The following is a 54,766-nucleotide window of genomic DNA, read 5'->3' as shown; positions in this document are numbered from 1 at the left end:
TCAGCGGACGCTTGCCGCGATCGCGATCACCGCCGCAACCAAACAGGCACAGCAAGCGACCTTTGGCGTGGGGACGCAGGGCCATCAAGACTTTTTCCAGTGCATCGGGCGTGTGGGCGTAATCGACCACGACCAGAGGCTGATTGCCGCCGCCAAGACGCTGCATGCGACCCGCCGGGCCTTCGAGCTTCGGCAGGACCTTGAGGATTTCGTCCAGCGCGTAATCCAGGCCGAGCAAAGCGCCGACCGCAGCCAGCACATTGCTCAGGTTGAAACGACCGAGCAGCGTGCTGCGCAAATGATGCTCGCCCTGGGGCGTGACCAATGTGGCGCGTACGCCTTCGTCGTCGAACTGCGCTTCACGGCAATAAAGGTAGGCGCTGGTGTTTTCCAGACTGTAGGTAATCAGGCGCGACTCGCCTTTATCGGCGGCCAGTTGGCGGCCGAACTCGTCGTCGAGGTTAACCACTCGGCACTTCAAATCGTTCCAGGCAAACAGCTTGGCCTTGGCTTCGCCATAGGCTTGCATGGTGCCGTGGTAATCCAGGTGATCGCGGGACAGGTTGGTCATCACCGCCACGTCAAACGCCAGCGCAGTTACGCGACCTTGATCGAGACCGTGGGAAGACACTTCCATGGCCACGGCTTTGGCGCCGGCCTTTTTCAGGTCAGCCAACATCGCTTGCACGGCAATCGGGTTCGGCGTGGTGTGCAATCCACTTTCGAGTGCTCCGTAGAAACCAGTGCCCAGTGTGCCGACAATGCCGCAGTGCTGGCCGAGCAGGTCCAGGGCTTGCGCGACCAATTGCGTGACGCTGGTTTTACCGTTGGTGCCGGTCACGCCGATCAGATTCAGGTGCCGGCTCGGGTCGCCATAAAAACGCCCGGCAATGTCCGACAGCTGCGCCGCGAGGCCTTTGACCGGAATCAATGGCACGTCGGTGATCGGCAGCACGGTGGCGCCTTCAACCTCATACGCCACGGCGGCAGCACCACGCTGCAACGCATCGGCAATGTGCGCACGACCGTCGAACTTGCCGCCCGGAACGGCGAGAAACAGGTCGCCAGCGCGCACATTGCGGCTGTCCAGGGTCAGTTCGCGGATCAGTAGATCGCGGCCGGCGTGGGCGAAAATCTTGTTCAGGCTCAGAGACATCAGCCGCGCCCTCCATTGGCTTTCAGTGGAACGACCGGTGTTGCATTAGCGGTTTGAGTCGGCGGCAAGTTGTCCGGGGTGATGTTCATCAGGCGCAGGGTGCCGGACATCACTTTGCTGAACACCGGCGCCGAAACCAGACCACCGAAGTAACCGGCCTTGGTCGGTTCATCGATCACTACCACGATGGCGTAACGCGGATCGCTCATCGGGCCGAAGCCTGCGAACAGCGAGCGGTAGGAGTTTTCGGCATAGCCTTTGGTGCCGACCGAAGTCTTGCGCGCGGTACCCGACTTGCCTGCCACGTGGTACGCCGGCACTTGCGCACGGAACACGCCGCGCGGAGCTTCGATCACCTGGGTCAGCATGCCTTGCATGGTTTTCGCGACGGCTTCGGGCAACACTTGCGTGGTTTGCGGCGCCTTGTCGGTCTTGATCAGGGTCAGCGGTGCGATGCGGCCGTTGTTGGCCAGGGCCGAGAAGGCGTGGACCAGCTGGATCGCGGTCACGGAAATACCGTAGCCGTAGGACAGCGTGGCGGTTTCAGCCTTGCGCCATTCGCGGTAGTTCGGCAGGTTGCCAACGCGCTCGCCCGGGAAGCCGAGGCCGGTGTCCTGGCCGAGGCCGACTTTCTGCGCGAGACGGAAAATGGTTTCGCCGCCGATGTCGAACGCGACCTTACTCATGCCGACGTTACTGGAGTTGATCAGAATGCCGGTCAGGTCGAGCACTGGACCTTCGGTCTTGGAAACGTCCTTGATGGTGTATTTACCAATCTGCAGGCTGCCTGGGTACACCTCGACGGTATCGCTCGGTTTCCAGCGCCCGGTTTCGATCGCGGCGCTCATGGAGATCGCTTTCATGGTCGAGCCCGGCTCGAACACGTCGATCATGGCGCGGTTGCGCATCATCGCCGGTTGCAGGTTGCGACGGTTGTTCGGGTTGTAGGTCGGCTGGTTGACCATGGCGAGGATCTCGCCGGTCTTCACGTCCATGATCACCAGGCTGCCAGCCTTGGCGCCGTTCTCGATGATCGCGTTACGCAGTTCACGGTTGGCCAGGTATTGCAGACGCAGATCAATGGACAACGCCAAGGGCTTGCCGGCCTTGGCGTTTTTGGTGACCTGGACATCCTTGATAAGTCGGCCGCGCCGATCCTTGATGACCTGTCGCTTGCCGGCGACACCGGCGAGCCATTCGTCATACGCCAGCTCGACGCCTTCACGCCCGTGGTCATCAATGTCGGTAAACCCGACCATGTGCGCGGTGACTTCACCGGCCGGGTAGAAGCGCCGGAACTCTTCGATGCCGTAGACGCCCGGCACTTTCAGATCGAGCACAGACTGGCCCTGCTCGGGGGTCAGCCCGCGCACCAGGTAAATGAATTCTTTGTTGGCCTGTGCTTCGAGACGCTCGGCCAGGGCTTTGGGGTCTTGCCCCAGCGCTGCTGCCAGTGCCGGCCATTTCTCTTTGGCCAGCTGCATTTCCTTGGCGTTGGCCCACAGGGTGGTGACCGGCGTACTCACGGCCAATGGCTCGCCGTTACGGTCGGTGATCAGACCACGGTGAGCAGGAATCGGGATGTGTCGAACGCTGCGCGCATCGCCCTGACCTTTCAGGAAGGCACGATCGACCACTTGCAGATCGATGATACGCCAGCAAATCGCCACGACCATGATGCCGAGCAAACCCAGGACCACGCGGAATCGCCATGGGAACAGTGCGCCTTCGAGCTTCATCATGGCGTCACCATCTTCACTTCAGCTGCGCCAGGAATGCGCATCTTCAGTTGCTCGGTGGCCAGGACTTCGATACGGCTGTGGGCGGTCCAGGTACTTTGCTCAAGAATCAACCGGCCCCACTCCGCTTGCGCCTTGTCGCGCACGCTCAACTCGTTGTACAGCGAGTTCAACAATTGACGGTTCCAGTGAGCGCTGTAGGACACGCCAATGGCCGACACGAGCACGGCCAGAAACAGCAGCAGCATGAAAAAGCTTCCGCCGGGAAGTGGCTTGGCGAAAAGCTTGCTCACCGCAGCTTCTCCGCGACGCGCATGACGGCGCTACGGGAACGTGGGTTGGCTTTGAGTTCGGCGTCGGAGGCCGTCTGCGCTTTGCCATGGACTTTGATTTTCGGTTCGAAGGCTACGTGGCGAACCGGCAGGTTGCGCGGCAGGTTGTCGGCTTCGCCTTTTACCAGCTTGCGCATGAACAGTTTGACGATGCGATCTTCAAGCGAATGGAAGCTGATGACGACCAGACGACCACCGATTTCCAGGCAGTCCATCGCGGCTTCAAGGCCGGCTTCCAGATCGCCCAGCTCGTTGTTGACGTGAATGCGCAGACCCTGGAATGCACGGGTTGCCGGGTTTTTGCCCTTTTCCCATGCCGGGTTGGCGACTTTCAGGACTTCCGCCAGATCGGCTGTGCGTTCGAACGGCTTGATGTCGCGACGTTCGGCCACGGCACGGGCCATGCGACCGGAGAATCGCTCTTCGCCGTATTCCTTGAATACCCGGGCAATTTCTTCCACTGGCGCGGTGTTGACGAACTCGGCTGCGCTGATCCCGCGAGACGGGTCCATGCGCATGTCCAGTGGGCCGTCATTGAGGAAACTGAAGCCGCGCTCAGGGTCGTCGAGTTGTGGCGAAGACACGCCGAGGTCGAGCAAAACACCGCTGACCTTGCCGTGCAGGCCACGTTCGGCCACTTCCGAACCGAGCTCGGCAAAGCTGCGCTGCACAACGACAAAGCGGCCGTCTTCGGCCGCCAGCGTCTGCCCGGTGGCAATCGCTTGAGGATCTTTGTCGAATCCGAGGACCCGACCATCGGGGCCTAGTTGGCTGAGGATCAACCGACTGTGCCCGCCGCGACCGAACGTACCGTCCAGATAGCAGCCATCAGGACGTACGGCGAGAGCCTCGACGGCTTCGTCAAGCAGTACGGTGATGTGGTTAAAGCCGCTATCAATAGTCACAGGATCAAATCACGCAGTTCATCAGGCATGGCGCCCGGTTGTTGAATAGCAGCCAGGTCAGCGGCAGAAACCGCATCCCAGGCATCCTCGTCCCACAATTGGAACTTGTTCAGTTGGCCAACCAACATCGCGCGTTTATCCAACTTGGCATATTCACGAAGACGCGGCGGAACCAGAAAACGACCACTGCCATCGAGCTCGAGGTCGACGGCATTACCAATCAGTAAACGTTGCAGGCGGCGGTTCTCTTCGCGAAGCGAAGGCAGTGCGCGCAGTTTGGTTTCAATAATTTCCCACTCATCGAGGGGGTAAACACACAAACACGGATCAACGGCATCAATTGTCACGATCAACTGACCGGAACTACGCGAAACGAGCTCGTCACGGTACCGGCTCGGCATGGCGAGACGGCCCTTTGCGTCGAGACTGATAGCGTTAGCTCCGCGAAACACGACAGCGTTTCTCCAAATATTAGCGTTTTACGTTCAAAAAACCCACTTCATGCCACTTTCCGCCACTTGCGCACACTATAGGAATGCGGCCACCGCACCGTCAAGGCGCGCTTTAAAGGAAAAGCCTTACAGAACTGAGATTTAGGAAGCTAAAGAGAGGGGAAACGACTATCCGGCAGGTGAATTTGTCCGATAACTTGAATGCGCACAGAAGGCTGCGTTCGAAAGTTAAAGTAGTTTGTTAAGAGTAAGATTTTTTTGGTATTACGAAAGTGCTTCTGCTGATGATTCTGGAAGGAGGGAAATTGCTATCACCGGCACCCTGCTCAATGATTTAAGCAGAGGGGAGAAAAAAGGTGGAGAGTCGATCTGTAAGCCGGGTTCTGTCTTGAACAGTCATTCGTCTACGATGGCCATCACTGGACATCTTTAGCAACCTACCCGGTCCCAGCGCGGGCCACGCCTTGGGACCCTATTTGGTCTTGCTCCAAGTGGGGTTTACCTAGCCACGAACTGTTGCCAGACGTGCGGTGCGCTCTTACCGCACCTTTTCACCCTTACCGGCGCCGAAGCGCTTAGGCGGTTATTTTCTGTGGCACTTTCCGTAGGCTCACGCCTCCCAGGCATTACCTGGCACTTCGCCCTATGGAGCCCGGACTTTCCTCCCCCCCCTAATTTTCATAGAGGGCAGCGACTGTCCAATCGACTCTCCGCCGCGAAGGTTAACGGCACAGCGACCGAAGAACAAGCGCTAAACGCCTTCGGCCGCGCCTTTACGTCGGTTTTCACTCACCTTTTTGCCTGTCGAGAGCGACCTGATAGAGCACATTCTTGCGTTCGCCGGTAATTTGCGCCGCCAAGGCCGCCGCACGTTTGAGCGGCATCTCTTCGAGCAACAGATCGAGGATGCGCATGGCTTCACTGCTGACCGCATCTTCAGTCTCTGGCGCCGCCCAGCCTGCGACCAACACCACGCACTCACCGCGCTGCTGATTGCTGTCCGACTCCACGAACTGGCGCAACTCGGCCAGCGGCAAACCTTTAAGGGTTTCGAACGTTTTGGTCAGTTCACGCGCCAGCAACGCCGGACGCTCAGGGCCGAACACCAGCTCCATGTCCTGCAAGCATTCCAGGATACGGTGTGGCGCCTCATAAAAAATCAGCGTGCGCGGCTCTTCCTTGACTTGCTCAAGACGAGCACGACGACCGACCGTCTTCGCTGGCAGGAAACCCTCGAAGATAAAGCGGTCCGACGGCAGCCCGGCCGCCGACAGCGCCGCGATCAATGCACAGGCACCCGGCACCGGCACAACATTGATTCCAGCGGCGCGGGCCTGACGCACCAGGTGATAACCAGGATCGGAAATCAGCGGTGTGCCGGCATCGGAGATCAGCGCAACATCGTCGCCCGCCAGCAGACGGGTGATAAAACGACTACCTTCATCCCGTTCGTTGTGCTCATGACAAGCCGCCAGCGGCGTGGGAATGCCAAAATGCTGCATCAATCGCTGGGAGTGACGGGTGTCTTCAGCCGCGATCAATGCGACGTCACGCAGGATCTTCAGCGCACGTGCGCTGATGTCGTCCAGGTTGCCGATGGGCGTCGCCACCACATAAAGCGAGCCAGCAGCGGAATTCAAAGCACCTGGAGCAGTCAAAGCGCACACCTCATGATCGGTAAAAGGCGACATTGTAGCGCGTACCGGCGCTTGCGATACGCCCCGCCCTCCCCGGGTTTTCCAGTCATTTGTGCACCACTGCAACATTTGCACGAGCTAAATTGATCGATTCACGCCAGTAACATCGCGCCCCGGCCAGTGCTTGGGTACAATTCCACGCTAATTTGATCGAGTATCAGGAACACTACATGATCGCTTGCCTGCGGCTGTTCACTGCCCTCTGCCTCGCTGCCTTGCTGGTGGCTTGCGCCAGCTCGCCCTCTTCCAGCCTTGGCGAACTTCCACGGACCCCGGATGCCAGTATCGAGCAACTGCTCGAACAGGCCGCTCAAAGCAAGGACGCGGAGAAAGCCTCGCTGCTGCGCCTGAGCGCGGCAGACCTGGCCTATCGTCAGGGTAACGCCGGCCAGTCCGCGCAAATCCTGCAACTGGTTCCGCTGGAACAACTCAAGCCAGCGCCACAAGTCTTCGCCAGCACCCTGGCGGCGGAACTGGCCATGACGCGCAATCAGCCCAAGGCTGCATTGACGGCCTTGAGCCATCCAAGCCTGCAACATCTCGGCGAACTTCCGGTCGAGCAACAGGTGCGCACAGGCACTGTCCATGCTCGCGCCCTTGAAGCCGATGGCCAGACACTCGCCGCCGCACGGGAGCGCATTTTCATCGCGCCAATGCTCAGCGGTGATGCGGCCAGCAAGAACCACGAAGCGATCTGGATCCTGATTGCCTCGTTGCCGACCGATCAACTGCAACCGACCACCTCCGACGACCTCGGCGGCTGGATGGGCCTGGCGCTGGCGGTGAAAACCGCGGGCACCCTGGAGCAGCAGCAAGCCGCGATCGACAACTGGCGCGCCCAGAACCCCAAGCACCCGGCGGCCATCCAGCTGCCGTTGCCACTGACCAACCTCAAGGAACTGGCAAGCCAATCCCTGAGCAAAATCGCCCTGCTGCTGCCGCAAGACGGCCCGCTGGCATCGGTTGGCAAAGCACTGCGCGAAGGCTTCATGGCCGCTCATTACCAGGCGCAACAAGCCGGGCAGAAGCCGCCAGCCATCGAGTTCTATGACAGCTCGAAACTGACCTCGATGGACGAGTTCTATCGCAAGGCCCAGGCCGACGGCGTGCAACTGGTGGTCGGTCCGCTGGAAAAGCCGCTGGTCAAACAGCTAAGCGCTCGCCCACAACTGCCGATCACTACCCTGGCCCTGAACTACAGCGAAGGCGAACAAGGTCCGCCCCAGCTGTTCCAGTTCGGTCTTGCAGCTGAGGATGAAGCTCGCGAAGTGTCCCGTCGCGCACGCGCCGATGGCCTGCATCGCGCCGCCATCATGGTGCCGAAAGGCGAATGGGGCGATCGCGTACTGAGAGCCTTCAGCCAGGATTGGCAAGCCAACGGCGGCACCGTCATTGCCACCGAGCGTGTCGACCAGCCGGTCCAGTTGGCCCAGCAGATTGCCGACATGTTCCAGCTGCGCCAGAGTGAAGGTCGCGCCAAGAGCCTGCAAAGCACCGTCGGTTCGCAAGTTGCGGCCCAGCCTTCGCGCCGCCAGGACATCGAATTCATCTTCCTGGCTGCCACACCACAACAAGCCCAGCAGATCAAGCCGACCCTGAACTTCCAATACGCGGGTGACGTGCCGGTTTACGCCACTTCCCACGTATTCAGTGCCAGCGGCGACGTGAATCAGTACAACGACATGAACGGCATTCGCTTCTGCGAAACCCCATGGTTGCTGGACGCCAACGATCCCCTGCGTAAACAGGTCACCGCGCAATGGCCACAAGCCGCCGGCAGCCTGGGCCGCCTGTACGCAATGGGCGTCGATGCCTATCGCCTGGCACCGCGCCTTGGGCAACTCAAGGCACTGCCGGACAGCCGCATCGAAGGTCAGTCGGGTAGCCTGGGCATGACCCAGAATCAACGGGTGGTTCGCCAGTTGCCGTGGGCACAGTTCGTCAACGGCCAGGTTCAACGCCTTCCGGACACTGCGCGCTAATGCCCGACAGGTCACGCCAGCAAAGCGGCAAGGATGCCGAGCGCCATGCGCTCGAGCATCTTCAACAACAAGGTCTGCGCCTGCTGGCGCAGAACTGGTTGTGTAAACGTGGCGAGCTTGATCTGGTCATGCTTGATGGCGATACAGTAGTATTCGTTGAAGTTCGCTACAGAAAAAACACCCAGTGGGGTGGCGCACTCGACAGCATCGATGGGCGCAAACGGCAGAAACTGATTTTCGCCGCGCAGTATTTTCTTCAGCGCGAGTCGCGCTGGGCCGATTCCCCCTGCCGCTTCGACGTGGTTGCCATCGACAGCAGCCTTGATCAGTTGAACTGGATGCAAAATGCCTTCGACTGCTGATCGCTTGCGCCCCGAACCGGACACCCACACCCAACACTTTTGCTCTTTGCTTTGCGGGCTGCACATTCATGTGCCAAGTAGCCGCGCTAATTAAGGTCACACAGATGGACATGCAATCCCGAATTCGCCAGCTTTTTCAGGCCAGTATCGACACCAAGCAAATGGCGATGGACGTACTTGCACCGCACATCGAGCAAGCCAGCCAGGTGATGGTCAACGCCCTGCTCAACGAGGGCAAAATGCTTTCGTGCGGCAACGGTGGCTCCGCCGGCGATGCACAGCACTTTTCGTCCGAGCTGCTCAATCGCTTCGAGCGTGAACGTCCGAGCCTGCCAGCCATTGCGCTGACCACCGACAGCTCGACGATCACCTCGATTGCCAACGATTACAGCTACAACGAAATCTTCTCCAAACAGATCCGCGCCCTCGGCCAGCCAGGCGACGTATTGCTGGCGATTTCCACCAGCGGCAACTCGGCGAACATTATTCAAGCGATCCAGGCCGCACATGATCGCGAAATGATTGTCGTAGCATTGACCGGTCGCGATGGCGGCGGCATGGCATCGCTGCTATTGCCCGAGGACGTCGAGATTCGCGTACCGGCCAATGTCACTGCACGTATTCAGGAAGTCCACCTGCTGGCGATCCATTGCCTTTGCGATTTGATCGACAGCCAACTGTTCGGGAGTGAAGAATGACCCCTAATCGCCTAGGCCTTCTGGCCTTGACCCTGTGCCTCGGCATCAGCGGCTGCACATCAGTGGTTAACGCCAGCCGTGAAGCGCCTATCGAAGATGACCGCGGCACACGCACCTTCGGCAGCAAGATCGACGATTCCCTGATCGACACCAAGGTCGGCGTGAACATCGCCAAGGCCGATCCGGCTCTGGATAACGATTCGCACATCGTCGTCACCAGCTTCAACGGTGTTGTGTTGCTCGCCGGGCAAACCCCGCGCGCCGACCTCAAGGCCAAGGCCGAACAAGCCGCTTCGGCTGTTCAGCGGGTTAAGACGGTTCACAACGAACTGCAGATTCTGCCACCCTCCAGCTTCCTCGCCCGCCAGAACGACACCTGGCTGACGTCCAAGATCAAGACCCAGATGCTCACCGACCCGAACATCCCGGGCTCGCGCATCAAGGTTGTCACCGAGAATGGCATCGTCTACTTGCTCGGCCTGCTGACCAAGCAGGAAGCGGAACAGGCGACCAACCTGGTACAGGGTGTTTCCGGCGTGCAGAAGATCGTGAAGCTGTTTGAGTACATCGACTGACGCGTAAATCGCAGGCACAAAAAAGGCGATCCATATGGATCGCCTTTTTTATTACTTCACCACTTTCAAACTGGGTCGACCGCTGGGACGCGGCGGCTCGCTGTCGGGTGGCGGAAGATCATCATCCGGCTCGATCTCTTCCTCGTCCTCCATGGGCGATTCCAGATCGAACACCATGCCTTGGCCATTCTCCCGAGCGTAAATGCCCAGGATCGAAGCAATAGGCACGTACAGGGTGTGCGGCACGCCACCGAAGCGCCCTTCGAAGCTGACCGCTTCGTTGTCCATGTGCAGATGACGCACGGCGGCCGGTGATACGTTCAGGACAATCTGTCCGTCACTGGCAAAACCCTGAGGCACCTGCACCGACGGATACTCGGAATTGACCAGCATGTGCGGGGTGCAATCATTGTCCACAATCCACTCGTAGAGCGCGCGGACCAGATAAGGTCGACTGGAGTTCATAGCGGCTCCTTAAGCCTTAGCGCATATCGCGTTCGACACCAGACAGACTCGCCTGGAAAGCCTCACGCGCAAACGAGCGCTCCATGTAATCAAGCAACGGCTTGGCAGGCCGCGGCAGTTCAATACCCAAAATCGGCAATCGCCAGAGTATTGGCAATAGGCAGCAATCCACCAGACTTTGTTCCTCACTGAGGAAAAACGGCTTGTCGGCGAACAACGGCGACACGCCGGTCAGGCTTTCGCGCAGCTCTTTACGAGCCACGACACGGGCTGCTTCCTTGGTCCGCGAATCCAGGATCAGATCCACCAGACCACACCAGTCGCGCTGAATACGATGAATCAGCAAACGGCTGTTGGCACGCGCCACCGGGTAAACCGGCAGCAGTGGCGGGTGCGGGTAACGCTCATCCAGATATTCCATCACCACGGTCGACTCCCACAACGCCAGGTCACGATCGACCAGGGTGGGCAGACTTCCGTAAGGGTTCACTTCAATCAGTTTAGGCGGCTGGCGACCAGCTTCCACGTAAATGATCTCTGCGCTGACACCCTTCTCTGCAAGTACGATGCGCACTCGGTGGGAATAGTGGTCGGCGGGGTCGGAGTAACAGGCCAACCGATTGGTCACGCCCATGGCGGTCCTCCTCGCTTGTTGAAATTATCGGAAGCGGAAAAACGCGCGCGCCCAGAGGACGCCTCCCGTAACGCCTGGCTCACCAGACTCGTTACACCTTCAGAGACGCCCCTGGGCGCGCGCGATTAACAGCAATTACTTAAAGCTTTATCAATGGACGTCTTTCCAGTATTCGCGCTTGAGCAAGTAAGCGAATACGAAGAAGAACGCCAGATACAGCAACACATAGGTACCGATGCGCTGATGCTGCAGCTTCACCGGGTTGGCCGAGTAGGCCAGGAAGGTCACCAGATTCTTGACCTTCTCGTCGAACTGCTCTGCGTTCAGCGTGCCGGTTTTCGGCAACACAGTCAGCTGGTCACACGCTTCATGAGTCAAAGCAGTGCCTGTCAGCGGATCATATTGCTTTTTGCCGTCTTCGACGATTTGAACTTGTTTGCAGCCTACCACCTGACGACCCTGCAGGCCGACCAGAACGTTAGGCATCCCGACGTTCGGGAAGACTTTGTTGTTCACCCCCCAAGGGCGCGCCGGGTCTTCATAGAACGAACGCAGGTAACCATAGAGCCAGTCGGTACCGCGAACACGAGCGACCAGGGTCAGGTCGGGCGGTGCCGCACCGAACCAGGTCTTGGCGTCTGCCGGCTGCATGCCGATGCTCATGTGGTCGCCAATCTTGGCGCCAGTGAACACCAGCTTGGAGAGCATCAGGTCGTGCGGGATGCCAAGGTCATCGGCAACACGCTCGTAACGCTGGAACTTGGCGCTGTGGCAGCCCATGCAGTAGTTGGCGAATGTACGCGCGCCATCCTGCATGGCCGCTTTGTCGGAAACGTCGATGTCGACCTTTTCCAGCTCGGGACCACCGTGCTCAGCCGCGAAGGACAGAACAGGCATGGCAGCAAGAATCAGTACAGCAAATAGTTTTTTCATCAGCCAGTCACCCTTTCCGGAACCGGTTTTGTCTTCTCGAGCCGGGTGTAGAACGGCATCAGAATGAAGTAGGCGAAGTACAGGAAGGTACATACCTGCGACAGCAACGTCCGCTCAGGGGTTGGGGCCAGAACGCCCAGAATGCCCAGGATCACGAACGCGATGCAGAACACCCAGAGCCAGATCCTGCTCAGCCAGCCTTTGTAGCGCATCGACTTGACCGGACTCCGGTCGAGCCACGGCAGTACGAACAGCATGGCAATCGAAGCACCCATGGCGATTACACCCATGAGTTTGTCCGGAATCGCCCGCAGAATTGCGTAGAACGGGGTGAAGTACCAGACCGGAGCGATGTGTTCAGGGGTCTTGAAGGCGTTCGCCACTTCAAAGTTCGGCTTCTCGAGGAAGTAGCCGCCCATTTCCGGGAAGAAGAACACGATCGAGCAGAAGATGAACAGGAACACCACAACGCCGACGATATCTTTCACGGTGTAGTACGGGTGGAAGGCAATGCCGTCCAGCGGTACGCCGTTTTCGTCCTTGTGTTTCTTGATGTCCACGCCGTCCGGGTTGTTCGAACCAACTTCGTGCAACGCCAGGACGTGCAGCACCACCAGACCGAGAATCACGATCGGCAAGGCAACCACGTGCAGGGCGAAGAAGCGGTTCAGAGTAATGCCGGAAATCAGGTAGTCACCACGGATCCACTGGGTCAGGTCGTTGCCGATGACCGGGATCGCACCGAACAGCGAGATGATCACCTGGGCACCCCAGTAGGACATCTGGCCCCACGGCAGCAGATAACCCATGAAGGCTTCAGCCATCAGCGCCAGGTAGATCAGCATCCCGAAGACCCACACCAGCTCACGCGGCTTCTGGTACGAACCGTAGAGCAAGCCACGGAACATGTGCAGATAGACCACGATGAAGAACGCCGAAGCGCCAGTGGAGTGCAGCAGGCGCAGGATCGAGCCGTACTCGACGTCGCGCATGATGTATTCGACGGAAGCAAACGCCTCTTCCGCCGACGGGGTGTAGCTCATGGTCAACCAGACACCGGTAACGATCTGGTTAACCAGAACGAGCAATGCCAGCGAGCCAAAGAAGTAGAAGAAGTTGAAGTTCTTCGGGGCGTAGTACTTGCTGAGATGGTCTTCCCACATTTTGGTCGCGGGAAAGCGCGCATCAACCCAATCCATGAACTTGCTCATCACGCTTTCTCCGTATCGACGCCGATGACAATGATCTCATCGGTCTCATAGGAATGCGGGGGAACTGGCAGGTTCAAAGGCGCAGGTTGCGACTTGTAGACGCGGCCAGCCAGATCGTAGTGGGAACCGTGGCAAGGGCAGAAATAACCACCTACCCAGTCCTTGCCCAGATCAGCAGGTGCCACTTCCGGACGGAAGGTCGGCGAGCAACCCAGGTGCGTGCAGATACCGATCAGCAGCAGAACTTCTGGCTTGATCGACCGCGTTTGCGGGTCGACATAAGTCGGTTGCGTCGAGTTCTTGGAGGTCGGGTCAGACAGCTGGCCCTCGATCTTCTTCAGATTCCCCAGGATTTCCGCAGTACGGCGGACAATGAACACCGGCTGACCGCGCCACTCAGCAATCATCTGCTGGCCTGGCTCGATTTTGCTGACATTCACCTTCACCGGTGCACCTGCGGCTTTCGCCTTGGCACTGGGAAACCATGACCCCACGAACGGGACCGCAGCCCCCACCGCTCCTGCAGCACCCACCACGGATGTGGCTGCTACCAAGAAGCGACGCCGGCCTGCATTCACGCCGTCATTGCTCATTCAGTCCTCTCCCATCAGCTTTGTGGCCTGTTAAATCAGGCGTCTACTAAGTAAAAATCTGAACTTATAAAAATTTTGCCGAATGGTAATGAAAAGCCCCAATTCTGACAAGGTAATTACCGAAGGGCTCCACTGCCAAGCCTTGCAGTATAGGGCCTCTACGGCTGTGGCAAGTTGTCACAGCGCAATTCTTTGATAAATAACGCGCATAAAAAAACGCCCAGCTTCGCGAGGAAGTTGGGCGTTCTTTTTGAACGAGAAAGCGAATTAACGCTTCGAGTACTGCGGACGCTTACGCGCTTTACGCAGACCGACTTTCTTACGTTCAACTTCACGAGCATCGCGAGTAACGAAGCCAGCTTTGCGCAGAGCGCCACGCAGGGTTTCGTCGTACTGCATCAGTGCGCGAGTGATACCGTGGCGGATTGCGCCAGCTTGACCACTTACACCACCACCGATCACGGTGACGTAGATGTCGAACTTCTCGACAGTCTCAGTCAATTCCAGCGGCTGACGAACTACCATGCGGGCAGTTTCGCGGCCGAAGAAATTATCCAGCGAACGGTTGTTGATGGAGATGTTACCTGTACCCGGACGCAGGAAAACGCGTGCGGTTGCGGTCTTGCGACGGCCAGTGCCGTAATTTTGAGTCGCCGACATAATGAACTATTCCGTTAAAACTTCAGTTCTTGGGGCTGCTGAGCAGTATGAGGGTGTACAGCGCCCGCATAGACTTTCAGCTTACGATACATGTCGCGACCCAGCGGGTTCTTAGGCAGCATGCCTTTGACCGCGGTCTCGATCACGCGCTCAGGGGCTTTGGCGATCAGCTTTTCAAAGTTGATCGACTTGATGCCGCCCGGGAAACCGGAGTGGGAGTAGTAGATCTTGTCGGTGGTTTTAGCACCGGTTACACGAATCTGCTCGGCATTGATAACGACGATGTAGTCGCCGGTGTCAACGTGAGGAGTGTACTCAGCTTTATGCTTGCCACGCAGACGGCTCGCGATTTCGGTGGCCAGACGACCCAGGGTCTGACCTGCAGCGTCGACGACAAACCAGTCGCGCTGTACTGTTTCCGGTTTAGCAGTAAAAGTTTTCATTCTTTATAGCCTCAGGGGCCGCCCTGTAAATTAGACGGCGGATCTTACTGAATAGTGCGTACTTTGACAAGTCAAAGGCAGCCGGATACAGACGCTTTCGGGGGCTCGGGTCGGCGCGTCCGTTCAACGGCAAGATTCTTCGGCGGCGGCGCATCACTTCCACTGCAGAAAGAGGTGCGCAATTATGCAGATTGCGAAAAATATTTCAACCTGCTTTTATGATTGTTTTGCCCAAGGAGCACCCGATGGACTATCGCCAGCTAGGCCGAACCAATCTGAACGTGAGTGCCATCTGCCTCGGAACCATGACCTGGGGCGAGCAAAACAGCGAAGCTGAAGCCTTCGCCCAGATTGAACGGGCCAAAAGCGCCGGGATCAATTTCATCGACACCGCCGAGATGTATCCGGTGCCGCCCAAGGCTGAAACCTACGCCACCACCGAACGCTACATCGGCAATTACTTCAAGAGTCGCGGCGATCGTGCCGACTGGATCCTGGCGAGCAAGATCGCCGGCCCCGGCAACACCATCGATTACATCCGCGACAAAAACCTGCGCCACAACCGCCAGCACATCACCGAAGCCGTGGACGCGAGCCTCAAGCGCCTGCAAACCGACTACATCGATCTGTACCAGCTGCATTGGCCGGAACGCAGCACCAACTTCTTCGGGCAGCTGGGCTACAAACACAAGATCGAAGCCAACCTCACGCCACTGGAAGACACCCTCGAAGCGCTGGACGAACAGGTCAAGGCCGGCAAGATCCGCCACATCGGCCTGTCCAACGAAACACCGTGGGGCACCATGCGCTTCCTCGCCCTGGCCGAAGCCCGTGGCTGGCCGCGCGCGGTGTCGATCCAGAACCCGTACAACCTGCTCAACCGCAGTTTCGAAGTCGGCCTGGCGGAAATCGCCATCCGTGAACAATGCGGCCTGCTCGCCTATTCGCCGCTGGCGTTCGGCTTCCTGTCAGGCAAGTACGAAGGCGGCGCCAGGCCGCCAAAGGGTCGCCTGAGCCTCTACAGCCGCTTCAGTCGCTATTTCAATGCACAGTCGGAAGCAGCGTGCAGTCGTTACGTGGCGCTAGCCCGTGAGCACGGCCTGGACCCGGCGCAGATGGCATTGGCGTTCGTGACCCAACAGCCGTTCGTGACCAGCAACATCATTGGCGCGACGACGCTGGAGCAACTCGACAGCAACATTGCCAGCTTCGAGCTGAAACTTTCCGATGAAGTGCTGGAAGGGATCGAGGCGATTCACAAGGATCATCCGAACCCGGCGCCTTGATCGATCATTAGACCCGATCGCGAGCAAGCCCGCTCCCACAGATTCAGCGCTGAACCGGTGGGAGCGGGCTTGCCCGCGATGGCGATACTGAACTCACAACAAATTCAAAGCGACCGCGCAATAATCTCCTTCATGATCTCGTTGGTCCCGGCGTAAATCCGCTGGACCCGCGCATCCGCCCACGCCCGGGCGATCGGGTATTCCCACATGAAGCCGTAACCGCCATGCAGTTGCACGCATTCGTCGAGCACCTTGCATTGCAGATCGGTGCCCCAGTATTTGGCCATCGCGGCCGTCGGTACATCCAGCTTGCCTTGCAGGTGCAGCTCCAGGCAGCGATCGACAAACACCCGACCAATCTGAATCTCCGTCGCCATCTCCGCCAGCTTGAAGCGAGTGTTCTGGAAATCTGCAATCGCCTTGCCGAAAGCCTTGCGCTCGCGAGTGTAGTCCAGGGTCCATTGCAACGCGGCTTCGGCCGAAGCGAGTCCGCCGATGGCAACTGTGAGGCGTTCCTGAGGCAACTCCTGCATCAGATACGCGAAGCCCATCCCGGCCTGCCCCAGCAGGTTTTCTTTCGGCACTCGAACATCCTGGAAAAACAGCTCCGACGTGTCTTGAGCCTTCATGCCAACCTTTTCCAGGCGCTTGCCCTTGTCGAAGCCCGGCGTGTTGGCCTCGACCAGAAACAGGCTGGTGCCTTTGGCCCCGGCCTTCGGATCTGTCTTGGCCACGACAATCACCAGATCAGCGAGAAAGCCGTTGGTGATGAATGTCTTGGAACCGTTGATGACATATTCATCACCGTCCAGCACGGCAGTGGTTTTCACGCCTTGCAGGTCGGAACCGGCCCCCGGCTCGGTCATGGCGATGGCCGTGACCATCTCGCCAGACACCAGTTTCGGCAAGTATTTGTGCTTCAGCGCTTCACTGCCGTAGTGCAGGATGTACGGCGCCACAATGTCCGAATGCAGGGAAAATCCGATCCCCGTCAGCCCCAGGCGACCGACCTCCTCGATCACCACGGCACTGTAGAGAAAGTCCGCCCCCAGCCCGCCATATTCCTCTGGCAGGTGAGAACAGAGCATCCCCGCCTCCCCTGCCTTGTTCCAGAGTTGACGGTCGATATAGCCTTGTTTTTCCCATTGCCCATGGAACGGCACCGCTTCTTTTTCGAGGAACGTTCGCACGCTGTCGCGAAAAAGTTCGTGCTCGGAACTGAACAAGGTTCTGGGAATCATGCGGCACCTGTCGTTGGTTGGAAGGAGTTGACCTTCAGAGACTAAGCCTCGCATTCGATACAGGACACTGGACACATCAGACAAAAAATAAGACGATCCAGCCGTCTGGTGACCACTTTCCCCTATAAGAATAAAGTTGAATTATGTCTAACCAAGCCTCCACGCCCTTGCGGCGCGTCAGCATCCTGGCCATTGACCGGGTTTTCGCTTCCACCCTCATGCAAGCCAAGGATTTCTTCCATCTAGCCAGCCTGCGTTATGGCAAACAACTGGGCCAGGGCCTGACACCGGCGTTCGAAACCCGACTGGTCAGCCCCGATGGCAAACCGGTGAACAGCTTCAGCGATGTGATCATGCCGGTGGACGGCGCCCTGGAAAATGCCGACGTCATCATCCTCCCCGCCTTCTGGGACGACTTCGACACACTCGTCAAACGTTATCCACAAGTCCTGCCGTGGCTGAGAGAACAACACGCTCGCGGCGCGGTATTGTGCGGCGAAGCGACCGGGGTGTTCTGGCTCGCCGAAGCCGGGTTGCTCAATGGCAAGGAAGCGACCACGTACTGGCGCTTCTTCAACGCCTTCGCCGAACGCTTTCCACAGGTCCAGCTCAATCAGGACAAGCACCTGACCGACGCCGACAACTTGTATTGCGCCGGCGGCACCACCTCCGCCTGCGACCTTTACATTTACCTGATCGAACGCTTCTGCGGCGCCAACGTCTCGCAAGCCGTGGCGCGCGACATTCTCTACGAAGTGCAGCGCAGCTATTCGCCAGGACGTATTGGTTTTGGCGGACAAAAACTGCACCAGGACGTGATCATCCTGCAGATCCAGCACTGGCTCGAAGAACATTTCGCCGACAAATTCCGCTTTGAAGACGTGGCCCGCGAGCACGGCATGAGCATCCGCAACTTCATGCGCCGCTTCCAGACCGCCACCGGTGACAAGCCGCTGCATTACCTGCAACGCCTGCGCATCGAGACCGCCAAAGGCTTGCTATCGGGTAGCCGCAAGAGCATCAAGACCATCAGTTATGAGGTCGGATATGACGATGCGAGCTTCTTTGCGCGGTTGTTCCGCCAGCACACCGAACTGTCGCCGAACCAGTATCGGCAGCAATTCCAACAAGCCGCTTAAGGGCTGGACTTGAAACGATGATCGAAGCGGACGCAGAGCGTCCATGGCGGCATTCCCACGCAGAGCGTGGGAACGATCAGCACAAAAAAAAGGCCTGCAATGCAGGCCTTTTTTATTATCCGAAATATCCTAAGGCTTATGCGCCCGGGACAGGAATTCGTGCGATTGCATCTCCAGCAGGCGGCTAAGCGTGCGCTGGAATTCAAAGTTCAGGCGACCGCCGGTGTAGAGGTCCTTGAGCTCGACTTCAGCAGAAATGATCAGCTTGACGTTACGGTCGTAGAACTCGTCGACCATGTTGATGAAGCGTCGGGCGATGTCGTCGGTGGTGACGCTCATCTGCTCGACACCGCTGAGCAACACGGCGTGGAAGATCTTGCCCAGCTCGATGTAATCGTTCTGGCTGCGCGGGCCGTCGCACAGTTCGCGGAAGTCGAACCAGGCCACGTCATCGCAGGTGCGCACGGCACGGATTTCGCGGTTCTCGATCATCAGCACGTCGTTCTCGACCGCAGCCGTGCATTCCGGCGTCAGAGCGCGGAAGCTCTTGCGCAAACTTTCCTGAGCGGCTTCGTCCAGCGGGAAGTGGAACAGTTCCGCTTGCTCGAGGTGACGCAGACGATAATCGACGCCGCTGTCGACGTTGACGATGTCAGTGTTTTGCTTGATCAGCGCAATGGCCGGCAGGAAGCGCGCGCGTTGCAGACCGTCCTTGTACAGGCCGTCCGGCACGATGTTCGAGGTCGCGACCAGGGTCACGCCATTTTTGAACAGTTCTTCCATCAGCGTGCCGAGGATCATCGCGTCGGTGATGTCGGACACGAAGAACTCATCGAAGCAGATCACCCGGGCTTCATCGGAGAAGCGCTTGGCGATGATGGTCAGCGGGTTTTTCTCGCCACCCAGGGTCTTCATCTCTTCGTGCACGCGCTTCATGAAGCGGTGGAAGTGAGTGCGGACCTTTTCCTTGAAGGGCAGCGCTTCAAAGAAAGTATCGACCAGGTAGGTCTTGCCACGGCCAACGCCGCCCCAGAAGTACAGACCCTTGACCGGTGCCACGTCTTTCTTGCCAAACAGCTTGCCGAGCAGGCCCGGTTTACTCTGCGAGGCGGCGACCAGATCGTCGTACAGGCGCTGCAGATGGCGCACGGCAGTTTCCTGCGCGGCGTCATGGAAGAATTCCGGGCGTTTCAGATCAGCTTGATATCGTTCTAGGGGCGTCATAATTCGTTAGCAAGGCAACAAAAACGGGCCGTCACTGTAGCGACGGCCCGGGGGAATGGCAATCAGCCCTTGGTCGGGCCGTGCCGTTGATTTATTCCTGAACAGGGGTCAGGGCAACCCGCAAGGCCTCGATGGCGACGTCGCGAGCGGCATCGTCAGCGAACGTCGGGCTGTCGGCCACACACTCGCCTTCCAGCCAGACGCTGAAGCTGCGGTCTTCACTGCGCACATCCAACGGCTGGCCTGATTGCAGCTGCTTGGTCACCTGACCTGCGGTTTTGCCGTCGGCGAAGTTACGCGACAACAGCAATTGCTCGCCATCGGCCGCCAACAGACGGAAGCGGAAACTGCTGTCTTCTTCGCGGAAGCTGACAAAACGAGCGGCTTTCGCGGCTTTCTTTTTGGTGGTGGCCGCGACTTGGGTCTGGGCAACAAAAGAACGCAGGCCAACCGCCTCACGCAGTTCGTGGAGGAACGGGGTCGCCACCGAGCGGGCCTTTTTGGCGCCGGCCTGCAGGATGTCTTCCAGGTCCGCCGGACGTTCGATCAACTGGTGATAACGCTCACGGGACTCGCCCAGCTCGCTGTCGAGCAGTTGGAAAAGGCGATTTTTCGCCTCGCCCCAACCCAGGCCCTGCAACAACTCGCTGCGGAATTCGTCGGACTGCGCCGGGGTGGCGAAGGCCTGGAACAAGGTGAACAGGTGCGAGTTGTCGGGATCCTTGGCTTCACCCGGCGCGCGGGAGTCGGTGACGATCCGCGAGATCGCGTCTTTCATTTCCTTGGCACTGCTGAACAACGGAATGGTGTTGTCGTAGCTCTTCGACATCTTGCGACCGTCGAGGCCTGGCAGTGTGGCGACGCTTTCTTCGATCAGCGCCTCGGGCATGGTGAAAAATTCTTTGCCCTGACCGAACAGGTGGTTGAAGCGCTGGCCGATGTCGCGGGCCATTTCCACGTGCTGGATCTGGTCACGACCGACCGGCACCTTGTGTGCATTGAACATCAGGATGTCGGCGGCCATCAGCACCGGATAGCTGTACAAGCCCATGGTGATGCCGGCGTCCGGGTCTTCGCCGGTCTCGACGTTCTTGTCCACCGAGGCCTTGTAGGCGTGGGCGCGGTTGAGCAGGCCCTTGGCGGCGACGCAGGTCAGCAGCCAGGTCAGCTCAGGAATTTCTGGGATGTCGGACTGACGGTAGAACGTCACACGATCCACATCCAGGCCACCGGCCAGCCAGGTCGCGGCGATTTCCAGACGCGAGCGCTGGATGCGCAGCGGGTCATCGCATTTGATCAGGGCATGGTAGTCGGCCAGGAAGTAGAACGAATCGGCATTGCTGTCACGACTGGCCAGGATCGCCGGGCGGATGGCGCCGGCGTAGTTGCCCAGGTGCGGCGTGCCGGTGGTGGTGATGCCGGTGAGAATACGGGTACGAGTCGTCATGGGTAATCGCTTGTCAGACTGCAATCAATTCGAAAGACGCGGCAGGATCAGATCCTTGAGATCAGTCAGCTTGCCATGAAAAAAGTGTCCGCATTCTGCCACTTTCAGCAGCTCATGGGGACGTTCGAGTTTGTCGGACCAGTCGTAGACAGCTTGCGGATCGATGACTTCATCGGTTTCCGGCTGAATCAGGGTCAGATCGCCCTGTTGTGGAAGTTTATCCTGATCACCCAGGCGCATGACCGCAGGCGCAACCATGAACAAATGCTTGAGCTGCTCGCCTTTGGCTTCCAGGCGGCCGCCGAGACTGGCCGCCACAAAACCGCCGAAGGAGAAACCGAACAGCGTCAACGGCAAGTCCGGGTGCCTGGCCCGCAGCCACTCGGCCGCGGCCTGGGCATCGTCGACTTCGCCGGTACCCATGTCGTGGGCGCCTTCACTGGCACCGACACCACGGTAGTTGAAACGTAAAGTAATCAAACCGGCGTCGCGCGCGGTGCGCTGCAGGGTCGAGACCACTTTGTTGAGCATGGTGCCGCCCTGCACCGGATTCGGATGGCAGATCAGTGCCAGGCCTCGAGGCTGCTCGTTATCCAGGTACAAACTTTCCAATTGACCGACCGGGCCATCAATCAATACAGGGGTTTCGCGCATAAGCAAGGAAGGAACTCCGTGACCTCAAATCGGGTCGACTCGTCTAGCAAATTGTCTGTGCCAATCTATTGCGAGTGAATCGCGGTATACAGCGCAGGTTCGAGCCGTTAACGTAAAGCAAAGCCGTTTATAGAGGAAGGACTCGTGGAACACTCGCTCTTAGTTTGGTTGTTGCCGACTCTTGCCCTGGTTGTGGGTGTCGCCATAGGTTTCCTGATCGCTCGCCTGGTGCCGAATGCTGCGCCGAGCAGCACACAACGTCAGCTGGATGACATTCAGGAACGTTTCGACAGTTATCAGAATGAGGTGGTCACCCACTTCAACAGCACTGCAAACCTGGTCAAGAAACTGACTGCGAGCTATCAGGAAGTGCAGGATCACCTCGCCGAGGGCGCCAACCGCCTGGCCCTGGACGAGCAGACTCGCCAACGCTTGCTGGCCGCCCTGCATTCCGATGCGACCGTAGCGCCACGGGAGCGCCTGACGCCTCCGCGCAATCAGGAACCGCCTCGCGATTACGCCCCAAAAGCCCCGAACGCGCCGGGCATGCTCGATGAACATTACGGCCTGAAGAAATAATCAGGTTTCGCGCGACATGAAAAAGCCCCCGGACAAGTGATTGTCCGGGGGCTTTTTTACGCCTGGGGTTCAGTCAGGTCAGTAAAGGTAACGCGTTTATTGCTGCGGATACTGCTGACCCGGAATCGCCTTCAGGTTGACTTCGACCCGACGGTTCTGCGCTCGGCCATTGGCGTCGCCGTTGCTGGCAATCGGGTTATCCGGGCCGGCGCCACGGGCTGAAAGGTTGGTGCCGCTGACACCTTGCGAGGTCAGGTAAGTCGCCACGCTCTGCGCACGACGCTGGGACAGGTCCATGTTGTGCTGACGGCTGCCAGTGCTGTCGGTGTAGCCGACGATCTCGATCTGGTTCTGGTTGAACTCCTTGAGCGAGCCCGCCAGGCTATTCAACGGCTGGTAGAAGCTGGAAGCGATGTTCGCCGAATCGGTCGCGAACGTGATGTTGCCCGGCATGATCAGCTTGATCTGGTCACCCTGGCGCTGCACTTCGACACCGGTGTTGGCCATGCTGGCCCGCAGTTTTTTCTCTTGCTGGTCGGCGTAGTAACCATACCCGGCAGCGGAAGCACCCACGACAGCGGCGCCAATCAGCGCGCCCTTGCCACGGTTGTCGTGGTTGATGGCAGCACCCGCCAAGGCACCGGCCAAGGCACCCAGACCGCCATATTTAGCGGTCTTGCTCATGCCCTCGGAGCCACCACCGTTGGCCTGGCCCTGATTGTCATAAGGATTGGGCGAGGCGCAGCCAGACAGCAAGGCAACAGCCGTAGCGACAATAATCAAACGCTGCTTGGTGAACATTAAGAGCTCCTACTTTTGCATTCTAGGGTGCAACGGATCAGGCATTGGACCTTTGCGGGCGTTGGATCATTTCGCCCGTCAAAAATTCCACCTGTTACAAATCAGGCGCGAACAAAAGGGTTTTCGCGCATTTCATCGCCCAGTCGTGTGTCCGGACCATGCCCGGTCACGACGGTCGCATCTTCATCGAGGGTATACAGCCGCTGCTTGATCGACCGCACGATAGTCGCCTGATCGCCCCCCCACAGATCCGTGCGCCCGACTCCACGACGAAACAACGTGTCGCCGGCTATCAGCAGCTTAGCCTCGGAAAACCAAAAGCTCATGGAACCTGGCGTATGGCCCGGCGTATGCAATGCCACGCCGCAGCCGCAAGCCAGTTCTTCATCGTCGGCCAACCAGCAGTCGGGTGACGGCACTGGCGTATAAGGCACACCGAACATCTGGCACTGCATTTCCAGATTGTCCCAGAGGAACTGATCTTCTTTATGCAGGTGCAAGGTCGCGCCGGTTTTCTCCTTGAGCTGACCGGAGGCCAGGAAGTGATCCAGATGCGCATGGGTGTGGATGATGCTGACGACTTTCAGGCCCAAGGCGTCGAGGCGCGCCAGGATCAACTCATGATTGCCGCCCGGATCGACCACGATCGCTTTCTTGGTGATCGGGTCGCCGATGATCGTGCAGTTGCACTGCAAAGGGCCAACGGGGAAGGTTTCGCGGATGAGTACGGGGGTTGGAACAGTCATGGGAAGTCGTTGGCCTGTATCAGACGGAAGGCTGTGAGTGTGGCTTGAGGATTCTACGCCTCGCCGAAACGGCGCGGGAGTACAAACAAATACGCCCTCCCGACTTGCTCGCGGCGTTTGCGTTGAAGCTTGGGCGCAGGTTTGGACTAGGCCAACACCCCCAACTCCTTCGCCCGGGCAACCGCCTGCGTACGCCGCTCCACCCCAAGCTTGCTGTTGATATGACTCGCGTGGGTCTTGACCGTGTGCAGTGAGATGAACAACTGGTCGCTGATTTCCTGGTTGGAGCAACCTTGGGCGATCAGGCGCAAAACGGCCAGCTCACGTGCGCTGAGCTGTTCGGCCCCAGGCGATGACTCCAAGGCCGGGCGAGCAGCCGTGGCCGGAAGTTTTTCAGTCAGGTTTTGCGACACAACGGTCGGCGGAAACAGTTGCAGTTGACCCCGCAGCCAATCCGGGTGTGCAGTCAACAACCCGTCAAACGGTTGCAGGACCCCGCCGGCTGCCGCTTCCAGCGCCTGAACCAACGCCTTGCGTGCTTCCGGCTCACGCCCGGCCGCCAGCAACAAGGTTATTTTCTGCGCCAACGCCATCACGCTGAGCATTTGCCGTCCCGATGTCTGCCCTTGTTCAAGCAACGCATTCAAACGCCCTTCGGCCAGCATCGGTTGCCCCTGAATCACCTCGAGCAACGCTTGCTGCAACTCGATATGCAGCGGCAGTTGAGGATGAAATTCCGGCGGTGCGGCCGCGTGTTCACCGTTGTAAGTCTGGCCCAGCCGTGACAGCCAGGCTTCCGCCAGATCGGTGCGCCCCTGGGCCAGCCAGAGTTCGCATTTGACCAGCGTGATCATCGCCAGGTAGTAAATCGGCGGCACGTCCCAGATGTGCATCAGGCGTTCGGCTTCGGCGAGTTCGGCGAAGGCTTTGGCGAATTCGCCGCTGCTGCCTTCGAGCCGGGCGATCACGCAGTGGCCAATCAACACGCTGATATCGCGACAGGCGCGGGCTTCACTCAATCCCGCTTGCAAACGCGCCCGCGCAGCTTGCGGTTGCAAGCGCACGGCCAAGAGAAAACCTTCGTACAGGGTCAAGCGTGCACGCACCGCATAAAGCCGTTGCGGCGACAATCCTTGCAGACGCTGCAGCCCCTGACGCACTTCCTGCAACGAACGCAGGATTTCCCCACGCGCTTGAAGCACGCGCGCGCGGTCGTAATGGGCCAGCGCTTCGAACAGCGGGTTGCCGACTCGCTGTGCCAACTCCAGCGACTCGCGATTCAGGCTGCGGGCACGCCACAAATCGCCGTCGGCGATCGCCAGGTTGGACAGGGTCGAAAGGCACATCAGCCGTTGCCCGTAGCGCTTGGCCGGGAGGCTCTGCAGCGCTTCGGTGCAGTAAAGCTGCGTGAGCGCGCGATTGCCTCGCCCTCGGGCGATGATGCCGCTCAGGGCCAGCCATTGCGCCAGCATGGACTTCTGCGCGGTGGCCGACGGGGCTGGCAGGAAACGACTCAAGTGGGCCGCCAGCTCCTCGGCAGCATCCAGCTGACAGGCCAGCCCCAGCGCCCAGCTGTAGAGCACGATCAGCCGCGGCGTGCTGATCAGCAGGCTATCGGGCAAGTCCATTTTCCAGCGCAGCAACATGCCGACGTTCTGCTCGGCGAGCAATTGTTCTTCAGAAAGGTTTTGCACCAGGTTCGCCGCAACGTCCAAGTGCCCGGCGCGCAACGCCTGCTCAACGGCCTCGTCGAGCAGCCCTTGTGCATTGAACCAGCGACAGGCGCGCAGATGCAGGCTGGCGGCCGGCACGATCGTCTGCGCGATGGGACGGGTGCGCAGCAGGTCGGAAAACAGGTGGTGATAGCGATACCAATGGCCGTGCTCGTCCAGCGGCACCAGGAACACCTGGTGTGCCTGAAGGAAACGCAGGATGTCGGCACTGTCATGGGCTTCGCGGATGGCGTCGCAGAGCTCGCTGCAAAAACGCTCCTGAGGCGCGGTGTCGTACAGAAATGACTGCACTTCGGCAGGCAGGCAATCGATGACTTCTTCGAGCAGGTAATCGCGAATCAGCCCTTCCCCACCGTGCAAAGACTGAGGCAACGCAGTGTCGGTACCCGCCTCGGAGGCCGCCAGCAGCCAGAAACGCAGGCCGGCGACCCAGCCTTCACTGCGCTGAATCAGATTTTCCAGGGCCTCGCCACGCAATGAACTGCTGTGTCGGTCGAGCAACGTCAGGGCTTCGTCGTGAGTCAGTCGAAGGTCCTGCTCATGCAACTCGAGCAGTTGGCGCGACAGGCGCAAACGCGCCAGGTGCCAGTCCGGACGTTGTCGACTGGTCACCATGACCAGCAAGCCCTCGGGCAAATGATTGAGGAAAAACTGCAGGCAGCGATCGAGCACCGGGCCTTGGGCCAGATGGTAGTCATCCAGCACCAGTAACAAAGGTGTCATGGGCGAAAGATGAATGGCCAGCTCGTCAAGCAAACCGTCCAGCCATTCCTCGAAGGCGAACGGCTGATGGCGTTGGCGCATTTTCAGCAGGCCCAGCGCCTGGCTGCCCAGTGTCGGAAAGTAATCCTGAAGACCTTCGAGCAAGCGCTCAAGGAAACGGCCAGGGTCGCTGTCTCGAGGACTCAACCCCAGCCACAGGCTTTGCCAATGGGCCGGCAGCCCCTGACAGAACTCCACCGCCAATGAGCTCTTGCCGAACCCGGCGGGCGCACTGACCAGCAACAGCCTGCCACCGAGGCCGGCACTCAGGCGCTCGCACAGACGAGGCCGCAATACATGGCCGTCAGGTAACGGGGGCCGGAAAAAGCGCCCTTCCAGTGCCGCGACGGCAGCGCTTGCAGGGCCCGGGAGTGGGGACAGATCAGTCATGGCCGGCTCTTGTTTGAAATACGGATGGCGGCGTTGCAGATGTCCGCAGACTAGCGGTAAACGAAGAGGGAATGAAGGTTATTGCTACAAATGGCTACAAAAAGAATACAAGCAAAAGTGTCCGGCCTGCGATGGTGTTTTCCTGGCAGACCGAGTCGCCCCCATCGCGAGCAAGCTCGCTCCCACAGTCGATCGCACTTTTATGGACAAGCGCGTTACCTATGGGAGCGAGCTTGCTCGCGATGGGGGCGTCAAAGGCACCGAAGACTCATGGAAAAAATCCAGGCAAAAAAACGCCCCGAACCAGTCGGGGCGTTTTTCGAGGATGCGGCCTCTGTTCAGTGCAGGTTAGCGAACCCCGTCCTGACGCAACGCAGCAGGTGTGAAATCGCTGGTAGTTGCGGTGAAGCCGAAGTCATACGCCGACTTCTCTTCGTTCTTCATGCCCAGTGCCAGGTAACGGCCCGATTGCAGGTCGTACAAGGTTTCCAGGGTGTACCACGGCACTTGAACGTTGTAGTAGTTCTGGGAGTGGGCTTCCGCCACGCGCCACAGTTGATTACGACCGTCGTAGTGATCGATCACCGCTGCCTGCCAGGTGTCTTCGTCGATGTAGAAGTCACGTTTGGCATAGATGTGACGCTGACCTTCCTTCAAGGTTGCCACTACATGCCAGACTCGGCGCAGCTCGTAGCGAGCCAGATCCTGGTTGATGTGGCCGGCCTTGATGATGTCGTCGTACTTGAGTTGCGGCGAATCGAGCTTGTAGCTGTCGGAGGCGATGTACATCTCTTTCTTGCCTTCGAGCTTCCAGTCGTAACGATCCGGCGCGCCGTTGTACATGTCCAGGTTGTCGGAGGTCCGCAGGCCATCCGCCGCAGTACCCGGCCCGTCATAGGACACTTGTGGCGCACGACGCACGCGACGTTGACCGGCGTTGTAGACCCACGCCGAACGCGGTTCTTTCACCTGGTCGAGGGTTTCGTGTACCAGCAGCACACCACCGGCCAGACGTGCCGGCGCAGTCACTTTCTGCTTGAAGTAGAACAGGATGTTGCCCGGGTTTTTCGGGTCGTAGTCTTTCATCTTGTCGCGGAACACGAACTGGTCCTGGAAGTACACCAGGCTGTACGAGCCGTTTGGCTGCGGCGTGGCCTGGGTCACCAGACGGGTCACGCTGCCACCGCGATAGCGGGTGATGTGGTTCCAGATGACTTCAACGCCGCTCTTTGGAATCGGAAACGGTACCGCGGTTTCAAAGTTTTCCAGACCGTTGCCGCCAGACACCAGGTTAGTGGCGGTGGCGTTTTTCTTGATCGCGGCGAACACGTCATCCGGCACGGTCGCGCCGCGATGGGACGGGTAAACCGGCATCTTGAAGGTTTCCGGGTAGCGCTTGAACATCGCGTACTGACCCGGAGCGAGCTTGTCCTTGTACTGATCGACGTTTTTCGCCGTGATCGTAAACAGTGGTTTTTCACTGGCGTACGGGTCAGACAGGAAGCCTTTTCCGTCGACGGTGCCGGCGGTTTTCGCCATCGGCTTCCAGGCTGGAATCGAACCGTCGGCGTTGCCCGCCATCTCGGCCCCCATCGGGGTCAGGCTTTTGCCCAGCTTGTCCGCTTCGGCAGCGGGGACCGCCGCCATGACGCTGGTTGCCAGCAGCGAAAGCCCCAGAACACCGGCGTGGAACAGACTCTTTGTTATTTTCATATGTGTGTTCGTCCTGAAAAAACAGTGCTTAGAAGTTCACGCCGACGCTGAGCGCTACGAAATCGCGATCATCGACAGTGGTGTACTTGCCATCAAAGAAGTTGGTGTACGCCAGACTCGCGGTGTAGGTGTTCTGGTACTCGGCATCGACGCCCAGGCTCACCGCTTTACGACCTTCCTCGAAGTTGCCGCCAGGGCCTGGCGAGTAACCGCTGACGTCGTGGGACCAAGCCACGTTCGGCTTGAGGTTCACACCGGCAAAAACGTCGTTGTATTCCCAGATCGCACGACCGCGATAGCCCCACGAAGTCGGCGTGGTGAAGCCTTCGTTGGTGCAGTTGCGGCTGCGGTTGTTCGTGGCAGCACCCGCGCCGGCACCGTTGATGGTGCTGGTATTGAGTGCAATACAGGTGTCCAGAGCGCCCGAGGCCGGCAGTTCACCCGGACCGTAGACCGGATCACGGCCATAACGAACGTCAGAGGTACTTTCCAGCCCGCCGACATGGGTCACGCCCACTTCGCCGACCAGCGTAAGACGGCTGGCACCCATGACTTGATCGAAAAAGTGCGTCAGGGTGGTCTGGAATTGCGTGACCTCTTTGCGACGATAACCATGCAGGTCAGTGCCCGGCGCGGCAGAGAGCAACGAAGCATTGGTCAAAGGATTATTCGCATTGCCGTTGCCCAGAGGACGAATGCCGGCGAACAGAATGTCGGTGGAGTTCAACTGCACCGGTGCATTCGGACGGTAGCTGACCTCACCGCTCCACGCCGTACCGGTAGGCAGGGTGGTGGAGAAGCTCAGACCGTAGAGGCGAATGTCCTCAGGGTATTCGACGAAGTACTGCGAGTTACCCGCGACCACCAACGGCCCCAGCGCCTGGAACGGACCTGGCAATGCCGCCACGCCGTTGTAGACCGACTGCGGCGCACCCGTGGCGCTGAAGATCGGCGCACGGCTGTGGTAGTTCATGAAGTAGGCACCGAACTCGGTGTCCAGCGGATCGAACATGTACTTGAAGGAAGCGCCCCACTGGCCGCTGTCGCGTGCATCACGATCACCGCCACGCCGGACCAGAACACCTTCCTCGTTGACGTCGACACCGTTGGCAGCCAACGGGCCCAGCGCGATGCCTGGAATCGTCGAGCGCTTGTTCAGTACGCGCAGGTTGTTATTGCAACCATCGGCAATGATGTCGGGCTGCGAGAAGAATGTGCCGCAGTTGTCGACGACAGTCTGGTCCCATTCCAACTGGTAGAACGCTTCGGCCGACAGGTTTTCGGTCAGGCTCTGGGACACGTAGAACATGTTGACCGGGATCAGGCCTTCCTTGATCTCGGCACCCGGGCGACGGAACGCGGACACATCGATCGGGTTGATCGAGTTGATGCCGCCGCCGATGAAGGTACTTTCACCCCAGCTCACCACCTGCTTGCCCAGACGCACGGAACCCGGCTGATCGGCAATGGAGTAGTTGTGATAGATGAAGGCGTCGAGGATTTGCCCGCCAGAGGATTTGGCGCCTTCCTTGCGGCCGTCGTTGCTGACGTTCTTGAATTCCAGGTCTTCGTTTTGCAGCGCGAAGTCGTACCAGTATTTGCCCCGGACAAACACGCCGGTATCGCCATATTTCAATTCAAGGTCATGGATGCCCTTGAAGATCTTCGAAAAGGCTTGGCCGCTCTTGAAGTTCAGGTGGCCGTCATCGGAGGTCTGGGACAGGCCCTGCCCGCCGTTGTTCACGCCGATCAGGTTCTTGTTCGGCTGTTGGGTCGACACACTCATCCCCAGGGAGAGCGACGAGTCGAACTGACCTTCGATTTCACCAACGTTGAAACTGACGCCGAATGCAGGCCCGGCGAGCGAAGAGGCGAGACTGACCGCCAGGGGCAATTTCGCCCGGCGCCAGAACTTGTTTACTGATGTCATCGACGCTACTCCATGTGCATTATTGTTATGGCAGTGAGCACTTCTAAAAACGTTGTGGGTGACGGGGAGCCATGGCGTCCCGAAGTCACTCCAAAATTGCATCGCCCCGTTTTGTGCGTTTGCTCCGTTCTTAAAAATCCTTGAGCGGACTATAGCCAGCAGGTAGTAGAGCTTGATCCCTCTAAAGTGTGATTTGCAGCTGCCAGCCACTCTGGAACAGTCCTTTCGCCAGTCCGACACCTGTCGGCACGGCAAGGATGGCTGAAAATCCGAATTAAACAAGCCAAGCGCTTGCTTGGTGGGGCTGGCGTGCCCTTTCGGGCACGCCAGAAGACGCTTAAAGCGTCGAGAGGAAGGCGCTGTTGTTAGCCTGCCATTCGGTAATGTCGACGCGGATACGCTTCTTGTCGAGCTTGCCGACACTGGTCTTGGGAATTTCAGTAACAAGGGCGATCTGGCTCGGGATCGCCCACTTGCTCAGGTGTCCCAACTCGACGAAGGGCTTGAGGTGTTCCTTGAGCTCCCTGGCCCCGATCTCATGCCCTTCGCGGATCACCAGCAGCGCAAACGGGCGTTCGCCCCACTGTGGATCAGCGATGCCCACCACTGCTACTTCGCGTACCGCTACATGGCGGCTGATCAGGTCTTCAAGGTCCAGGGAGGAGATCCACTCGCCGCCGGTCTTGATCACGTCCTTGATACGGTCGCGAATGTCGATCACGCCCATGCTGTCCAGCGTCGCCACGTCGCCAGTGTGCAGCCAGCCCCCGGCCCAGAGCTCGGCGCCCTTCTGCGGTTCGTTGAAATAACCCTCGGTGAGCCACGGTGCGCGCAACACCAGTTCGCCCTGGGTCTCACCATCGGCGGGCAGGAAGTTGCCGTCGGTATCGACAATGGCCGCCTCCACCAATGGCCCCGGCACGCCCGCCTTGATGCGATACGTGGTGCGTTCGTCCTCGGTGCCGGCCATCAGTTCGTCATTGAGATGAGCACACGATACCAACGGCCCGGTTTCCGACATGCCATACGCCGCGGTCAGCTGAATGCCCTTGGCCTTGGCCGCTTCGTACAGCGTGCGGTTCAGCGCACTGCCGCCGATGACGATTTTCCAGCCGCCGAAATCGGTGCCTTGAGCTGCCTTCGAATTCAGGACCATCTGCAGAATGGTCGGCACGCAGTGGGAAAAGGTGACCTTTTCCTTGCGCCACAGCTCCACCAGGTATTCAGGGTCGTAACGGCCAGGGTAAACCTGCTTGAGCCCAAGCATGGTCGCCACATACGGCAAGCCCCAGGCGTGCACGTGGAACATCGGGGTGATCGGCATGTAGACATCGTTGGTGCCCAACAGGCGCACGCTGTCGATGGCGCCCATGATGGTCGACACGCCCATGGTGTGGAGCACCAGCTGCCGATGGGTGAAATACACGCCTTTGGGGTTGCCGGTGGTGCCGGTGGTGTAGAAAGTGGTTGCGACCGAGTTCTCGTCGAAGTCCTGGAAGTCGTACTGCGTACTGGCAGCCGCCAGCAATTGCTCGTACTCGCCGACCAGATTGGGCAGGTCGGCGGTTTTTTCCGGCAGGTCGGTCAGCAGCAGGGTTTTCTCCACCGTGGTCAGGTGTCCGGCAATCGCCTGGTACAGCCCGACGAACTCGCTGTTGACCAGCACGAAGCGGTCCTGCGCGTGGTTCATGGTGTAGAGGATCTGTTCCGGCGACAGGCGCACGTTGATGGTGTGAATCACCGCGCCGATCATCGGGATGGCAAACATGCATTCCAGATAACGATGGCTGTCCCAGTCCATTACCGCCACGGTATCGCCGGCCTTGACCCCGGCCTCCGTCAGCACGTTGGCCAGCCGTGCGACCCGTTCGATCAGGGTCGGATAGCTGTACCGCAACTGGTCGCGGTAAATGATCTCGCGGGTTTTCTCGTAACGAGCGCCGGACATCAGCAGCCGCTTGATCAGCAGCGGATACTGGTAAGCGCCTTCGGCTGGGGGGATAACGCGAGTCTGCAACATAAGAATCCCTTTTCCTGACTGCACGGTGTTGGCTTTAGAGGTTAGTACTCTAGAACCCTTATACGCCGGCCAAATCAGCCAAAGGAATGATTTGCAGAGTCGTACAAATGCTAGCTTTGCGCCAGCATTTGCAGGAATGCTCTGTCCGAAAGGTTTGCCCGATCAATGCATCTCGGTGAAGGCGAGTTTCACGCCGATGGCGATCAATACCACGCCCATGGTCCGGTCGAACCAGTGGCCCATGCGGGCGAAACCGGCGCGAACGCGTTGCTGGCTGAACAACCGTGCCACCAGGCAGAACCAGACCGCTGTCGCCGCCGCGAGGTAAATCCCGTAGCCGGCCTGTACCGTCAATGGCGTGTGTGGGTTGATCACCACGGTGAACAGGGACAAAAAGAACAGCGTGGCTTTCGGGTTCAGGCCGTTGGTCACAAAACCCGAGGTGAAGGCGCCACGCGCCGTGCGTTCGCCGGCTTCCTTGTGCAGGTCGTCAGCGGCGGGTTTGGCCGGTTGCGCCCGCAAGGCTTTGTAGCCGATGTACAGCAGGTAAGCGGCGGCGGCCCATTTCAGGGCGTTGAACAGCACGATCGACTGCGACACGATCAGGCCGATACCCAGCAGCGAATACCCCACGTGCAGGAAAATCGCCGTGCCGACGCCCAGCGCCGTCCAGGTGCCCGCGCGACGACCGTGGGTCACGCTTTCACGCACCACGACAGCGAAGTCCGGGCCGGGACTGGCCACGGCAAGCAAGTGAATCAAGGCAACGGTCAAGAATTCTGTCCAGTACATAGGGGCTCCTTTTAGGGCAGATCGGTCGAAATGAAACTCACAAGGCTTACGGCATCCCCTGTGGGAGCGAGCTTGCTCGCGATAGCGGTCTATCAGCTGACACAAATATCGCCTGACACTGCGTCATCGCGAGCAAGCTCGCTCCCACAAGAGGCCAGTATGCAGTCTGGTACTGCGTAACCATTTGTTTCATCTGATAGGCTCGGCAGATTACGCCTTCAGTTCAACGCACAAAAGGTACAGTTGATGACGAACTCTCGCCGCGCCGTTTTCCTCGACCATCCGTCCCTGGACCTGGGTGACCTCGACCTCAGCCCGTTGCGCGACTGCTTTGACGATTTGCAGCTGTTCGCTCAAACCGCGCCGGAACAAGTCATCGAACGCCTCAAGGGCGCCACGGTAGCCATCAGCAACAAGATCCTGATCGATGCCACCGCCATTGCCGCCAGCCCCGAACTGAAGCTGATCCTGATCACCGCCACCGGCACCAACAACGTCGATCTCGCGGCCGCTCGCGCTCACGGCATCACGGTCTGCAACTGTCAGGGGTACGGCACGCCATCGGTGGCGCAGCACACGATCATGTTGCTGCTCAACCTGGCGACACGCCTGGCCGACTATCAAAAAGCGGTGGCTGACGGTCGCTGGCAGCAAGCGAAACAGTTCTGCCTGCTGGATTACCCGATTGTCGAACTGGAAGGTAAAACCCTTGGCCTGCTCGGCCACGGTGAACTGGGCGGAGCAGTGGCGCGGCTGGCTGAAGCGTTCGGCATGTGCGTATTGCTGGGGCAGATCCCAGGCCGCCCTGCCCGAGCGGATCGTTTGCCACTGGACGAACTGCTGCCACAAATCGATGCCCTGACCCTGCACTGCCCGCTCAACGAACACACCCGCCACTTCATCGGGGCCCGGGAGCTGGCATCGATGAAACCCGGCGCCTTCGTGGTCAACACCGCTCGCGGCGGCTTGATCGATGAGCAGGCGCTGGCCGATGCCTTGCGCAACGGTCATCTGGGCGGCGCGGCCACTGACGTGTTGAGCGTCGAGCCTCCGACCCATGGCAATCCCTTGCTGGCCCATGACATCCCACGGCTGATCGTCACGCCGCACAATGCCTGGGGCAGTCGCGAGGCGCGGCAGCGGATCGTCGGTCAGTTGACCGAAAACGCGCAGGGATTTTTCAGCGGTAAAGCGCTGCGGGTCGTCAGTTGATAGACTGCGGCACTTTTTTTCACAGGAGCAGTTATGGATCCGCGCAGTGAAGTACTGCTTCGTCAGGCCGAGTTATTCCAGGGTTCGGTGTTGTTGGCCGGTTTGCCCGCCGACGATCTGCTGGGCCGCTTGCCCCAGGCCCATGGTTGGTGCTGGCACGCCGGCGATCAAGCGGCGCTGGACGCACGTTTTGCAGGACGCAGCCATTTTGGTGTGAATGCACCCAAGCGTGAGTTCGAGACGGCGGTGGTGTTTCTGCCCAAGTCCAAGGACCTGACTGACTACATCCTCAATGCCCTCGCCTCGCGCCTGGCCGGTCGTGAACTGTACCTGGTGGGCGAAAAACGCAGCGGCATAGAAGGGGCGGCCAAGCAACTGAACCCGTTCGGAAAACCGCGCAAACTCGACAGCGCACGGCATTGCCAGCTGTGGCTGGTGACGGTGGCCAACGCGCCAGAAGCCAAGTCGCTGGAAAGTCTGGCTCAGACCTATGAGTTGCCGCTGGCCGAAGGCCCGCTGAAAGTCATCAGCCTGCCGGGCGTATTCAGTCATGGTCGCCTCGATCGTGGCAGCGCATTGCTGCTGGAGCACCTGGACAAGTTGCCAAGCGGCCACTTGCTCGACTTTGGTTGCGGCGCCGGTGTGTTGGGCGCTGCGGTGAAGCGTCGTTATCCGCACAATCAGGTCACGTTGCTCGATGTGGATGCGTTTGCCGCCGCCAGCAGTCGCCTGACACTGGCCGCCAATGGTCTGGAAGCCGAGGTGATTACCGGCGACGGTATCGACGCGGCGCCGATGGGTTTGAGCGCGATTCTGAGCAACCCGCCGTTCCATGTCGGCGTCCACACCGACTACTTCGCCACCGAAAACTTGCTGCGAAAAGCGGCTAAACATCTGAAAAACGGTGGCGAACTGCGCTTGGTAGCGAACAGCTTCCTGAAGTACCAGCCACTGATCGAGGAACACCTGGGCATCTGTGCAATCAAGGCTGAGGGACAGGGGTTCAGAATTTATCGGGCCAAACGCGGCTAAGAAATTAGTGCTTGCCGAATGGATTCTGCCTAGGCAGAATCCGCCCCGTCCTAGGGGAGTAGTCTCCCACGAGCGCCATGCTCGTCCGGCATACGTCAACATACTTGGTCAACAGACCATGGCGTATGCGACCCAAGGGTCCGCACCATGCGGATCGCAGGGTTTGACAAGACCTATGACACGAACACCTTACCCGGGGCGGGAAGGCTGTACGTGTCATAGCCGTGTCGACCCGCCCCTTAGGAAAAAACCTGATGTTGGACTCTCTGCTCGTTCCCACCGCAATCGTTGCCTTGGCCGAAATCGGCGACAAGACGCAACTGCTCGCGCTCATTCTTGCTGCCCGCTTTCGCAAGCCCTGGCCCATCATCGCCGGTATCGTTGCCGCGACCCTGGCCAACCATGCGGCAGCCGGCGCGGTAGGTGCCTGGTTCGGCAGCTTCTTCTCGGATGCGGTGTTGCACTGGATCCTGGCCGCGAGCTTCACAGCGACGGCACTCTGGACCCTGGTGCCGGACAAGATGGATGACGACGAAGGCAGCACGGCCCGCAAGTTCGGACCGTTCCTGACGACATTGATCGCGTTTTTCCTGGCCGAAATGGGCGACAAGACGCAAGTCGCCACCGTGATGCTCGCTGCGCAATACCCGGAACTGTGGCTGGTGATCATTGGCACCACCGCGGGGATGTTGATTGCCAACGTGCCAGTGGTTCTGGCCGGTAATTTTGCGGCGGACAAACTGCCGTTGACCCTGATCCGTCGCCTGGCGGCATCGGCATTTTTCGTCCTGGCGATTGTTGCGGTGTACAAGGCGATGCAGAGCAGCGGGTGGGTTTAACCCGGTAGACCGCGTCATCGTTCATCGCGAGCAAGCTCGCTCCCACATTGGTTTTGTGATCGATACTAACCCTGTGGGAGCGAGCTTGCTCGCGATGAGGCCCTCACTGACGAGGTAAAAACCTCAGGATTTACGCGCTTTCTCGTACAACGGCATCACCTTCGGAATCGCCGCCTGCAACGAAGCAATCCGGCTGGACGAAGCCGGGTGAGTGCTCAAGAACTCGGGAGGCGCGCCTTCCGAGACTTTGCTCATCTTGTTCCACAGCGTGATTGCGGCGTTCGGGTTGTAACCGGCACGGGCGGCCAGTTCGAGACCGATCAGGTCAGCTTCGTTTTCATTGGCGCGACTGTTGGGCAAGGTCATGCCGTATTCCGCCACGGTGTCCGCCAGGGCCAGGCTGTCCTGGCCCAGACCGAGCAACGCTCCGGCGCCCTGCTTGGCCATCTCGACCCCGTATGCCTTGGACATCGCTTCACGGCCATGCTCGCGCAGGGCGTGGGCGATTTCATGGCCCAGGATCGCGGCGATTTCATCATCAGTGAGTTGCAGGCTGTCCATCAGCCCGGAGTAGAAAATGATCTTGCCGCCAGGCCCGCAGTTGGCATTGAGTTCATCGCTCTTGATCAGGTTGACTTCCCATTTCCACTGGGCCGAATCCGGGCGAAAAACCGGAGCTTGGGCAATCAACCGGTCCGCGATGATCTGGATGCGTTTGGCGTCGTTACTGGTCTTGTCCAGCACGCCCTTGCTGTTCGCCTCGCCGACAGTCTTTTGATAAGACTGGGCATACATCTGGTTGACCTCGTCGGAGGACAGCATGCTGAACATATATTGCTTGCGTTCAACACCGACCGCGCCACCGCTGGTGGTATTGACCGACTGACAACCGGCGAGCAGCAGACTCGCGCTCAGCGCACACAAAACCAATCTCTTGCTCATCAAAAAACTCCCGGAAAACATGCTGCGTATCCTAGGCGTGGAATTGTATCGACGCCAGATACAACAAAGCTGTAGACGCACATTTCAGATAAAGCTCTCACGTCCGTAGGAAAAAATTCACATTCCGACACCCGCTGCGGCCAATAACGCTGCGCATTGATTCATTTACGACATCAGCCACTCCAAATCATCCATTTTGCCGCCCACCTGCTCATGCCCACCAAGCCCCCGGCCGATACACCTTCGCAGTCGTCCTCTTGCGTGCGGAGCACCCATGAAATTCAAGTCGATCCAGTTTTCCGTGGCAGCCCTCGCCGGCGCTATCGTTCTTAGCGTCGTGGCCGCGCTGGTGCTCTATGCCCTGTTTTCCGGCGCCCGGACGCAAGACATGGTGCAGGAGCGGACCCAAGCGCAATTCGAACAAGTCATCGAACAGCGCCTGACGTCCCTGGCACAAACCCAGGTCAGCCAGATTCAGCGTGAACTCGAAGCGCCGCTGCTGATTGCCGGAGGCCTGGTGCGGGTCAATACGTTGATCGGCACACCCGGCGCCGATGGCCAGCCACAACTGAGCCTGAGCCGTGAGCAGTTGATCAGCCTGATCAAGGAAAACGTGGCCAAAAACCCGAAAATCCTCGGCACCTACATCGGCTGGGAAAAAGACGCGCTCGACCACAACGACACTGCCTACGTCGGCACCAAGGTGGTGGGGATCGACGCCAGCAACGGACGCTTCCTGCCCTGGTGGTTCCGCAACGAAGACGGCAGCCTGGGCCTGGACAAACTGGTGGACGTCGACGACCAGAAAACCCTGTCCACCGGGGTTCGCGCCAGCGAATACTACCTGTGCTCCAAAGAAACCAAAAAGCCCTGCGTAATCGATCCGGCGCCCTACAAAGTCGGCGACAAGATCGTCATGCTCGCCTCCTTCATTGAACCGATCATGCTCAACGGCGCGTTCCAGGGCATTGTCGGCGCCGACCTGTCGGTGAACTTCATTCAGGAGATGCTCCTGGGCGCCAACCAGAAACTCTACGGTGGCTCAGGGGTGATGGCGCTGATTGGCGGCAACGGACGGATCGTTGCCTACACCAAGGACCCGAGCAAATTCGGCGAAAAAGTCAGCGACATCCTCGACAGCCAGCAGATTGCCAACATGGCCAATCTCAAGCGCGGCGAAGTGACCTATACCGTCGACAAAGCCCAGGGCCGGATCGAGTTGTACCTGCCGTTCGGCATCGGCCAGACCGATGCACGCTGGACTCTGATGTTGCAACTGCCGCTGAATGCAGTGATGGCAGACCTGCAAAAACTTCAGGGTGACCTGGACACCCAACGCAAATCCGACACCTTCGGCATGGCCATGGTAGGCCTGCTGATCGCCGGTATCGGCTTGCTGGTGATCTGGCTGGTGGGCCACGGCATTGCCCGTCCGCTCAAGCAAATGGTGGCGATGCTCGACGATATCGCCAAGGGTGAAGGCGACCTGACGCGCCGCCTGACCAGTGATCGCGCCGATGAGTTGGGCTCGATCGCCAAAGGCTTCAACACTTTCCTGGCCAAGTTGCAGGCGATGATCACGCAAGTCGTGACCTCAGTGCAGAGCGTCAGCGATTCGTCGGAACACACCGCCGACATCGCCATCCGCACCAACATCGGCGTGCAGAAGCAAATGGCCGAGATTGATCAGGTGGCGACGGCGGTGCATGAAATGACCGCTACCGCGCAAGACGTGGCACGCAACGCGACCCAGGCCGCGCAAGCCGCCAGCCATGCCGATAAGGCAGCCGCGCAAGGTATGCAAATCGTTCGGGACACCTCGAACTCCATTGGCGTGCTGGCGGTAGAAATCGGCAAGGCCGTTGGCGTGGTGCAAACCCTGGCCAAGGACAGCGAGAACATCAACGCGATCCTGACCGCCATTCGCGGGATTGCCGAACAGACCAACCTGCTGGCCTTGAACGCGGCCATCGAAGCGGCACGGGCCGGTGAACAGGGTCGCGGTTTTGCGGTTGTGGCTGATGAAGTGCGCAACCTGGCGCAGAAAACCCAGAAGGCCACTGAAGAAATCCAGACCATGATCCAGCAGTTGCAACAAGGCACGCGCGATGTGGTGCGAGTCATGGAGGACAGTCAGAACCGCACCGACGAAAGCGTACAGCATGCGGCGAAAGCGGCCGAGGCACTGGAGACGATTACTCAAGCAGTGTCGGTGATCAATGACATGAACACGCAGATTGCGAGTGCGGCCGAGGAACAGAGCGCGGTGGCGGATGACATCAACCGTAACGTGATCAATATCGGGCAAGTGGCCAATGAAGTGGCGGGTGGCGCGGATGAGTCGAGCGCTGCCAGTGCCGATCTGACCAAGCTGGCCGAACAGCAGCGGCGGTTGATCAATCAGTTCAAGGTTTAAAAATCGCCGGAAGGTTATCGATCGTTCCCACGCTCTGCGTGGGAACGATCATATCGAGGTTAGCCCGGGGTCAGGCACTCCGGCCCATTGAGCTTCGGATCATTCACCAGGTTTGCCAGCACCCGCTCGCGCAACGCCGCAGGTTCACTGGCAAGCAACGCCTGCAACGCATGCAATGGCGTCTCGGGATTGAGCCACGCCTCCTGCCCTGCCGCATCCAGAATCAACGGTCGACGCTGACTGGCCGCCGGTTGCGTGATCACCGCCGTGCTCAGCCAAACCTGCTCCTGCACCGGATACGCTTCCCAGATCGCCGCAAAGAACAGCGCCGAGCCCTCCCCCGGCGTCAGCCAATAGGGCCGCTTACGGGTGGTGCCACGCCATTCGTAAAAACCGTTGGCCGGCAACAGGCAACGGCGCTCGCGCAAGGCCTGGCGAAACATCGGTTGTTCGGCAACGGTTTCAGCCCGCGCATGGGCCGGGGTACGGGACAGATCGGTCAGCCACGGTGGCGTCAAACCCCAACGCGCGCGGGCCAACTCACGTTCACCGTCGACGCCGGCTCGCAGCATCAGCACCGAATCGTTGGGAGAAATATTCCACTGGGCCTGCTGATCGGCGGGGAAGCCAGGCAGGGCCGCGAAGGCGGGGTTCCAGCGAAACAGGGCATAACGTCCACACATGGGGCAACACGACTCTTGATAAAACGAACGTCAGCCTAACAGACCAGCGTGCCGGGAAAACTGTCCGGCTCATCGCCGGGCAGAGGCAGCGCGGCATTGTACGCGGTGATCAGCTCCCGGGCGTATGCGGCCTGGTCGTTATCCACCGACAAACCCAGCAGGCCGAAAACCGGCAATTCGCCGGTGCCACCGAGCAAATCGCGGCCCACCAGATGCGCCTCGATACCCTCGCTGGCCAGCATGCCCAGCAGCAACTCACCTTCCATCAGGTTTTCCGGCTCGTAGATTCGCTGCATAGACGCCCCTCATTCGTTTTCCGCATAAACGTCGAGATGCCATTCATCACCATGAACCTGCAACACGAAAGTGATCGGCCGGCAACACACCTGACAATCCTCGATGTAGGTCTGATCGCCTGCGGAAATATCCACAGTCGTTTCCACCTCTTCACCACAATACGGACATCTATACAGTGCAGTTTCCAGCATCGCGGTCTCCCAGGTGACTTGTGCGTATAATCGCCGGTCTATTTGCAGGGCTATTTTTGTCTGGCTACCTTTTCAGACCGTGCCCCGTTGGTTTTCGATCAAAACCTTTACTTACCCTAGCCGTTTCTAACAAGAGAGCATGATGGGCGAATTCGATGCCATCCGACCTTACAATGACAGCGAAGTCCCCGCAGTGCTGGACCGACTGCTCGGCGACAAGGCATTTCTAGATATCCTCATCCACTTCCGCTTCCCGCGTTTTGCCGGTGTTTTCGGCTGGGCGCTCAAACCTCTTATAGCTCATCGGCTGCGCCGTGAGTTCGCCGGCGTCACCTCGGTGGCCACATTGCAGGACAAGGTCGAGATGTACGTCGACCACACCATCGAGCGCGCCACGGATGGCGTGACGTACACCGGCGTCGAGCAGTTCAAGTCCGGCAGCGCCTACCTGTTCATCGCCAATCACCGCGACATCGTAATGGACCCGGCTTTCGTCAATTACGCCGTGTACCACGCCGGCCTGCCGACCCCGCGCATCGCGATTGGCGACAACCTGCTGCAAAAGCCTTTCGTCAGCGACCTGATGCGCTTGAACAAGAGCTTCATCGTGCACCGTTCGATCACCGGTCGTCGCGAGAAAATGGCGGCGTATCAACTGTTGTCGGCTTACATCAACCACTCGATCCGCAACGATTGCGCCTCGATCTGGATCGCCCAGGCCGAAGGCCGGGCCAAGGATGGCGACGACCGTACCGAGTCGGCGATCCTCAAGATGTTCCACATGAGCCGCAAGGACGAGCCGTTCGGCGAAGTCATTCGCTCGCTGAACCTCACGCCGGTATCGATCAGCTACGAATACGACCCGTGCGACCAGGCCAAGGCCCGCGAGCTCTACATCCGCGCGACCACCGGCAGCTACACCAAAGCACCGGGCGAGGATGACGTGAGCATTGCCAAGGGCATCACTGGCTACAAGGGCCGGGTCCATGTGAATTTTGCGGCGCCGATCACCGAGTTGTTTGAAGACACCAAGCAATTGGCGATCGAAATGGACCGGCAGATTCTCGGTGGCTACCGGTTATTCCCGGTGCATTACCTCGCCTATGCACAGTGGGAGGGCGCCGATCCACAACTGCAGGTCCCGCCCGCAGCCAAAGTGTTTGGCGCCGATGAGCTGGCCAAGGCTAAGGAAGAATGGCAGCGCCGGCTGGAATCTTGCCCTGAGGAACATCGCCCGTTCCTGGTGTTGCAATACGCGACACCGGTAAGGAATCAGTACCGCGTGAAAGCTGGATTGCCGCTGTAGGATTTTTGTCTGGATACACTAACGGCGCCTTCGGGCGCCGTTTTCATTGCTGCGTTCATTGCACTCAGAAGCGCGTGCTGATCCACGACACCAGCAACGCCAACCCCAGGCAGGCAAAGCCGAAGCGATAGAAAAACCGGTTCATGCGCAGGGTCGCGCCATCCAGCATCAACATTGGATCGTCGATGCGACGGCTCTGACTTTGCGCTTCGAGAGTAGCCAACGCGCGCTGTTCGCGGCGCCGCGTGGCGTGCAGCAACCAGCCACCCGGAAAGGCCAGCAGCAATGCCAGCAGGTTGATCAACTTGGCGGGATGGTTGGTAAACAGCGAAATCAAATGCAACGACATCACGTACCTCGGGCAAAACAGATGTGTCAGGCGTCGGACCGACGACCGCGGCGCGGATTCTACCGAAAGCTTGCCGACCTGCCCCGCCTTTCCGACAAATAACGAACCTTCAGACCCATAGTTGCCCTGTGTCACGGCACCGTCATCTGAATCCGCCAGTCTGTCGCCCCTCGAAACCGACATGGAAAGCATCATGCTGCACGCCGAAACCCAGGACCGCCTCTACCTCATCGCTCCGAGCGACGAACAACAAGACCTCGTCGGCAGCCTCGCCTTCAACGTTCAGGATCGCCACTGGCTGGTGTATTGCGCGCTGTCTGGACACCAGCATGTGGACTTGCCGGAGACGGATTTGCTGACCGGCGTGAGTGTGCTGGATTTTTATTCGCAGGCGGCCTGATACCACGCTCCCACAAGGGGATAGGTTAAGCCGGCAAAACCGGCAGGCATTAAAAAGCCCGGAACCATCACTGGCACCGGGCTTTTTTGAATCTGGCGAAAGGTTACTCGCCGAGCATCTGACCAACTGTCGGATCCTTGAACAAGCGCGTCAACGCATCGCTCAACACATCACTGACCAGCTTGGTGTTGGTTTCCTGATTCGGCGCCATACCAAAACGCTGATCCAGGGATGCGCCGTAGCGACCGCTGTAACGACGGTTGGCATTCTGGACATCGGAGCGGAACGTCGCGGCGATAGTCGCTTCGGTCACGTACATGCCTTCTTTAGGCGATTGGTATTTCAGCTCAGCCAGCGTCACCGTCAACTGCGGCGCATTCATCGCATTCGAGGTTGGAGTGAAGCCCAGCAAACGCACGGCTGCTTCGGCCTGGGCCTGCAACTTCGGCAGTATTTGCGCGCCCTGCACGGTGATCGCGCTGGTCTCAGGGTACAAGCCACCACGCGTGCCCAGGGTCGGCGACGGACGACCGTCCACCACCCGCACCACCACCGGCTGACCATGGCCGACTGGCGCCAGCTGAGTCGTCAGCTTAGGCTCAGGGTTCAGTTGTTGCGGGCTGTGGGCGCAGCCGACGAGGGTCAAACTGGTCACAGTGATCAAACCGAACAACAGGCGTTGCAACATGCTCTTCTCTCCAGAATCAGGCACAAACAGGCGCGCAGTATAGCGGTGAGCTATCGTTGCTAACTAGCGTATCGCAATGATTGCTCAAATCTCTGACAAACCTGAGGCAAAGCGGCTCCTGTCACACATCTGTCACCGCACCTACACGTTCACGTCATAACCCATTGGCAATCTACTCGACAGGTCATCCACAAGGTAATTCGCCATGCGTTATCTGATCTCGCTGTTCGCACCACGCCCGCGGCATCGCTGCTTTGCGCTGCTCGACCACAATGGTCACTGCCAGGCGTTCAAGCAATGCAGCCTTCAGCCCATGGGCGATGGCTGGGTCGAAATCGAAGAAATACGCCTTAACTGGTTGCACCATCCCCTGCCTCCTAGCGCCCACGTCCGGCAGCCTCAGTCCCGTTCTCGTGTGCAGGCGCTGTTGTCCATCTGACCAGACGCCTAATAAAAGTCATTAAACACGTCCATTTCCCTGCGTTTCTTAGATACAATCTCACCCCGATTATAAGGACGTCTCCTGATCGGGCCTCGCAGCATCGTCAATGCCTCGGTATTGACACCCCGCACCGCCCACAGAGAGCCGCCCACACAGATCGAGTGAAGCGGGCGCTTGCTGTTCCTTGAGCAAAAAAACCCACTTTGCGCGAATCTGCAGAGCTGTCATTACGCTCGGTCACTGAGCTGTTTGCCCGTTTTGCCTGTCATGTACCCCATGACGGCAATCCTTCCGGGCACGGTGCCAGGCTGGGACAGCCCTTTTTTGAGGTTCACGTCTTCAAAAGAGCGTGAAAAAAACGGGTTTTCACAACTTCACAAGAGTGTGGCGAGCAAATGAATAGTTTTGCGTCTGAACATGCACCATTAGCGTCTGAAACAGCCCAACGACACAGGACCGAGCACTCCTCGAACACCGGAGCCTGAAGCCTGTCCTCTACGGATTTGGTTGCACAAACGGACGTCTCGACCATAAGTCGAATTGCCAGCGGCGCGTTGAAGTGAGTTCATGTAACTCTTTTAGACCCGGCCGGTAGCGTCCGTCGAAGTTGCGAAAAATTGCGAAGATTCGGACATGGCACACTGACCACCGGAACCTGGGGCATCACTGACACGCCCCGGAACGCCTGGTAGCCATGCCGACAATTTGGTGCTGCAGATTTTGGAGACGCGTTAAATGGCGCATAACGAAGCAGTCGACGTAGTACTCGTTGGGGCCGGCATCATGAGTGCCACCCTCGCCGTACTGCTCAAAGAGCTCGACCCCGCGATCAAGCTGGAAGTCGTCGAGCTGATGGATTCCGGTGCTGCGGAGAGTTCCAACCCGTGGAACAACGCCGGTACCGGTCACGCCGGGCTGTGTGAGCTCAATTACACGCCGCAGGCCGCCGACGGTAGCGTCGATATCAAGAAAGCCGTGCACATCAATACCCAGTTCGAGGTGTCGAAGCAGTTCTGGTCCTACCTGACGAAGAAAGGCACGTTCGGTTCGTGCAAGTCGTTCATCAGCCCGGTGCCGCATCTGAGCTTCGTGCAAGGCAATGATGGCGTTTCCTTCCTCAAGGAACGCTTCAAGACCCTGAGCAAGCACCACGCCTTCTCGGACATGGAATACACCGAAGACAAGGCCACCATGGCCGAGTGGATGCCGCTGATGATGCCGGGCCGTCCGGCCGACGAAGTCGTCGCCGCCACCCGTGTGATGAACGGCACCGACGTCAACTTCGGCGCCCTGACCAATCAACTGCTCAAGCACCTGACCAGCGCACCCGACGCCCAGGTCAAGTATTGCAAGCGCGTCACCGGTCTGAAGCGTAACAACGGTGGCTGGACCGTCAGCATCAAGGACGTCAACAGCGGCAACACCCGAGAAGTCGACGCCAAGTTCGTCTTCCTCGGCGCTGGCGGCGCGGCATTGCCGTTGTTGCAGGCCTCGGGCATCGAAGAAAGCAAAGGCTTCGGCGGCTTCCCGATCAGTGGCCAGTGGCTGCGCTGCGACAATCCGGAAGTGGTCAAGCACCACCAGGCCAAGGTCTACAGCCAGGCTGCGGTCGGTTCACCACCGATGTCGGTGCCGCACCTGGACACCCGCGTGGTCGATGGCAAGAAGTCCCTGCTGTTCGGGCCTTATGCCGGTTTCACCACCAAGTTCCTCAAGCACGGTTCCTTCATGGACCTGCCGATGTCGGTACGCGCCGGCAACATCGGCCCGATGCTGGCCGTGGCAAAAAACAACATGGACCTGACCAAGTACCTGGTCAGCGAAGTGATGCAGTCGATGGAGCAGCGCCTGGATTCCCTGCGTCGTTTCTACCCTGAAGCGAAAGCCGAAGACTGGCGCCTGGAAGTGGCCGGCCAACGGGTGCAGATCATCAAGAAAGACCCGAAAAAGGGTGGCGTTCTGCAGTTCGGCACCGAGCTGGTCGCGGCGAAAGACGGCTCCCTTGCCGCCCTGCTCGGCGCATCCCCAGGTGCTTCGGTGACCGTTTCGATCATGCTCGAGCTGATCGAAAAATGCTTCCCGAACAAGGCTTCCGGTGAATGGGCTGCCAAACTGGCGGAAATTTTCCCGGCACGGGAAAAAATCCTGGAAACCGACGCTGCGCTGTATCGCAAAATCAACGCGCACAACAACGTCGCGCTGGAACTGGTTGAAGCCAGTAACGAGACCGAAAGCTACGCTTGATTCGGCCTGATAAAAAACGCCCCGCTCTCAATGAGAGCGGGGCGTTTTTTTGTGCCGCTTAAAAGTTCTTAACCGCGAGCCTTGGCGATCAGCTCAATGTACTCGGCCGCATTGCGCTGGTCCTTGATCAGAGCCACGAAGTCATTGCCATGCTCATCCTTACCGTCGAGATCAAGACCGGCTTCGACGAAGAAAGTCAGGAAACGCTCGAAATCGTCGATGCGCAGACCACGGTAGGCCTTGATCAGCTTGTGCAGGGACGGCGAAGTGGCGTCGACCGGCTCGAAATCGAGGAACAACTTGATCTGCTCATCGCCGATCTCGTCACCAATCACTTGTTTCTTATCTTTACGCATTGCCGACTCCAGCTCGCAGACATTTCACGGGGCGGGCAGTTTACCCCTGCCCGGGCACAGGGCTCAACGCGCACGAACACTGCCGGTGTGCAGATCCGCCCAGATATGGCCGTTGGCGTAACTGAGGAACTGGCAATACACCGTGTCATTGCGCAACAAGTCGAGCACCACCCGGTACTGCGCCATTGGGTAAAACAGCGTCAGGGTTTTGCTTTTATCGTCGAAGACCGGCTTTTTCAGGCTTTTGCTTTCGCCATCGAAGTTGACCAGCACCTGATTGATCGTTGCGCCCTTGTTCAAGGACTTGCCCTTGAGGCGAATCGACACAGGGGACGTGACCGGGATCGGCTGTTGGTTGGACTGGCGTTGACTGCCCACCACTACCGAATAATCGGTGACCTGCAACAGTTGTTGCTGCTCAGGTTCGGCATCGCGCAGGGTCAGGTCGTCCGGGGGTAAAAATTGCGCATGCATCGGTGCCGGGGCGGCGGCCAGTGGCAGGCTGAGGGTCAGCAACAGGGCGGCGCAGCTGCGGATCAAAAGGCTCATGACGGGCTCCGAAGGCGAGGCCAAGCACTCTAGCATGAGGATCAACCGCGCGAATTGGCGATATAGGTCAATACTTCGCAGTACGAGGCTGGCGATGCTGGACGAGCTTTCAGCCGTCGTTCAACAGTGCATCGTCTTTTAGGGAGTGTTCATGACGTTCTCCGTCCCCCCGTTGTTCGCGGCCTGGCGTCAGACCTGGCGCGCCGGCTACACCCTCAGGCGCTTACGCGGTGACATCAGTGCCGGGGTGACGGTAGGGATTATCGCCATCCCGTTGGCCATGGCCCTGGCGATTGCCGTAGGTGTACCGCCCCAGCAAGGTTTGTATACGGTACTGATCGCTGCGCCCCTGATCGCCCTGACAGGCGGATCGCGTTTCAATGTCAGTGGGCCGACTGCCGCGTTCGTGGTCATTCTGCTACCCATCACCCAACAATATGGCCTCGGCGGCTTGCTGCTTTGCACCATGCTTGCCGGCGTCATCCTCATTGTCCTGGGGCTGATTCGAGCCGGGCGGTTGATTCAGTACATTCCGTACCCGGTCACTCTGGGCTTTACCGCCGGGATCGGCATTGTCATTGCCACCCTGCAATTGAAGGACTTGCTGGGCCTGAACACCGCCGGCCACGCAGAACACTACATCGAACAGCTGGGCGTTTTGATTCTGGCGTTACCCAGCGCCCGGCCAGGGGACGGGATCATCGGCCTCACATGCCTGGCCGTTCTGATTGTCTGGCCACGGTGGGTGCCGAGGATTCCGGGGCATCTGGTAGCGCTTACCATCGGCGCGCTCCTGGGGTTGGCGTTGGAGCACGAAGGGCTGGCGGTGGCGACATTGGGTGAGCGTTTCAGCTACATGGTCGAGGGCGTCAGCCATCCCGGCATTCCGCCGTTCCTGCCAAGCTTTGATTGGCCGTGGAATCTGCCCGGTCCCGACGGCCAACCTCTGCACCTGTCTTATGACTTGATCCGCCAATTAATGGCCCCGGCGTTCGCCATCGCCATGCTCGGCGCCATCGAATCCTTGTTATGTGCGGTGGTGGCGGATGGCATGACCGGCAGCAAACACGATCCCAACGCAGAACTGCTGGGCCAGGGCCTGGGCAACCTGATCGCACCGTTGTTCGGCGGCATTACCGCCACCGCAGCCATTGCCCGAAGTGCCACCAACGTGCGCAGCGGAGCCTTTTCGCCACTGGCCACCATTATTCATAGCGCCGTGGTGCTGATGGCAATACTCGTCCTCGCACCGCTTTTCAGCTATTTGCCGATGGCTGCACTGGCAGCATTGCTGATCATGGTGGCGTGGAACATGAGCGAGGCCCGGCACGTGCTGCATACCCTGCGCATCGCGCCTCGCAGTGATGTGCTGGTCTTGTTGACCTGCCTGAGCCTGACGGTATTGTTCGACATGGTGATGGCCGTCGCCGTCGGCCTGCTGCTGGCCGCCGGGTTATTTATCAAACGCATGAGCGACCTCACCGACACCGCCGAACTGCCCCGCGCCTTCCATCAAGCCTTGCAGGACATGCCGGAACATGTTCGTTGCTATGCGATACGCGGGCCGCTGTTCTTCGGCGCAGCTGAAAAAGCCTTGGGAGTGCTACGCAAATTCAGTCCGGAGGTCAAAGTGGTGATCGTCGAGATGAGCGCCGTGCCGATGCTGGACATGACAGCGCTGGCGGCGTTCGACAATATCCTGAGGGATTACCGCACGGACGGCATCGGCCTGATTCTGGTGGCGACCACTCCAAGGGTTCGCTTGAAGCTCAGGCGCGCGGGCATCCATCGGGAACAGCGTCAGTTGGCCTACGTGAACAACCTGGAACAGGCTCGTCGCAAAAGCGAACGCTGGCTGGCCGAGGAAAATTGAGCGCACGGCTCAATCGAACTGCGCACGCATCCACGCCTGATATTCGGCCACACCAGGCTCACCTTCGCGCGGAGCCCAGTGCGCAAGCTCTCCCTCACCCACCGGGCGGTAAGGACCGGCCTTGCACTCGAACATCAGGCTGTCGGCTTCCAGTACCACCAGGCTATGGAACATACCGGTCGGCAGGTCCACACCCACACAATTGCCACCGGCCTGCAGGACTTGCTTGTTCAACACTACGCCGGTCTCGTCGAAGATCAGCACGCCGAGCCGTCCTTTGAGGACCAACAAGGTTTCGGCCTTGTTTTCACCCAAATGCCGATGAGGCGCGATATAGGTGTTCAGCTGTAAGCCTACCGCCATGCGATGGCAGGCGTCTTCCATCTGGTGGAAGTTGTGATGCTGACGCCCACGAGGATTGGCCGCGGCTTTCTCGGCCAATTCGGTGAACAGGGTTTGATCGAGAAAACGCGGCGTGGTCATTCCTTACATCCCTTTAACAGCGAAGATACCGTTAGCGTTACGCCAGTAGCCTTTGTAGTCCATACCGTAACCAAAGATATATCGGTCGATGCACGGCAGGCCGACGAAATCGGCTTTGAGGTCCGGGCGAGCCTTGCGGTCGTGGTCCTTGTCGATCAGCACGGCGGTGTGCACTTTGCGCGCGCCGGCGTGTTTGCAGAAATCGATGATCGCGCCCAGGGTGTGACCTTCGTCGAGGATGTCGTCGATGATCAGCACGTCACGGTCAATGAACGACACTTCCGGCTTGGCCTTCCAGAACAGGTCGCCGCCGCTGGTTTCGTTGCGATAGCGGGTAGCGTGCAGGTAGGACGCTTCCAGCGGGAATTGCAGATGGGTGAGCAATTTGCCAGCGAAAATCAGGCCACCGTTCATCACGCAGAACACCACCGGATTGCTGTCAGCCAGTTCTTCGTTAATGTGCGCACCGACGCGGGCGATAGCCGCCTCGACTTCAGCTTCGGTGTACAGGCAGTCAGCCTCTCGCATGATTTGACGGATATGCTCGAGATCAGCAGACATGGCGCTCTCCAGGGGGTGAGGGGCGGGACGGATTCAGGAAAAGCGGGCAAAGGTACGCATCAAGAGAGGCCAGATCAAGCGTTTGTGGACTAACGTACTGAATGTCTATAGGACAACACCCTCGGATAGATTAATCTAGGCCGGTTTTTTTGCCCGCCGCCGGAGCCTTTCCCCATGCCCATCCAAGAGATCCGCCATCCGCTGATCCGTCATAAACTAGGCCTGATGCGCCGTGCAGACATCAGCACCAAGAATTTCCGTGAGCTTGCTCAGGAAGTCGGCGCCCTGCTGACTTACGAAGCCACCAAAGACCTGCCGCTGGAAGCCTACGACATCGAAGGCTGGTGCGGCACCGTATCGGTCGAGAAAATCGCCGGCAAGAAAATTACCGTGGTGCCGATCCTGCGTGCCGGCATCGGCATGCTCGAAGGCGTACTGAGCCTGATCCCGGGCGCCAAAGTCAGCGCCGTGGGCGTTGCCCGCAACGAACAGACCCTGCAGGCCCACACCTACCTGGAAAAACTCGTCCCGGAAATCAACGAGCGCCTGGCAATGATCATCGACCCGATGCTCGCCACCGGCAGTTCCATGGTCGCCACCATCGACCTGCTGAAAAAGGCCGGTTGCCGCGACATCCGCGCCATGGTGCTGGTGGCCGCGCCGGAAGGCATCGCCGCCGTGGAGAAGGCTCACCCGGACGTGATGATCTACACCGCCTCCATCGATGAAAAACTCAACGAACACGGCTACATCATTCCAGGCTTGGGCGATGCCGGTGACAAGATCTTCGGTACCAAGCAGAAGGACGCTTGAGCATGCAGCAAGAGTTCAACGATCCGCTCTGGCGCACGGTGCTGTCTGGCGCACAGATGCTGTTCGTGGCCTTCGGCGCCCTGGTATTGATGCCGCTGATTACCGGCCTGGATCCGAACGTGGCGCTGTTCACCGCAGGCCTGGGGACGATTCTGTTCCAGATCGTCACCGGGCGTCAGGTGCCGGTGTTCCTGGCGTCGAGCTTTGCCTTCATCACTCCGATCATTCTTGCCAAGGGCCAGTTCGGCCTCGCGGCGACGATGGGCGGTGTCATGGCCGCGGGTTTCGTCTACACCTTCCTCGGCCTGGCCGTGAAGATCAAAGGCACCGGTTTCATTGACCGCTTGTTGCCTCCGGTCGTGATCGGTCCGGTGATCATCTCCATCGGCCTGGCCATGGCACCCATCGCCGCCAACATGGCAATGGGCAAGGCCGGCGATGGCACCGAGCTGATTCACTACCAGACAGCGATGCTGATCTCGATGCCAGCGTTGCTGACCACCCTGATCGTTGCGGTGTTCGGCAAAGGCATCTTCCGCCTGGTGCCAATCATCTCCGGCGTGTTGGTGGGGTTTGGCATGGCGTTCTACTTCGGCGTGGTCGACACCGCGAAGATTGCCGCCGCACCGTGGTTCGCCATTCCGCACTTCACGGCGCCGGAGTTCAACTGGCAGGCGATTCTGTTCATCGTTCCGGTGGCACTGGCTCCAGCCATCGAACACATCGGTGGCGTGATCGCCGTCGGTAGCGTGACCGGCCGCGATTACCTGAAGAAACCCGGCCTGCACCGCACGCTGCTCGGCGATGGCATTGCCACCACCGCGGCGGGCTTGTTCGGCGGTCCACCCAACACTACGTACGCCGAAGTGACGGGCGCGGTGATGCTGACCAAAAACTACAACCCGAAAATCATGACCTGGGCGGCGATCTTTGCCATCAGCCTGGCGTTTATCGGCAAGTTCGGCGCGCTGCTGCAAAGCATTCCGGTGCCGGTGATGGGCGGGATTCTGTGCCTGCTGTTCGGTTCGATCGCCGCAGTGGGGATGAACACCCTGATTCGCCACAAGATCGACTTGGGCGAAGCGCGCAATCTGGTGATTGTGTCGGTGACCCTGGTGTTCGGGATTGGCGGTGTGCTGGTCGGCACCGGGACTGGCCCCGACGACTTCGGCCTCAAAGGCATCGCGCTGTGCGCGGTGGTGGCGATTGCGCTGAATCTGCTGCTGCCAGGCAATGACAGCTGGAAGCACAAGAAGGCGAACGAGACTTTGCTCTGAGTGAACTGATCGTTCCCACGCTCTGCGTGGGAATGCAGCCCGTGACGCTCCGCTTCACTGGACGCGGAGCGTCCCTAGAGGCATTCCCACGCAGAGCGTGGGAACGATCATCAAAGTGCCAACGGCGCTCGTTCGCACAAGGCGTTCAATGCCCGCGCCCACTGCGGATCATCGTTGAGGCAGGGCACCAGCACCAACTCCTCTCCCCCCGCTTCGCGAAATAATTCCCGCCCGCGATCACCAATCTCTTCCAGCGTCTCGATGCAATCGGCAACGAACGCCGGGCACATCACCAAGACTTTTTTCACGCCCATTCCAGCCAATTCATCGAGGCGTGCTTCGGTATAGGGTTCGATCCATTTCGCACGGCCCAGACGCGACTGGAAAGACACCGACCACTTTCCCTTCGACAGCCCCAGGCGTTTGGCAAACTCCGACGCCGTGCGCAAGCACTGCGCGCGATAGCAAGTGGCCAATGACTGCGGCGAAGCGTTCTTGCAGCATTCCTCGTTCTTGAAGCAATGCTTGCCCGTCGGATCCAGCTTGGTCAGGTGCCGCTCCGGCAGCCCGTGAAAACTCAGCAGCAGGTGATCGTAGTCCTGCTCCAGATAGGGCTTGGCACTGGCCACCAATGCGTCGAGGTATTCCGGCTGATCATAGAACGGCTGGAGAATCGAGAACTGCACGTCGAGAGAATGCTCGCGCACCACCCGCTTGGCTTCCTCGATCACCGTGGTCACGGTGCTGTCGGCGAACTGTGGATAAAGCGGCGCGAGGGTGATTCTTTTGTGGCCCTGGGCCGCCAGTTGCAGCAGTTTCGACTCGATCGACGGTTCGCCGTAACGCATTGCCAGCTCCACCGGCCCGTGGCTCCACTGGGCAGTCATCGCCTGTTGCAGGCGGCGGCTGAGCACCACCAGTGGCGAGCCCTCCTCCCACCAGATCGAGGCATAGGCGTGGGCCGACTGTTCCGGACGCTTGATCAGGATCAGCGACACCAGTAGACGGCGCACCGGCCATGGCAGGTCGATCACATACGGGTCCATCAGAAATTGGTTGAGGTAACTGCGTACGTCCGCCACTGACGTGGAAGCAGGCGAACCCAGGTTGACCAGAAGCAATGCGTGATCGGTCATGCAACGTCCTATTTCAAAGGCGGCTGGACAGATCGTCCAGGGCCGCGCGCAAATCAGTGAACTGGAAAGTGAATCCCGCTTCCAGCAAGCGCACCGGCAAGGCTTTCTGCCCTCCCAGCAACAGCAGTGACAATTCGCCCAGGCACACTTTCAAAGCCAGGGCCGGCATCGGCATGAACGCCGGGCGGTGCAGCACGCTGCCCAGTGTCTTGGCGAACTCGCTGTTGCGCACCGGTTTAGGCGCGCAAGCATTATATGGACCGCTGGCGTCATTGCGATGCAGAAGAAAATCAATCAGGGCGATTTGATCGTCGATATGAATCCATGGCATCCATTGCCGACCACTGCCCAGAGGCCCGCCCAGCCCCAGCTTGAACGGCAGCAACAGGCGCGACAAAAAGCCGCCCTCGGCAGACAGCACCAACCCGGTTCGAATCAGCACCACGCGAACGCCCAGGGCTTCGGCGCGCTGGGCAGTTTCTTCCCAGGCAATGCACAGCTGACTGGCGAAATCATCGATGACCGGCGCAGACACTTCCGTCAGCTCCCGCTCGCCACCGTCGCCATACCAGCCAATTGCGGAACCGGAGATCAATACCTGCGGTTTTTGCTCACGGGTTTCGAGCCAGGCCAGCAAGGTTTCGGTCAGGGTGATGCGACTGCTCCAGAGCAAGGCTTTGCGTCTGGACGTCCATGGCCGGTCGGCGATGGGCGCGCCCGCCAGGTTGATAATCGCGTCCACGGGCTCTTGCCCCAGCTCCTGGAGCTGCGTGACACCTCGCACCTGGGCACCGCAAATTTTCGCGACTTTGGCAGGTGTACGACTCACGACAGTCAGACGATGCCCCTGACTCAACCAGTGTCGGCAGAGTTGACGTCCTATCAAACCAGTACCGCCGGTCAGCAATATGTGCATGACTTCTTCCTCGCGTGGCGTTTTACCCTGATCACTAGTCTATTTTTATAAGCAGGGATCTTTGGTATCGGGCAGGCTCTGTGTTTAACAATAGGCCAAGCTGTCAGATCGAGAACGCTAAAAGTTATACCAGAAAACAATATTGTACAGGTTTAAACCAAAGCGTAGTCTGTACAGAAAGGTAAACGAGGCCCCTATGACTGTACCTATCGCAATCATCGGCACCGGCATCGCCGGGCTCTCAGCCGCTCAAGCCCTGACAGACGTCGGGCATGTCGTTCAACTTTTCGATAAAAGCCGCGGCAGTGGCGGACGCATGTCGAGCAAGCGCAGTGATGCGGGTGCTCTGGACATGGGCGCCCAGTATTTCACTGCCCGCGACCGTCGCTTCGTCACCGAGGTCCAGCGCTGGCAAGCCAAAGGTTGGGTCGCCGAATGGACGCCGCAGCTTTACACCTTCCATGGCG

At 59.1% G+C, this 54,766-nt stretch carries 55 protein-coding genes, 1 other RNA gene, 1 pseudogene and 1 riboswitch (2 of these 58 only partly in view); of the genes and pseudogenes, 20 read left to right on the top strand and 37 right to left on the bottom strand.

Annotation, left to right across the window (positions count from 1 at the left end; all coding sequences use genetic code 11):
* The 7 genes from ACM6I0_RS23320 to rsmI all read right to left on the bottom strand — a co-directional run.
* Positions 1 to 1,156, bottom strand: partial view of a UDP-N-acetylmuramoyl-L-alanyl-D-glutamate--2,6-diaminopimelate ligase gene (locus ACM6I0_RS23320; RefSeq protein ID WP_285435304.1) — the 5' portion only. It extends 308 nt beyond the left edge of the window; only the first 1,156 of its 1,464 coding nucleotides appear in the window; the start codon lies at positions 1,154 to 1,156; the stop codon falls past the left edge of the window.
* Positions 1,156 to 2,895 carry a peptidoglycan D,D-transpeptidase FtsI family protein gene (locus tag ACM6I0_RS23315; RefSeq protein ID WP_222590283.1) on the bottom strand — a complete coding sequence of 580 codons (1,740 nt, stop codon included), beginning with the start codon at positions 2,893 to 2,895 and terminating at the stop codon, positions 1,156 to 1,158. Before ACM6I0_RS23315 ends, ACM6I0_RS23320 begins: the two co-directional genes overlap by 1 nt.
* A complete protein-coding gene (ftsL, locus tag ACM6I0_RS23310) occupies positions 2,895 to 3,188 on the bottom strand; it encodes a cell division protein FtsL (RefSeq protein WP_090180249.1) in 294 nt (97 codons plus the stop codon). Before ftsL ends, ACM6I0_RS23315 begins: the two co-directional genes overlap by 1 nt.
* A complete protein-coding gene (gene rsmH / locus ACM6I0_RS23305; protein ID WP_167360478.1) occupies positions 3,185 to 4,132 on the bottom strand; it encodes a 16S rRNA (cytosine(1402)-N(4))-methyltransferase RsmH in 948 nt (315 codons plus the stop codon). Before rsmH ends, ftsL begins: the two co-directional genes overlap by 4 nt.
* Positions 4,129 to 4,584 carry a division/cell wall cluster transcriptional repressor MraZ gene (gene mraZ / locus ACM6I0_RS23300; protein WP_008147486.1) on the bottom strand — a complete coding sequence of 152 codons (456 nt, stop codon included), beginning with the start codon at positions 4,582 to 4,584 and terminating at the stop codon, positions 4,129 to 4,131. The genes rsmH and mraZ overlap by 4 nt, the downstream gene beginning before the upstream one ends.
* A 356-nt stretch (positions 4,585 to 4,940) precedes the next feature.
* An RNA gene (gene rnpB, locus ACM6I0_RS23295) (RNase P RNA component class A) lies at positions 4,941 to 5,294 on the bottom strand.
* A gap of 75 nt (positions 5,295 to 5,369) precedes the next feature.
* Positions 5,370 to 6,275: a 16S rRNA (cytidine(1402)-2'-O)-methyltransferase gene (gene rsmI / locus ACM6I0_RS23290; RefSeq protein WP_259156808.1), complete on the bottom strand. Its 906-nt coding sequence runs from the start codon at positions 6,273 to 6,275 to the stop codon at positions 5,370 to 5,372.
* Between the two features lie 176 nt (positions 6,276 to 6,451).
* Here rsmI and ACM6I0_RS23285 point away from each other — a divergent pair, with 176 nt between their 5' ends.
* The 4 genes from ACM6I0_RS23285 to ACM6I0_RS23270 all read left to right on the top strand — a co-directional run bounded on the left by ACM6I0_RS23285 (position 6,452) and on the right by ACM6I0_RS23270 (position 9,898).
* On the top strand, positions 6,452 to 8,263 hold the full coding sequence (locus tag ACM6I0_RS23285) for a penicillin-binding protein activator (protein WP_414923379.1): 1,812 nt from the start codon (positions 6,452 to 6,454) through the stop codon (positions 8,261 to 8,263).
* A complete protein-coding gene (locus tag ACM6I0_RS23280) occupies positions 8,263 to 8,625 on the top strand; it encodes a YraN family protein (RefSeq protein ID WP_018930123.1) in 363 nt (120 codons plus the stop codon). Before ACM6I0_RS23285 ends, ACM6I0_RS23280 begins: the two co-directional genes overlap by 1 nt.
* A 104-nt stretch (positions 8,626 to 8,729) precedes the next feature.
* Positions 8,730 to 9,323, top strand: a complete 594-nt coding sequence (locus tag ACM6I0_RS23275) for a phosphoheptose isomerase (protein ID WP_008025961.1) — start codon at positions 8,730 to 8,732, stop codon at positions 9,321 to 9,323.
* Positions 9,320 to 9,898, top strand: coding sequence for a BON domain-containing protein (locus ACM6I0_RS23270; protein WP_285435292.1), 579 nt, complete (start codon positions 9,320 to 9,322; stop codon positions 9,896 to 9,898). Before ACM6I0_RS23275 ends, ACM6I0_RS23270 begins: the two co-directional genes overlap by 4 nt.
* 51 nt (positions 9,899 to 9,949) lie before the next feature.
* On the opposite strand, the gene ACM6I0_RS23265 is transcribed toward ACM6I0_RS23270, so the two are convergent.
* The 7 genes from ACM6I0_RS23265 to rplM all read right to left on the bottom strand — a co-directional run bounded on the left by ACM6I0_RS23265 (position 9,950) and on the right by rplM (position 14,837).
* On the bottom strand, positions 9,950 to 10,363 hold the full coding sequence (locus tag ACM6I0_RS23265; RefSeq protein WP_008037283.1) for a ClpXP protease specificity-enhancing factor: 414 nt from the start codon (positions 10,361 to 10,363) through the stop codon (positions 9,950 to 9,952).
* 16 nt (positions 10,364 to 10,379) lie between these two features.
* A complete protein-coding gene (locus tag ACM6I0_RS23260; RefSeq protein WP_007905304.1) occupies positions 10,380 to 10,997 on the bottom strand; it encodes a glutathione S-transferase N-terminal domain-containing protein in 618 nt (205 codons plus the stop codon).
* A gap of 150 nt (positions 10,998 to 11,147) precedes the next feature.
* On the bottom strand, positions 11,148 to 11,930 hold the full coding sequence (locus ACM6I0_RS23255) for a cytochrome c1 (RefSeq protein WP_222588386.1): 783 nt from the start codon (positions 11,928 to 11,930) through the stop codon (positions 11,148 to 11,150).
* Positions 11,930 to 13,141 carry a cytochrome b gene (locus ACM6I0_RS23250; RefSeq protein ID WP_090180233.1) on the bottom strand — a complete coding sequence of 404 codons (1,212 nt, stop codon included), beginning with the start codon at positions 13,139 to 13,141 and terminating at the stop codon, positions 11,930 to 11,932. Before ACM6I0_RS23250 ends, ACM6I0_RS23255 begins: the two co-directional genes overlap by 1 nt.
* Positions 13,141 to 13,734: a ubiquinol-cytochrome c reductase iron-sulfur subunit gene (petA, locus tag ACM6I0_RS23245; RefSeq protein ID WP_285435288.1), complete on the bottom strand. Its 594-nt coding sequence runs from the start codon at positions 13,732 to 13,734 to the stop codon at positions 13,141 to 13,143. Before petA ends, ACM6I0_RS23250 begins: the two co-directional genes overlap by 1 nt.
* A 267-nt stretch (positions 13,735 to 14,001) precedes the next feature.
* Positions 14,002 to 14,394, bottom strand: a complete 393-nt coding sequence (rpsI, locus tag ACM6I0_RS23240) for a 30S ribosomal protein S9 (RefSeq protein WP_002555064.1) — start codon at positions 14,392 to 14,394, stop codon at positions 14,002 to 14,004.
* Between the two features lie 14 nt (positions 14,395 to 14,408).
* A complete protein-coding gene (rplM, locus tag ACM6I0_RS23235) occupies positions 14,409 to 14,837 on the bottom strand; it encodes a 50S ribosomal protein L13 (protein WP_007905295.1) in 429 nt (142 codons plus the stop codon).
* Between the two features lie 245 nt (positions 14,838 to 15,082).
* On the opposite strand from rplM, the gene ACM6I0_RS23230 reads away from it, so the two are divergent.
* Positions 15,083 to 16,123, top strand: a complete 1,041-nt coding sequence (locus ACM6I0_RS23230; protein ID WP_222588387.1) for an NADP(H)-dependent aldo-keto reductase — start codon at positions 15,083 to 15,085, stop codon at positions 16,121 to 16,123.
* A 104-nt stretch (positions 16,124 to 16,227) separates the two neighbouring features.
* Here ACM6I0_RS23230 and ACM6I0_RS23225 read toward each other — a convergent pair whose 3' ends face one another.
* A complete protein-coding gene (locus tag ACM6I0_RS23225) occupies positions 16,228 to 17,364 on the bottom strand; it encodes an acyl-CoA dehydrogenase family protein (RefSeq protein WP_285435284.1) in 1,137 nt (378 codons plus the stop codon).
* Positions 17,365 to 17,582: 218 nt separating this feature from the next.
* Between ACM6I0_RS23225 and ACM6I0_RS23220 the strand changes: the two genes are divergently transcribed.
* Positions 17,583 to 18,503, top strand: a complete 921-nt coding sequence (locus ACM6I0_RS23220; RefSeq protein ID WP_197678942.1) for a GlxA family transcriptional regulator — start codon at positions 17,583 to 17,585, stop codon at positions 18,501 to 18,503.
* A gap of 129 nt (positions 18,504 to 18,632) precedes the next feature.
* On the opposite strand, the gene zapE is transcribed toward ACM6I0_RS23220, so the two are convergent.
* From zapE to ACM6I0_RS23205, 3 genes are all read right to left on the bottom strand, one after another.
* The gene (gene zapE / locus ACM6I0_RS23215; protein WP_090180220.1) at positions 18,633 to 19,727 is read right to left on the bottom strand and encodes a cell division protein ZapE; all 1,095 of its coding nucleotides are present in this window, start codon (positions 19,725 to 19,727) and stop codon (positions 18,633 to 18,635) included.
* A 91-nt stretch (positions 19,728 to 19,818) separates the two neighbouring features.
* A complete protein-coding gene (locus ACM6I0_RS23210) occupies positions 19,819 to 21,174 on the bottom strand; it encodes a tryptophan--tRNA ligase (RefSeq protein ID WP_285435281.1) in 1,356 nt (451 codons plus the stop codon).
* 24 nt (positions 21,175 to 21,198) lie between these two features.
* Positions 21,199 to 21,828, bottom strand: coding sequence for an alpha/beta hydrolase (locus ACM6I0_RS23205; protein ID WP_285435279.1), 630 nt, complete (start codon positions 21,826 to 21,828; stop codon positions 21,199 to 21,201).
* A gap of 144 nt (positions 21,829 to 21,972) precedes the next feature.
* Between ACM6I0_RS23205 and ACM6I0_RS23200 the strand changes: the two genes are divergently transcribed.
* Positions 21,973 to 22,407, top strand: a complete 435-nt coding sequence (locus ACM6I0_RS23200; RefSeq protein WP_222588392.1) for a YhcB family protein — start codon at positions 21,973 to 21,975, stop codon at positions 22,405 to 22,407.
* A 96-nt stretch (positions 22,408 to 22,503) separates the two neighbouring features.
* Here ACM6I0_RS23200 and ACM6I0_RS23195 read toward each other — a convergent pair whose 3' ends face one another.
* From ACM6I0_RS23195 to ACM6I0_RS23165, 7 genes are all read right to left on the bottom strand, one after another.
* A complete protein-coding gene (locus ACM6I0_RS23195) occupies positions 22,504 to 23,208 on the bottom strand; it encodes an OmpA family protein (RefSeq protein WP_285435278.1) in 705 nt (234 codons plus the stop codon).
* 101 nt (positions 23,209 to 23,309) lie between these two features.
* A complete protein-coding gene (locus tag ACM6I0_RS23190) occupies positions 23,310 to 23,954 on the bottom strand; it encodes an MBL fold metallo-hydrolase (protein WP_285435277.1) in 645 nt (214 codons plus the stop codon).
* Positions 23,955 to 24,100: 146 nt separating this feature from the next.
* A complete protein-coding gene (locus tag ACM6I0_RS23185) occupies positions 24,101 to 26,839 on the bottom strand; it encodes a LuxR C-terminal-related transcriptional regulator (protein WP_414923378.1) in 2,739 nt (912 codons plus the stop codon).
* 348 nt (positions 26,840 to 27,187) lie between these two features.
* Positions 27,188 to 28,552, bottom strand: coding sequence for a DUF1329 domain-containing protein (locus ACM6I0_RS23180; RefSeq protein WP_285435273.1), 1,365 nt, complete (start codon positions 28,550 to 28,552; stop codon positions 27,188 to 27,190).
* 28 nt (positions 28,553 to 28,580) lie between these two features.
* Complete coding sequence (locus tag ACM6I0_RS23175; RefSeq protein WP_285435271.1) at positions 28,581 to 30,482, bottom strand: DUF1302 domain-containing protein; 1,902 nt, start codon at positions 30,480 to 30,482, stop codon at positions 28,581 to 28,583.
* A gap of 337 nt (positions 30,483 to 30,819) precedes the next feature.
* Positions 30,820 to 32,502: a fatty acid--CoA ligase gene (locus tag ACM6I0_RS23170; protein ID WP_285435270.1), complete on the bottom strand. Its 1,683-nt coding sequence runs from the start codon at positions 32,500 to 32,502 to the stop codon at positions 30,820 to 30,822.
* A gap of 162 nt (positions 32,503 to 32,664) precedes the next feature.
* Positions 32,665 to 33,294: a LysE family translocator gene (locus ACM6I0_RS23165; RefSeq protein WP_090180194.1), complete on the bottom strand. Its 630-nt coding sequence runs from the start codon at positions 33,292 to 33,294 to the stop codon at positions 32,665 to 32,667.
* A gap of 246 nt (positions 33,295 to 33,540) precedes the next feature.
* On the opposite strand from ACM6I0_RS23165, the gene ACM6I0_RS23160 reads away from it, so the two are divergent.
* From ACM6I0_RS23160 to ACM6I0_RS23150, 3 genes are all read left to right on the top strand, one after another.
* Complete coding sequence (locus tag ACM6I0_RS23160) at positions 33,541 to 34,506, top strand: 2-hydroxyacid dehydrogenase (RefSeq protein WP_414923377.1); 966 nt, start codon at positions 33,541 to 33,543, stop codon at positions 34,504 to 34,506.
* 33 nt (positions 34,507 to 34,539) lie between these two features.
* Entirely contained in the window at positions 34,540 to 35,538 is a 999-nt protein-coding gene (locus ACM6I0_RS23155) for a methyltransferase (protein WP_414923376.1), read from the top strand.
* Between the two features lie 41 nt (positions 35,539 to 35,579).
* Positions 35,580 to 35,702, top strand: a riboswitch (yybP-ykoY riboswitch).
* 90 nt (positions 35,703 to 35,792) lie between these two features.
* Positions 35,793 to 36,377, top strand: coding sequence for a TMEM165/GDT1 family protein (locus ACM6I0_RS23150; RefSeq protein ID WP_222588400.1), 585 nt, complete (start codon positions 35,793 to 35,795; stop codon positions 36,375 to 36,377).
* Positions 36,378 to 36,500: 123 nt separating this feature from the next.
* Here ACM6I0_RS23150 and ACM6I0_RS23145 read toward each other — a convergent pair whose 3' ends face one another.
* On the bottom strand, positions 36,501 to 37,319 hold the full coding sequence (locus tag ACM6I0_RS23145; protein ID WP_285435263.1) for a M48 family metallopeptidase: 819 nt from the start codon (positions 37,317 to 37,319) through the stop codon (positions 36,501 to 36,503).
* A 274-nt stretch (positions 37,320 to 37,593) separates the two neighbouring features.
* Between ACM6I0_RS23145 and ACM6I0_RS23140 the strand changes: the two are divergent.
* A pseudogene (locus tag ACM6I0_RS23140) lies at positions 37,594 to 38,880 on the top strand (HAMP domain-containing protein); the annotation flags it as partial.
* Positions 38,881 to 38,892: 12 nt separating this feature from the next.
* The gene (locus ACM6I0_RS23135) at positions 38,893 to 39,735 is read left to right on the top strand and encodes a methyl-accepting chemotaxis protein (RefSeq protein WP_414923483.1); all 843 of its coding nucleotides are present in this window, start codon (positions 38,893 to 38,895) and stop codon (positions 39,733 to 39,735) included.
* 59 nt (positions 39,736 to 39,794) lie between these two features.
* Here the strand turns inward: ACM6I0_RS23135 and ACM6I0_RS23130 are convergent, their stop codons facing one another.
* From ACM6I0_RS23130 to ACM6I0_RS23120, 3 genes are read right to left on the bottom strand one after another with little or no spacing between them, the layout of a single operon-like run.
* Positions 39,795 to 40,418: an SOS response-associated peptidase gene (locus ACM6I0_RS23130; RefSeq protein ID WP_090180181.1), complete on the bottom strand. Its 624-nt coding sequence runs from the start codon at positions 40,416 to 40,418 to the stop codon at positions 39,795 to 39,797.
* Positions 40,419 to 40,453: 35 nt separating this feature from the next.
* Positions 40,454 to 40,714 (bottom strand): putative signal transducing protein, encoded by a 261-nt coding sequence (locus ACM6I0_RS23125; protein WP_285435258.1) that lies wholly within the window; start codon positions 40,712 to 40,714, stop codon positions 40,454 to 40,456.
* A 9-nt stretch (positions 40,715 to 40,723) separates the two neighbouring features.
* A complete protein-coding gene (locus ACM6I0_RS23120) occupies positions 40,724 to 40,906 on the bottom strand; it encodes a CPXCG motif-containing cysteine-rich protein (protein ID WP_285435256.1) in 183 nt (60 codons plus the stop codon).
* 139 nt (positions 40,907 to 41,045) lie between these two features.
* Between ACM6I0_RS23120 and ACM6I0_RS23115 the strand changes: the two genes are divergently transcribed.
* Positions 41,046 to 42,212 (top strand): 1-acyl-sn-glycerol-3-phosphate acyltransferase, encoded by a 1,167-nt coding sequence (locus ACM6I0_RS23115; protein WP_414923375.1) that lies wholly within the window; start codon positions 41,046 to 41,048, stop codon positions 42,210 to 42,212.
* Positions 42,213 to 42,276: 64 nt separating this feature from the next.
* Here the strand turns inward: ACM6I0_RS23115 and ACM6I0_RS23110 are convergent, their stop codons facing one another.
* The gene (locus ACM6I0_RS23110; protein ID WP_414923374.1) at positions 42,277 to 42,561 is read right to left on the bottom strand and encodes a hypothetical protein; all 285 of its coding nucleotides are present in this window, start codon (positions 42,559 to 42,561) and stop codon (positions 42,277 to 42,279) included.
* 193 nt (positions 42,562 to 42,754) lie between these two features.
* Here ACM6I0_RS23110 and ACM6I0_RS23105 point away from each other — a divergent pair, with 193 nt between their 5' ends.
* Positions 42,755 to 42,961, top strand: a complete 207-nt coding sequence (locus tag ACM6I0_RS23105) for a hypothetical protein (RefSeq protein WP_285435332.1) — start codon at positions 42,755 to 42,757, stop codon at positions 42,959 to 42,961.
* A 103-nt stretch (positions 42,962 to 43,064) separates the two neighbouring features.
* On the opposite strand, the gene ACM6I0_RS23100 is transcribed toward ACM6I0_RS23105, so the two are convergent.
* The gene (locus tag ACM6I0_RS23100; RefSeq protein WP_090180164.1) at positions 43,065 to 43,649 is read right to left on the bottom strand and encodes a YajG family lipoprotein; all 585 of its coding nucleotides are present in this window, start codon (positions 43,647 to 43,649) and stop codon (positions 43,065 to 43,067) included.
* A gap of 205 nt (positions 43,650 to 43,854) precedes the next feature.
* Between ACM6I0_RS23100 and ACM6I0_RS23095 the strand changes: the two genes are divergently transcribed.
* Positions 43,855 to 44,088 carry a hypothetical protein gene (locus ACM6I0_RS23095; protein WP_090180162.1) on the top strand — a complete coding sequence of 78 codons (234 nt, stop codon included), beginning with the start codon at positions 43,855 to 43,857 and terminating at the stop codon, positions 44,086 to 44,088.
* Between the two features lie 738 nt (positions 44,089 to 44,826).
* Positions 44,827 to 46,335: a malate dehydrogenase (quinone) gene (mqo, locus tag ACM6I0_RS23090; protein ID WP_414923373.1), complete on the top strand. Its 1,509-nt coding sequence runs from the start codon at positions 44,827 to 44,829 to the stop codon at positions 46,333 to 46,335.
* A 68-nt stretch (positions 46,336 to 46,403) separates the two neighbouring features.
* Here mqo and ACM6I0_RS23085 read toward each other — a convergent pair whose 3' ends face one another.
* Positions 46,404 to 46,691, bottom strand: coding sequence for a PA4642 family protein (locus ACM6I0_RS23085; protein WP_090180157.1), 288 nt, complete (start codon positions 46,689 to 46,691; stop codon positions 46,404 to 46,406).
* A gap of 63 nt (positions 46,692 to 46,754) precedes the next feature.
* Positions 46,755 to 47,240 (bottom strand): hypothetical protein, encoded by a 486-nt coding sequence (locus ACM6I0_RS23080; protein WP_414923372.1) that lies wholly within the window; start codon positions 47,238 to 47,240, stop codon positions 46,755 to 46,757.
* A gap of 151 nt (positions 47,241 to 47,391) precedes the next feature.
* Between ACM6I0_RS23080 and dauA the strand changes: the two genes are divergently transcribed.
* Complete coding sequence (gene dauA / locus ACM6I0_RS23075; protein ID WP_414923371.1) at positions 47,392 to 49,113, top strand: C4-dicarboxylic acid transporter DauA; 1,722 nt, start codon at positions 47,392 to 47,394, stop codon at positions 49,111 to 49,113.
* A gap of 9 nt (positions 49,114 to 49,122) precedes the next feature.
* Here the strand turns inward: dauA and ACM6I0_RS23070 are convergent, their stop codons facing one another.
* The gene (locus ACM6I0_RS23070) at positions 49,123 to 49,596 is read right to left on the bottom strand and encodes a WbuC family cupin fold metalloprotein (RefSeq protein WP_285435243.1); all 474 of its coding nucleotides are present in this window, start codon (positions 49,594 to 49,596) and stop codon (positions 49,123 to 49,125) included.
* Positions 49,597 to 49,599: 3 nt separating this feature from the next.
* The gene (locus ACM6I0_RS23065; protein ID WP_090180149.1) at positions 49,600 to 50,157 is read right to left on the bottom strand and encodes a hypoxanthine-guanine phosphoribosyltransferase; all 558 of its coding nucleotides are present in this window, start codon (positions 50,155 to 50,157) and stop codon (positions 49,600 to 49,602) included.
* A 174-nt stretch (positions 50,158 to 50,331) separates the two neighbouring features.
* Here ACM6I0_RS23065 and upp point away from each other — a divergent pair, with 174 nt between their 5' ends.
* On the top strand, positions 50,332 to 50,970 hold the full coding sequence (gene upp, locus ACM6I0_RS23060) for a uracil phosphoribosyltransferase (RefSeq protein ID WP_222588413.1): 639 nt from the start codon (positions 50,332 to 50,334) through the stop codon (positions 50,968 to 50,970).
* Positions 50,971 to 50,972: 2 nt separating this feature from the next.
* The gene (locus ACM6I0_RS23055; RefSeq protein WP_222588414.1) at positions 50,973 to 52,247 is read left to right on the top strand and encodes a uracil-xanthine permease family protein; all 1,275 of its coding nucleotides are present in this window, start codon (positions 50,973 to 50,975) and stop codon (positions 52,245 to 52,247) included.
* 110 nt (positions 52,248 to 52,357) lie between these two features.
* Here the strand turns inward: ACM6I0_RS23055 and hemH are convergent, their stop codons facing one another.
* Positions 52,358 to 53,383, bottom strand: coding sequence for a ferrochelatase (gene hemH / locus ACM6I0_RS23050; protein WP_285435239.1), 1,026 nt, complete (start codon positions 53,381 to 53,383; stop codon positions 52,358 to 52,360).
* Between the two features lie 13 nt (positions 53,384 to 53,396).
* Positions 53,397 to 54,299 (bottom strand): TIGR01777 family oxidoreductase, encoded by a 903-nt coding sequence (locus ACM6I0_RS23045; RefSeq protein ID WP_414923370.1) that lies wholly within the window; start codon positions 54,297 to 54,299, stop codon positions 53,397 to 53,399.
* A gap of 196 nt (positions 54,300 to 54,495) precedes the next feature.
* Between ACM6I0_RS23045 and ACM6I0_RS23040 the strand changes: the two genes are divergently transcribed.
* Positions 54,496 to 54,766, top strand: partial view of an NAD(P)/FAD-dependent oxidoreductase gene (locus ACM6I0_RS23040; RefSeq protein ID WP_090180134.1) — the beginning only. 716 nt of this gene lie beyond the right edge of the window; the window shows 271 of its 987 coding nt (coding positions 1-271); its start codon is at positions 54,496 to 54,498; its stop codon lies off the right edge, out of view.

The organism is Pseudomonas sp. IT-P294 (assembly GCF_949767865.1).
Lineage (GTDB): Bacteria > Pseudomonadota > Gammaproteobacteria > Pseudomonadales > Pseudomonadaceae > Aquipseudomonas.
The sequence above is the reverse complement of the archived record's forward strand: the minus strand, read 5'-3'. Positions and strand labels throughout refer to the sequence as shown.

Excerpts from the sequence above, each read along its gene's own strand:
- ACM6I0_RS23105 (WP_285435332.1), top strand. The coding sequence starts at position 42,755 with ATGCTGCACGCCGAAACCCAGGACCGCCTCTACCTCATCGCTCCGAGC.
- ACM6I0_RS23160 (WP_414923377.1), top strand. The coding sequence starts at position 33,541 with ATGACGAACTCTCGCCGCGCCGTTTTCCTCGACCATCCGTCCCTGGAC.
- ACM6I0_RS23190 (WP_285435277.1), bottom strand. The coding sequence starts at position 23,954 with ATGACTGTTCCAACCCCCGTACTCATCCGCGAAACCTTCCCCGTTGGC.
- ACM6I0_RS23115 (WP_414923375.1), top strand. The coding sequence starts at position 41,046 with ATGATGGGCGAATTCGATGCCATCCGACCTTACAATGACAGCGAAGTC.
- ACM6I0_RS23085 (WP_090180157.1), bottom strand. The coding sequence starts at position 46,691 with ATGCGTAAAGATAAGAAACAAGTGATTGGTGACGAGATCGGCGATGAG.
- upp (WP_222588413.1), top strand. The coding sequence starts at position 50,332 with ATGCCCATCCAAGAGATCCGCCATCCGCTGATCCGTCATAAACTAGGC.
- ACM6I0_RS23205 (WP_285435279.1), bottom strand. The coding sequence starts at position 21,828 with ATGCGCGAAACCCCTGTATTGATTGATGGCCCGGTCGGTCAATTGGAA.
- ACM6I0_RS23110 (WP_414923374.1), bottom strand. The coding sequence starts at position 42,561 with ATGTCGTTGCATTTGATTTCGCTGTTTACCAACCATCCCGCCAAGTTG.
- ACM6I0_RS23195 (WP_285435278.1), bottom strand. The coding sequence starts at position 23,208 with ATGTTCACCAAGCAGCGTTTGATTATTGTCGCTACGGCTGTTGCCTTG.
- dauA (WP_414923371.1), top strand. The coding sequence starts at position 47,392 with ATGACGTTCTCCGTCCCCCCGTTGTTCGCGGCCTGGCGTCAGACCTGG.
- ACM6I0_RS23255 (WP_222588386.1), bottom strand. The coding sequence starts at position 11,930 with ATGAAAAAACTATTTGCTGTACTGATTCTTGCTGCCATGCCTGTTCTG.
- ACM6I0_RS23155 (WP_414923376.1), top strand. The coding sequence starts at position 34,540 with ATGGATCCGCGCAGTGAAGTACTGCTTCGTCAGGCCGAGTTATTCCAG.
- rpsI (WP_002555064.1), bottom strand. The coding sequence starts at position 14,394 with ATGTCGGCGACTCAAAATTACGGCACTGGCCGTCGCAAGACCGCAACC.
- ACM6I0_RS23180 (WP_285435273.1), bottom strand. The coding sequence starts at position 28,552 with ATGAAAATAACAAAGAGTCTGTTCCACGCCGGTGTTCTGGGGCTTTCG.
- ACM6I0_RS23230 (WP_222588387.1), top strand. The coding sequence starts at position 15,083 with ATGGACTATCGCCAGCTAGGCCGAACCAATCTGAACGTGAGTGCCATC.
- ACM6I0_RS23275 (WP_008025961.1), top strand. The coding sequence starts at position 8,730 with ATGGACATGCAATCCCGAATTCGCCAGCTTTTTCAGGCCAGTATCGAC.
- ACM6I0_RS23135 (WP_414923483.1), top strand. The coding sequence starts at position 38,893 with ATGATCACGCAAGTCGTGACCTCAGTGCAGAGCGTCAGCGATTCGTCG.
- hemH (WP_285435239.1), bottom strand. The coding sequence starts at position 53,383 with ATGACCGATCACGCATTGCTTCTGGTCAACCTGGGTTCGCCTGCTTCC.
- petA (WP_285435288.1), bottom strand. The coding sequence starts at position 13,734 with ATGAGCAATGACGGCGTGAATGCAGGCCGGCGTCGCTTCTTGGTAGCA.
- ACM6I0_RS23150 (WP_222588400.1), top strand. The coding sequence starts at position 35,793 with ATGTTGGACTCTCTGCTCGTTCCCACCGCAATCGTTGCCTTGGCCGAA.
- ACM6I0_RS23170 (WP_285435270.1), bottom strand. The coding sequence starts at position 32,502 with ATGTTGCAGACTCGCGTTATCCCCCCAGCCGAAGGCGCTTACCAGTAT.
- ACM6I0_RS23065 (WP_090180149.1), bottom strand. The coding sequence starts at position 50,157 with ATGTCTGCTGATCTCGAGCATATCCGTCAAATCATGCGAGAGGCTGAC.
- ACM6I0_RS23260 (WP_007905304.1), bottom strand. The coding sequence starts at position 10,997 with ATGGGCGTGACCAATCGGTTGGCCTGTTACTCCGACCCCGCCGACCAC.
- zapE (WP_090180220.1), bottom strand. The coding sequence starts at position 19,727 with ATGACGCCCCTAGAACGATATCAAGCTGATCTGAAACGCCCGGAATTC.
- ACM6I0_RS23315 (WP_222590283.1), bottom strand. The coding sequence starts at position 2,895 with ATGAAGCTCGAAGGCGCACTGTTCCCATGGCGATTCCGCGTGGTCCTG.
- ACM6I0_RS23220 (WP_197678942.1), top strand. The coding sequence starts at position 17,583 with ATGCAAGCCAAGGATTTCTTCCATCTAGCCAGCCTGCGTTATGGCAAA.
- ACM6I0_RS23045 (WP_414923370.1), bottom strand. The coding sequence starts at position 54,299 with ATGCACATATTGCTGACCGGCGGTACTGGTTTGATAGGACGTCAACTC.
- ACM6I0_RS23120 (WP_285435256.1), bottom strand. The coding sequence starts at position 40,906 with ATGCTGGAAACTGCACTGTATAGATGTCCGTATTGTGGTGAAGAGGTG.
- mqo (WP_414923373.1), top strand. The coding sequence starts at position 44,827 with ATGGCGCATAACGAAGCAGTCGACGTAGTACTCGTTGGGGCCGGCATC.
- ACM6I0_RS23280 (WP_018930123.1), top strand. The coding sequence starts at position 8,263 with ATGCCCGACAGGTCACGCCAGCAAAGCGGCAAGGATGCCGAGCGCCAT.
- ACM6I0_RS23165 (WP_090180194.1), bottom strand. The coding sequence starts at position 33,294 with ATGTACTGGACAGAATTCTTGACCGTTGCCTTGATTCACTTGCTTGCC.
- ACM6I0_RS23265 (WP_008037283.1), bottom strand. The coding sequence starts at position 10,363 with ATGAACTCCAGTCGACCTTATCTGGTCCGCGCGCTCTACGAGTGGATT.
- ACM6I0_RS23095 (WP_090180162.1), top strand. The coding sequence starts at position 43,855 with ATGCGTTATCTGATCTCGCTGTTCGCACCACGCCCGCGGCATCGCTGC.
- ACM6I0_RS23100 (WP_090180164.1), bottom strand. The coding sequence starts at position 43,649 with ATGTTGCAACGCCTGTTGTTCGGTTTGATCACTGTGACCAGTTTGACC.
- rsmI (WP_259156808.1), bottom strand. The coding sequence starts at position 6,275 with ATGTCGCCTTTTACCGATCATGAGGTGTGCGCTTTGACTGCTCCAGGT.
- ACM6I0_RS23125 (WP_285435258.1), bottom strand. The coding sequence starts at position 40,714 with ATGCAGCGAATCTACGAGCCGGAAAACCTGATGGAAGGTGAGTTGCTG.
- ACM6I0_RS23210 (WP_285435281.1), bottom strand. The coding sequence starts at position 21,174 with ATGACGACTCGTACCCGTATTCTCACCGGCATCACCACCACCGGCACG.
- ACM6I0_RS23285 (WP_414923379.1), top strand. The coding sequence starts at position 6,452 with ATGATCGCTTGCCTGCGGCTGTTCACTGCCCTCTGCCTCGCTGCCTTG.
- ACM6I0_RS23080 (WP_414923372.1), bottom strand. The coding sequence starts at position 47,240 with ATGAGCCTTTTGATCCGCAGCTGCGCCGCCCTGTTGCTGACCCTCAGC.
- rplM (WP_007905295.1), bottom strand. The coding sequence starts at position 14,837 with ATGAAAACTTTTACTGCTAAACCGGAAACAGTACAGCGCGACTGGTTT.
- ACM6I0_RS23225 (WP_285435284.1), bottom strand. The coding sequence starts at position 17,364 with ATGATTCCCAGAACCTTGTTCAGTTCCGAGCACGAACTTTTTCGCGAC.
- ACM6I0_RS23250 (WP_090180233.1), bottom strand. The coding sequence starts at position 13,141 with ATGAGCAAGTTCATGGATTGGGTTGATGCGCGCTTTCCCGCGACCAAA.
- ACM6I0_RS23130 (WP_090180181.1), bottom strand. The coding sequence starts at position 40,418 with ATGTGTGGACGTTATGCCCTGTTTCGCTGGAACCCCGCCTTCGCGGCC.
- ACM6I0_RS23175 (WP_285435271.1), bottom strand. The coding sequence starts at position 30,482 with ATGACATCAGTAAACAAGTTCTGGCGCCGGGCGAAATTGCCCCTGGCG.
- ACM6I0_RS23145 (WP_285435263.1), bottom strand. The coding sequence starts at position 37,319 with ATGAGCAAGAGATTGGTTTTGTGTGCGCTGAGCGCGAGTCTGCTGCTC.
- ACM6I0_RS23270 (WP_285435292.1), top strand. The coding sequence starts at position 9,320 with ATGACCCCTAATCGCCTAGGCCTTCTGGCCTTGACCCTGTGCCTCGGC.
- ACM6I0_RS23055 (WP_222588414.1), top strand. The coding sequence starts at position 50,973 with ATGCAGCAAGAGTTCAACGATCCGCTCTGGCGCACGGTGCTGTCTGGC.
- ACM6I0_RS23185 (WP_414923378.1), bottom strand. The coding sequence starts at position 26,839 with ATGACTGATCTGTCCCCACTCCCGGGCCCTGCAAGCGCTGCCGTCGCG.
- ACM6I0_RS23070 (WP_285435243.1), bottom strand. The coding sequence starts at position 49,596 with ATGACCACGCCGCGTTTTCTCGATCAAACCCTGTTCACCGAATTGGCC.